At 65.9% G+C, this 57,343-nt stretch carries 50 protein-coding genes and 2 pseudogenes (2 of these 52 cut by a window edge); 15 read left to right on the top strand and 37 right to left on the bottom strand.

What is annotated here, in order from left to right; genetic code table 11:
- The 3 genes in view from BKA07_RS08330 to rsmA are tightly spaced (at most 23 nt apart) and all read right to left on the bottom strand, a layout consistent with a single transcriptional unit that may run on beyond the window.
- Positions 1 to 701, bottom strand: the 5' portion of a protein-coding gene (locus BKA07_RS08330) for a FadR/GntR family transcriptional regulator (protein ID WP_167950494.1). The gene continues 55 nt to the left of window position 1, outside the view; the window shows 701 of its 756 coding nt (coding positions 1-701); its start codon is at positions 699 to 701; the stop codon falls past the left edge of the window.
- 23 nt (positions 702 to 724) lie between these two features.
- Positions 725 to 1,675, bottom strand: coding sequence for a 4-(cytidine 5'-diphospho)-2-C-methyl-D-erythritol kinase (locus BKA07_RS08325; protein ID WP_167950493.1), 951 nt, complete (start codon positions 1,673 to 1,675; stop codon positions 725 to 727).
- Positions 1,672 to 2,670, bottom strand: coding sequence for a 16S rRNA (adenine(1518)-N(6)/adenine(1519)-N(6))-dimethyltransferase RsmA (gene rsmA, locus BKA07_RS08320; protein ID WP_167950492.1), 999 nt, complete (start codon positions 2,668 to 2,670; stop codon positions 1,672 to 1,674). Before rsmA ends, BKA07_RS08325 begins: the two co-directional genes overlap by 4 nt.
- A 144-nt stretch (positions 2,671 to 2,814) precedes the next feature.
- Here rsmA and BKA07_RS19980 point away from each other — a divergent pair.
- The 4 genes and pseudogenes from BKA07_RS19980 to BKA07_RS08305 all read left to right on the top strand — a co-directional run.
- Positions 2,815 to 3,387 (top strand): annotated as a pseudogene (locus BKA07_RS19980) (class I SAM-dependent methyltransferase); the annotation flags it as partial.
- Between the two features lie 390 nt (positions 3,388 to 3,777).
- Positions 3,778 to 4,116: a THUMP-like domain-containing protein gene (locus BKA07_RS19925; protein ID WP_425339352.1), complete on the top strand. Its 339-nt coding sequence runs from the start codon at positions 3,778 to 3,780 to the stop codon at positions 4,114 to 4,116.
- A gap of 32 nt (positions 4,117 to 4,148) precedes the next feature.
- The gene (locus BKA07_RS08310; protein WP_167950490.1) at positions 4,149 to 4,985 is read left to right on the top strand and encodes a sulfurtransferase; all 837 of its coding nucleotides are present in this window, start codon (positions 4,149 to 4,151) and stop codon (positions 4,983 to 4,985) included.
- A 387-nt stretch (positions 4,986 to 5,372) separates the two neighbouring features.
- Positions 5,373 to 6,236, top strand: coding sequence for an NlpC/P60 family protein (locus tag BKA07_RS08305; RefSeq protein ID WP_167950489.1), 864 nt, complete (start codon positions 5,373 to 5,375; stop codon positions 6,234 to 6,236).
- 86 nt (positions 6,237 to 6,322) lie between these two features.
- Here BKA07_RS08305 and BKA07_RS08300 read toward each other — a convergent pair whose 3' ends face one another.
- The 5 genes from BKA07_RS08300 to BKA07_RS08280 all read right to left on the bottom strand — a co-directional run bounded on the left by BKA07_RS08300 (position 6,323) and on the right by BKA07_RS08280 (position 12,909).
- Positions 6,323 to 7,909, bottom strand: coding sequence for a glycoside hydrolase family 3 N-terminal domain-containing protein (locus BKA07_RS08300; RefSeq protein WP_167950488.1), 1,587 nt, complete (start codon positions 7,907 to 7,909; stop codon positions 6,323 to 6,325).
- Positions 7,910 to 8,001: 92 nt separating this feature from the next.
- Complete coding sequence (locus tag BKA07_RS08295) at positions 8,002 to 9,573, bottom strand: mannitol dehydrogenase family protein (protein WP_167950487.1); 1,572 nt, start codon at positions 9,571 to 9,573, stop codon at positions 8,002 to 8,004.
- A gap of 37 nt (positions 9,574 to 9,610) precedes the next feature.
- Positions 9,611 to 10,534, bottom strand: a complete 924-nt coding sequence (locus BKA07_RS08290) for a carbohydrate ABC transporter permease (RefSeq protein ID WP_209043910.1) — start codon at positions 10,532 to 10,534, stop codon at positions 9,611 to 9,613.
- Positions 10,531 to 11,376: a carbohydrate ABC transporter permease gene (locus BKA07_RS08285; protein ID WP_167953017.1), complete on the bottom strand. Its 846-nt coding sequence runs from the start codon at positions 11,374 to 11,376 to the stop codon at positions 10,531 to 10,533. The genes BKA07_RS08290 and BKA07_RS08285 overlap by 4 nt, the downstream gene beginning before the upstream one ends.
- Before the next feature lie 174 nt (positions 11,377 to 11,550).
- The gene (locus BKA07_RS08280) at positions 11,551 to 12,909 is read right to left on the bottom strand and encodes an ABC transporter substrate-binding protein (protein ID WP_167950486.1); all 1,359 of its coding nucleotides are present in this window, start codon (positions 12,907 to 12,909) and stop codon (positions 11,551 to 11,553) included.
- 176 nt (positions 12,910 to 13,085) lie between these two features.
- Here BKA07_RS08280 and BKA07_RS08275 point away from each other — a divergent pair, with 176 nt between their 5' ends.
- The 4 genes from BKA07_RS08275 (at position 13,086) to BKA07_RS08260 (ending at position 18,083) form a co-directional block, all read left to right on the top strand.
- The gene (locus BKA07_RS08275; RefSeq protein WP_167950485.1) at positions 13,086 to 14,087 is read left to right on the top strand and encodes a sugar-binding transcriptional regulator; all 1,002 of its coding nucleotides are present in this window, start codon (positions 13,086 to 13,088) and stop codon (positions 14,085 to 14,087) included.
- A complete protein-coding gene (locus BKA07_RS08270; protein WP_167950484.1) occupies positions 14,084 to 15,700 on the top strand; it encodes a xylulokinase in 1,617 nt (538 codons plus the stop codon). The genes BKA07_RS08275 and BKA07_RS08270 overlap by 4 nt, the downstream gene beginning before the upstream one ends.
- 8 nt (positions 15,701 to 15,708) lie before the next feature.
- A complete protein-coding gene (locus BKA07_RS08265; RefSeq protein WP_167950483.1) occupies positions 15,709 to 16,806 on the top strand; it encodes an ABC transporter ATP-binding protein in 1,098 nt (365 codons plus the stop codon).
- 149 nt (positions 16,807 to 16,955) lie between these two features.
- Entirely contained in the window at positions 16,956 to 18,083 is a 1,128-nt protein-coding gene (locus BKA07_RS08260) for a glutamate--cysteine ligase (protein WP_167950482.1), read from the top strand.
- Between the two features lie 333 nt (positions 18,084 to 18,416).
- Here BKA07_RS08260 and BKA07_RS08255 read toward each other — a convergent pair whose 3' ends face one another.
- The 4 genes from BKA07_RS08255 to BKA07_RS08240 are packed head-to-tail and all read right to left on the bottom strand — an operon-like array spanning position 18,417 to position 21,682.
- Positions 18,417 to 19,013, bottom strand: a complete 597-nt coding sequence (locus tag BKA07_RS08255) for an NUDIX domain-containing protein (RefSeq protein WP_167950481.1) — start codon at positions 19,011 to 19,013, stop codon at positions 18,417 to 18,419.
- The gene (gene tsaD, locus BKA07_RS08250; protein ID WP_167950480.1) at positions 19,000 to 20,079 is read right to left on the bottom strand and encodes a tRNA (adenosine(37)-N6)-threonylcarbamoyltransferase complex transferase subunit TsaD; all 1,080 of its coding nucleotides are present in this window, start codon (positions 20,077 to 20,079) and stop codon (positions 19,000 to 19,002) included. Before tsaD ends, BKA07_RS08255 begins: the two co-directional genes overlap by 14 nt.
- Positions 20,076 to 20,738, bottom strand: a complete 663-nt coding sequence (locus BKA07_RS08245) for an SRPBCC family protein (RefSeq protein WP_167950479.1) — start codon at positions 20,736 to 20,738, stop codon at positions 20,076 to 20,078. The genes tsaD and BKA07_RS08245 overlap by 4 nt, the downstream gene beginning before the upstream one ends.
- Positions 20,735 to 21,682, bottom strand: a complete 948-nt coding sequence (locus BKA07_RS08240) for an aldo/keto reductase (protein WP_167950478.1) — start codon at positions 21,680 to 21,682, stop codon at positions 20,735 to 20,737. The genes BKA07_RS08245 and BKA07_RS08240 overlap by 4 nt, the downstream gene beginning before the upstream one ends.
- A gap of 139 nt (positions 21,683 to 21,821) precedes the next feature.
- Here BKA07_RS08240 and BKA07_RS08235 point away from each other — a divergent pair, with 139 nt between their 5' ends.
- Entirely contained in the window at positions 21,822 to 22,484 is a 663-nt protein-coding gene (locus tag BKA07_RS08235) for a biliverdin-producing heme oxygenase (protein WP_167950477.1), read from the top strand.
- A 182-nt stretch (positions 22,485 to 22,666) separates the two neighbouring features.
- Positions 22,667 to 23,302: a LysE family translocator gene (locus tag BKA07_RS08230; RefSeq protein ID WP_167950476.1), complete on the top strand. Its 636-nt coding sequence runs from the start codon at positions 22,667 to 22,669 to the stop codon at positions 23,300 to 23,302.
- Positions 23,303 to 23,315: 13 nt separating this feature from the next.
- On the opposite strand, the gene BKA07_RS08225 is transcribed toward BKA07_RS08230, so the two are convergent.
- From BKA07_RS08225 to glmS, 12 genes and pseudogenes are all read right to left on the bottom strand, one after another.
- Entirely contained in the window at positions 23,316 to 23,786 is a 471-nt protein-coding gene (locus BKA07_RS08225) for a GNAT family N-acetyltransferase (RefSeq protein WP_167950475.1), read from the bottom strand.
- Positions 23,783 to 24,466, bottom strand: coding sequence for a tRNA (adenosine(37)-N6)-threonylcarbamoyltransferase complex dimerization subunit type 1 TsaB (gene tsaB, locus BKA07_RS08220; RefSeq protein ID WP_167950474.1), 684 nt, complete (start codon positions 24,464 to 24,466; stop codon positions 23,783 to 23,785). The genes BKA07_RS08225 and tsaB overlap by 4 nt, the downstream gene beginning before the upstream one ends.
- Positions 24,463 to 25,020 (bottom strand): tRNA (adenosine(37)-N6)-threonylcarbamoyltransferase complex ATPase subunit type 1 TsaE, encoded by a 558-nt coding sequence (gene tsaE, locus BKA07_RS08215; protein WP_342449016.1) that lies wholly within the window; start codon positions 25,018 to 25,020, stop codon positions 24,463 to 24,465. Before tsaE ends, tsaB begins: the two co-directional genes overlap by 4 nt.
- Complete coding sequence (gene alr / locus BKA07_RS08210; RefSeq protein ID WP_167950473.1) at positions 25,017 to 26,258, bottom strand: alanine racemase; 1,242 nt, start codon at positions 26,256 to 26,258, stop codon at positions 25,017 to 25,019. The genes tsaE and alr overlap by 4 nt, the downstream gene beginning before the upstream one ends.
- A gap of 49 nt (positions 26,259 to 26,307) precedes the next feature.
- Positions 26,308 to 27,897, bottom strand: a complete 1,590-nt coding sequence (locus tag BKA07_RS08205; protein ID WP_167950472.1) for an NAD(P)H-hydrate dehydratase — start codon at positions 27,895 to 27,897, stop codon at positions 26,308 to 26,310.
- 10 nt (positions 27,898 to 27,907) lie between these two features.
- Positions 27,908 to 29,197 (bottom strand): M20 metallopeptidase family protein, encoded by a 1,290-nt coding sequence (locus tag BKA07_RS08200; RefSeq protein ID WP_245161889.1) that lies wholly within the window; start codon positions 29,195 to 29,197, stop codon positions 27,908 to 27,910.
- Between the two features lie 287 nt (positions 29,198 to 29,484).
- Positions 29,485 to 29,826, bottom strand: coding sequence for a hypothetical protein (locus tag BKA07_RS19920; RefSeq protein ID WP_425339351.1), 342 nt, complete (start codon positions 29,824 to 29,826; stop codon positions 29,485 to 29,487).
- Between the two features lie 89 nt (positions 29,827 to 29,915).
- A pseudogene (locus BKA07_RS19915) lies at positions 29,916 to 30,290 on the bottom strand (nucleotidyl transferase AbiEii/AbiGii toxin family protein); the annotation flags it as partial.
- Between the two features lie 94 nt (positions 30,291 to 30,384).
- Positions 30,385 to 30,948 (bottom strand): hypothetical protein, encoded by a 564-nt coding sequence (locus BKA07_RS08190; RefSeq protein WP_167950470.1) that lies wholly within the window; start codon positions 30,946 to 30,948, stop codon positions 30,385 to 30,387.
- Positions 30,930 to 31,370 (bottom strand): type IV toxin-antitoxin system AbiEi family antitoxin domain-containing protein, encoded by a 441-nt coding sequence (locus BKA07_RS19910; RefSeq protein WP_167950469.1) that lies wholly within the window; start codon positions 31,368 to 31,370, stop codon positions 30,930 to 30,932. Before BKA07_RS19910 ends, BKA07_RS08190 begins: the two co-directional genes overlap by 19 nt.
- A 342-nt stretch (positions 31,371 to 31,712) precedes the next feature.
- Positions 31,713 to 32,135, bottom strand: coding sequence for a holo-ACP synthase (locus BKA07_RS08180; protein ID WP_167950468.1), 423 nt, complete (start codon positions 32,133 to 32,135; stop codon positions 31,713 to 31,715).
- Positions 32,136 to 32,198: 63 nt separating this feature from the next.
- Positions 32,199 to 34,073 (bottom strand): glutamine--fructose-6-phosphate transaminase (isomerizing), encoded by a 1,875-nt coding sequence (gene glmS, locus BKA07_RS08175; protein WP_167950467.1) that lies wholly within the window; start codon positions 34,071 to 34,073, stop codon positions 32,199 to 32,201.
- A gap of 90 nt (positions 34,074 to 34,163) precedes the next feature.
- On the opposite strand from glmS, the gene coaA reads away from it, so the two are divergent.
- Both coaA and BKA07_RS08165 read left to right on the top strand, forming a co-directional pair.
- Positions 34,164 to 35,201, top strand: coding sequence for a type I pantothenate kinase (coaA, locus tag BKA07_RS08170; RefSeq protein WP_167950466.1), 1,038 nt, complete (start codon positions 34,164 to 34,166; stop codon positions 35,199 to 35,201).
- 269 nt (positions 35,202 to 35,470) lie between these two features.
- On the top strand, positions 35,471 to 37,333 hold the full coding sequence (locus BKA07_RS08165; protein WP_167950465.1) for an ABC transporter ATP-binding protein: 1,863 nt from the start codon (positions 35,471 to 35,473) through the stop codon (positions 37,331 to 37,333).
- Positions 37,334 to 37,393: 60 nt separating this feature from the next.
- Here BKA07_RS08165 and acs read toward each other — a convergent pair whose 3' ends face one another.
- The 5 genes from acs to rplM all read right to left on the bottom strand — a co-directional run bounded on the left by acs (position 37,394) and on the right by rplM (position 42,781).
- Complete coding sequence (gene acs / locus BKA07_RS08160; RefSeq protein WP_167950464.1) at positions 37,394 to 39,352, bottom strand: acetate--CoA ligase; 1,959 nt, start codon at positions 39,350 to 39,352, stop codon at positions 37,394 to 37,396.
- 107 nt (positions 39,353 to 39,459) lie between these two features.
- Complete coding sequence (locus BKA07_RS08155) at positions 39,460 to 40,047, bottom strand: acetate uptake transporter (RefSeq protein ID WP_167950463.1); 588 nt, start codon at positions 40,045 to 40,047, stop codon at positions 39,460 to 39,462.
- 139 nt (positions 40,048 to 40,186) lie between these two features.
- The gene (gene glmM, locus BKA07_RS08150; protein WP_167950462.1) at positions 40,187 to 41,539 is read right to left on the bottom strand and encodes a phosphoglucosamine mutase; all 1,353 of its coding nucleotides are present in this window, start codon (positions 41,537 to 41,539) and stop codon (positions 40,187 to 40,189) included.
- A 251-nt stretch (positions 41,540 to 41,790) separates the two neighbouring features.
- Entirely contained in the window at positions 41,791 to 42,303 is a 513-nt protein-coding gene (gene rpsI / locus BKA07_RS08145; protein WP_167950461.1) for a 30S ribosomal protein S9, read from the bottom strand.
- 34 nt (positions 42,304 to 42,337) lie between these two features.
- Positions 42,338 to 42,781, bottom strand: coding sequence for a 50S ribosomal protein L13 (gene rplM / locus BKA07_RS08140; protein ID WP_167950460.1), 444 nt, complete (start codon positions 42,779 to 42,781; stop codon positions 42,338 to 42,340).
- Between the two features lie 265 nt (positions 42,782 to 43,046).
- Here rplM and BKA07_RS08135 point away from each other — a divergent pair, with 265 nt between their 5' ends.
- Both BKA07_RS08135 and BKA07_RS08130 read left to right on the top strand, forming a co-directional pair.
- The gene (locus BKA07_RS08135) at positions 43,047 to 45,692 is read left to right on the top strand and encodes a hypothetical protein (protein ID WP_209043909.1); all 2,646 of its coding nucleotides are present in this window, start codon (positions 43,047 to 43,049) and stop codon (positions 45,690 to 45,692) included.
- Positions 45,689 to 47,866, top strand: a complete 2,178-nt coding sequence (locus tag BKA07_RS08130; RefSeq protein ID WP_167950459.1) for a hypothetical protein — start codon at positions 45,689 to 45,691, stop codon at positions 47,864 to 47,866. The genes BKA07_RS08135 and BKA07_RS08130 overlap by 4 nt, the downstream gene beginning before the upstream one ends.
- Positions 47,867 to 47,875: 9 nt before the next feature.
- Here the strand turns inward: BKA07_RS08130 and BKA07_RS08125 are convergent, their stop codons facing one another.
- From BKA07_RS08125 to BKA07_RS08115, 3 genes are all read right to left on the bottom strand, one after another.
- A complete protein-coding gene (locus tag BKA07_RS08125) occupies positions 47,876 to 50,506 on the bottom strand; it encodes a bifunctional metallophosphatase/5'-nucleotidase (protein WP_167950458.1) in 2,631 nt (876 codons plus the stop codon).
- Positions 50,507 to 50,713: 207 nt separating this feature from the next.
- Positions 50,714 to 51,568: a tRNA pseudouridine(38-40) synthase TruA gene (truA, locus tag BKA07_RS08120; RefSeq protein ID WP_167950457.1), complete on the bottom strand. Its 855-nt coding sequence runs from the start codon at positions 51,566 to 51,568 to the stop codon at positions 50,714 to 50,716.
- On the bottom strand, positions 51,565 to 52,197 hold the full coding sequence (locus BKA07_RS08115; protein ID WP_209043908.1) for a LemA family protein: 633 nt from the start codon (positions 52,195 to 52,197) through the stop codon (positions 51,565 to 51,567). The genes truA and BKA07_RS08115 overlap by 4 nt, the downstream gene beginning before the upstream one ends.
- Before the next feature lie 241 nt (positions 52,198 to 52,438).
- On the opposite strand from BKA07_RS08115, the gene BKA07_RS08110 reads away from it, so the two are divergent.
- Entirely contained in the window at positions 52,439 to 53,593 is a 1,155-nt protein-coding gene (locus tag BKA07_RS08110) for a glycosyltransferase family 4 protein (protein WP_342449015.1), read from the top strand.
- 124 nt (positions 53,594 to 53,717) lie between these two features.
- Here BKA07_RS08110 and BKA07_RS08105 read toward each other — a convergent pair whose 3' ends face one another.
- The 5 genes from BKA07_RS08105 to guaA all read right to left on the bottom strand — a co-directional run.
- Positions 53,718 to 54,281, bottom strand: a complete 564-nt coding sequence (locus BKA07_RS08105) for a cysteine hydrolase family protein (RefSeq protein WP_167950456.1) — start codon at positions 54,279 to 54,281, stop codon at positions 53,718 to 53,720.
- Positions 54,282 to 54,432: 151 nt separating this feature from the next.
- Positions 54,433 to 55,071 (bottom strand): energy-coupling factor transporter transmembrane component T family protein, encoded by a 639-nt coding sequence (locus BKA07_RS08100; protein ID WP_245161888.1) that lies wholly within the window; start codon positions 55,069 to 55,071, stop codon positions 54,433 to 54,435.
- A 10-nt stretch (positions 55,072 to 55,081) separates the two neighbouring features.
- A complete protein-coding gene (locus BKA07_RS08095; RefSeq protein WP_167950455.1) occupies positions 55,082 to 55,852 on the bottom strand; it encodes an energy-coupling factor ABC transporter ATP-binding protein in 771 nt (256 codons plus the stop codon).
- Positions 55,849 to 56,637 carry a biotin transporter BioY gene (locus tag BKA07_RS08090; RefSeq protein ID WP_245161887.1) on the bottom strand — a complete coding sequence of 263 codons (789 nt, stop codon included), beginning with the start codon at positions 56,635 to 56,637 and terminating at the stop codon, positions 55,849 to 55,851. Before BKA07_RS08090 ends, BKA07_RS08095 begins: the two co-directional genes overlap by 4 nt.
- A gap of 92 nt (positions 56,638 to 56,729) precedes the next feature.
- On the bottom strand, positions 56,730 to 57,343 hold the final stretch of the coding sequence (gene guaA, locus BKA07_RS08085; RefSeq protein WP_167950454.1) for a glutamine-hydrolyzing GMP synthase. 967 nt of this gene lie beyond the right edge of the window; the window shows 614 of its 1,581 coding nt (coding positions 968-1,581); the start codon falls outside the window, past its right edge; the stop codon is at positions 56,730 to 56,732.

The following is a 57,343-nucleotide window of genomic DNA, read 5'->3' as shown; positions in this document are numbered from 1 at the left end:
AACGCCCGCGTCATGATCTTCGTCATCGCGGCATGGGAGCGTTCGGGGTCTCGGTTGCCGATGGCGTCGGCGACGTCGAAATGCCACTGCAGCGCATCGGGGTGGGGGAATTTCGGCATCAGCCCGGCGTCGGTGCGCCCACTCAGGATCTCCGCGACGACCGAGTCGAAGGAGGCGAAGAGCTCATTGCCGCCCGCCCGCAGGACAGCGCGGTGGTAGGCGATATCGACCTCGAGCACCTCTTCGACCTCACCCTTGCGTCCGCTGGTGCGCATTCTCGCGGCCAAGCGCATGATCTCCTCGGCCGCGTCGGCGGAGGCATGCACCGCGGCGAGGTAGGCGGCCTGCGGTTCGATGGCGACCCGCAGCTCGGTCAGTGAGCGCAGCTGGACCTCCGGAGTCGCAGCCATTCGCCACCGCACCACCAAGGGATCGAGGATGGTCCATTCCTCCATCGCCAGGATCACGAGCCCGAGGCGGCGGATCGGTTTGACCATGCCCAGAGACTCCAGCACGCGCACCGATTCGCGGACCACGGACAGCGAGACTTCGTATCTCACGCGCAGCTCTTCGGTCCTGATCACGGTTCCCGCCGCCAGGGCTCCGGCGACGATGTCCATGCCGATCGAGTTGAGGAGACTCTCGTGGAGATTGCCGCCGCCGGCCCGGCCGCCTGTGTGTGCGTCCTCTGCACGGCTCATACCGCGATACTCGGCTTCGGGCATCAGTTCTGCGACACCACGTGGGCGCCGGGAGCCGGACCGGTGGTCCGCAGCGCTTCTTTGACTCCACGTGTGGCCTGGAGCAGGACCGCGAGGTCGAGTGCGTGATGTGCGTCGCGGGCGAGGAAGCCGATCGTCGGTCCCGACCCGCTGATCAGGGGCAGGAGTGCACCGGCGTCGCGCCCGGCCTCCATCACCTCGGCGAGTTCGGGCAGGGCCGAGACCGCCGCATCGGTGAGGTCGTTGCCGGCCGCGGTCGCCAGGGTGTCCGGGTCGCCGGCGGCGAGCGCCGTGAGGACCTCGGCGGGCACCTCCGCCGGTTCGGGGTTCGGGATGAGTTCGTCGAACCGTGAGTAGATCGCCGGTGTCGACAGCTGCCTCGCCGAGGTGGCCATGACCCAGTGGAACTGCCCGCGGGTGAGCACGGGGCTGAGTTTCTCCCCGCGTCCGCAGCCGATGGCCGTGCCCCCTCGGAGGAGGAAGGCGACGTCGGCGCCGACGTCGACCGCGCAGTCATGGAGGACCGCGTCATCCACTCCCCCGATGAGGTGGGCGGCGCCGCACAGCGCCGCCGCGGCGTCGGCCGAGCCTCCGCCCATACCGCCGGCGACGGGCACCTGTTTGTCGATGACGATGTCGAGGTCACGCAGCACGTCGACATCGCGTTCGCCCTCGAGGGATGCGATGAGGTGGTTGATGGCCCTGCGGGCGACGTTCGTTTCGTCCTGGGGCACTTCGTCGTCGCCGTAGCGTCCGCCGACGACGATCGATGAGCTGCCGCCGGGGATGAGGGTCAGCGTCTCATGGAGGTTGAGAGCTTGGAACACCGTCGCGAGTTCGTGGTAGCCGTCATCGCCGGAACCGCCGACGCCGAGGTGGACGTTGATCTTGCCCGGCGCCTGCACCTTCACCGGTGTCAGGGTCGTCGGACGCGAGTGCAGCTGGGCGCTCATGACTGCGGGCTTTCCTGTGTAGGTGTGCTGTCGGGTGCGTATTCGGGTGTGCTGTCGGGTGCGTATTCGGGTGTGGCGAAGGCAGTCGACGCGGCAGCGTCCTGCCTCACGGTGGAAGCACCCGACTCAGCGACGCCGGTCGCGGCCAGGCGTTCGAAGTCCGCGACGCCGAGGGCTTCGCCACGGGTCTTGGGATCGATATCGGCGGCCAGGAGCAGCTCCTCGGCCTGCTGGGGGCTGCCGGCCCAGCTCGACAGTGCCGCGCGCAGGGTTTTGCGTCGCTGGGCGAAGGCCGCGTCGACGAGGCCGAACAGGCGGCGGCGCGCATCCGGGTCGCGGTGTCGGCGATTCACGCCGATGTGGACGAGCCCTGAGTCGATGTTCGGCGCCGGCCAGAACACGTTCTTGCCGATGCGCCCGGCCAGGGTGACATCGCCGTACCACTGGGCCTTGACGCTGGGCACACCGTAGGTGCGTGACCCCGGGGCGGCCGCGAGACGTTCGGCGACCTCGAGCTGAACCATGACGAGGACGGATTTCAGGCTCGGGAAGATCTCGAGGAAGCGCAGGAGCACGGGAACCGCGACGTTGTAGGGCAGGTTCGCGACCAGCGCGTCCGGTTCGCTCGGCAACTTCGTGACCTTGAGTGCATCGGCGTTGACGATCTCGAAGTTCGCGGCCTCGGCGCCGGGTTCGGTTCGCCGGCCGATCGCGGGAGTCTGGTACTTCGCCACCGTTGCGGGCAGGCGAGCGGCGAGGACCTCATCGATCTCGACGGCGGTGACCTGGTGGCCGGCTTCCAACAGGCCCAGGGTCAGCGACCCAAGACCGGGACCGATCTCGACGACGCTGCTGTGGTCGCCGAGCGCGGCGGATGTGACGATCGAGCGCACGGTATTGGGGTCGATGACGAAGTTCTGCCCCTTCTGCTTGGTCGGGCGCAGACCCATGTCAGCGGCGATTTCGCGAATGTCGCGAGCGGTCAATAACGTCACAGCCAACAACTTACATGACTGGGTCTCAGGCACAATCACCGAACGCTCCTCTCACCGTTTCCTTATAGTCCTGCAACATCGTCTCGCCGGACGACCGAGGATCGCCGGCCCTGCGACTGACCTCAGGGCGATAGGGTGAACGGTATGGATCCGCAGACACTCACCGAACTCCTCGACGTCACCGTCCTCGACCGGCTCGATCGGATCGAGGACCTGCCTGCGGACGAACTCGCCCGATCATCGGCGCTGCGCAAAGAAGGGTTTTCCGCCGAGGTGACCGCAGGCCTGCTCACACAGGCTCAGCTGCGCAAGGAAGCCGTGAAGAAACTCGGCCCGTTCGCCGAAGACATGCTGTTCACCCGCGACGGCCTGGCCCAAGCCACACGACTGCCCGTGGCCGCGCACCATGCCCGGCGCCTCCTCGGCGAGGGCGCAGACACCGGCCGCGACACCGCTGCCGACAACACCGGCACCGACAGCACCGACGCTGACCATGCCGACAGCGCCGACGGGGACACGGCCGATGCTCCGGCCACGATCGCGGATCTGGGCTGCGGGATCGGCGCCGACTCCTTCGCCTTCGCTGGAATGGGTGCGCGGGTCGCAGCCGTTGATGCCGACGAGGTGACCGCCGCCATCGCCAGCTTCAATCTCCGGCACCTGGCCAATGCCGAGGTCGAGCATGCCCGTGCCGAGGACGTCGACACCTCCGAGTTCGACGCCCTGTGGTTCGATCCGGCTCGACGGACGACGGACAAGGGCAGCACGCACGGGGCCACTGCACGCATCTACGATCCCGAGGATTTCTCCCCCTCGCTGTCCTGGGTCGTCGACACGGCGATCGCGGCGAAGTCCGCGGGAGTCAAACTCGGCCCCGGGCTCGACCACAGCCTCATCCCCGACGAGGCCGAGGCGCAGTGGGTCTCCCACGCGGGAGAGGTCGTCGAGCTCTGCCTCTACTTCGGCAACGCCCGTCAGCGCCCCGGTCGCAGCGCCCTCGTGATGGGCGAGCGCACGCTCCTCGTCCACGAAGACGATCTGCCCGACGACGATGAGGACGGGGTCGGCGAACTCGGCCGGTACCTCCTCGAACCCGATGGCGCGATCGTGCGCGCTGGGCTCGTCACCGCCCTGTGCGGGCCCTTGCAGGCTCGCCGTGTCCACCCGAAGATCGCGTACCTGACCAGCGACGTCGAACCCACCGGACCCGCCTCGGCCGGGGTCAGCGCCTATGAGGTCACCGACGTTCTGTCGGCGAAGATCCCGAATCTGCGCAAGGCGCTCATCAGCCGCGGCATCGGCTCGGTCGTGATCAAGAAGCGTGGAGCTGATATCGTTCCTGACCAGGTCAGGCGGCAGCTCAAACTGCCGTCGGGAGACAAGGCGACGCTGGTGTTCACGCGCCTGGGCGAGCGTCATGTCGTCCTCCTGACCCAACCCTGCTGAACCCCTTCGACCCACCCACCAGGAGAATCCCCATGAAACGCTTCGACGTCCTCATCACCGCCGAGGAACTGCTCGCCCGCCTCTCGGACGACGGATCCACGCCGAGGCTGCTCGACGTCCGCTGGACACTGCAGAAGCCCGATGGCCGGGACGACTTCGCCGCCGGTCACATCCCCGGAGCGATCTACGTCGACCTTGATACGGAACTCGCCGCACACGCCGAGCACGCCCCCACCCACGGACGCCACCCGCTGCCGAGCGCCGAAGAGTTCCAGGAACAGATCCGGGCCTGGGGCATCGACCAGCTCACCGACGTCGTCGTCTATGACGACAATTCGGGTCAGGGCGCTGCCCGCGCCTGGTGGCTGCTGCAGTGGGCGGGCCTGAAGGCACGTGTCCTCGACGGCGGCCTCAGCGCATTCGTCGCAGCCGGCGGCGAACTGGCCACCGGTCCAGGCGAGCCCGTGCGACCGAGCACAGTCACGATCACACCCGATTCGATGCCGGTCATCGACGCCGATGCCGCATCCGCCTGGACAGGCGTCCTACTCGATGCGCGTGCCGGCGAACGTTTCCGGGGCGAGACCGAACCCCTCGACTCCCGGGCCGGTCACATCCCCGGCGCCAAGAGCGCCCCCGCCGGCGAGAACACCGCAGCCGGCCGATTCCTCGACGAGGAATCCCTGCGCTCGCGCTTCTCCCACCTCGGCGCGCTCGACCAGCCCGTCGGCGTCTACTGCGGATCCGGAGTCAGTGCCTGTCACAACGCCCTGGCACTGGCGACCCTCGGCATCGAATCGAGCCTCTACCCCGCCAGCTGGTCGGGTTGGTCCTCGGACCCCGGCCGCCCCGTCGCGACCGGAGCCTGAACCACCCGCCGCCTCCGCACACCGTCACGAGCCGCCACCGCACACAGTCACGACCTGCGAATCTGCCGTCGCCGATCTGTTATATAACGTTCATGAACAGGGCGAGGAGTGGGCCAAATCACTCCTGGGGACCGCGGCTACGAATGTGGATGTTATACAGGCTTCACACAATCTCAGGCCTCTGACCTGGAGTGTTACAGACTTGACGATAAATATCGACGTTTGTAACAAAAACGTGACAATCGGTCACTGATTGGTTACAGTTGTGAAGGTCGTTCACGAAAGTGACGACTTCGCACCGAGGACCGCACGCCACACTCGACGCGAACAACCTGAGGACCGAAATGTGGCGGTTGGGACTTTCCCAATAGGTGACGAGAGGAAAACGTGGCAAGTAAGCAGCATGGCCGCCGCGCCGCAGAAGCCAAGGTCAAGACTCCATTGACCGAACTGACCGACATCCTGAATGCCAACTCCGCCGTCTTCGGACGTCGCGCAGCCGTTGTCGCTGCCAGCGGTGGTCTGCTCACGGCAGCCGTTCTTCCGGCCGCAGGACAGGGAGCCGACGACAAGGCCTCGGTCTCCGCCGAATCAGAGGCACAGACGCAGGTTGAGTTCGAGAACCAGACCGCGACCGTCGGCGCAGGCGACGAATCCAAGGACAAAGACAAGGACAAGAAGGACTCCTCCTTCAGCGCCGATGTCGAGACCATCACTGCCGAGGCTGCTCCGAAACCGAAGCCCAAGCCGGAACCCGTCGAGACCACCGACGAAGAGGAATCGGGCGGATCCTCGGAGACCGCACAGACAGAGCAGGCGAACTCCGGCTCCTCGGATTCCGGTGACAGCGGCGAGTCGGACAAGGGCGAGAGCAAGGACTCCGGAGCCGGCGATGCAGGATCGATGGACGGCTCGAAGGCCGAACAGGTCATCAGCTGGGCCGAGAAGGGCACCGGCACTCCTTATGTGTTCGGCGGTACCTCGCAGAGCGGTTGGGACTGCTCCGGTTACACCAAATGGGTCTACGGCAAGGTCGGCGTCGATCTGCCCCGCAACTCGGGCGCACAGAAGGGCGCAGGCAAGGTCGTCTCCCAGTCGGAGGCCAAGCCCGGTGACATCATCTGGCACCCGGGCCACGTCGGCATCTACGCCGGTGACGGACAGATGTACGATGCCGGCTCACCGGGATCAGGCACCTCGAAGCGCAGCTACAGCTGGATGGGCGACGTCACCTTCATCCGCGTTCTCTGATCCAGTACACACAGGACACCCCTCTTCCAGCTCGTTGGTCCCAGCTGGGAGAGGGGTTTTCTGTGTCGGCTGCAGACGGGACTGTGTCAGCTGCAGTCGGGAGCCTTGTCGCTGCCGTCGTATTCGACGGGCAGGTCACCCGAGGCGCTGAGATCGCCCTTGAGCCACTTCGCAACTGCCTTCAGCGCATCCGGGTTGCTGTCGTAGGCGGTCACGGCCGCCTTCGCCGGGGTATCGCGCATCGTCCACGGTGCAGCTGTGCCCACGGCCACCTCGGCGGAGGTGTCCGGACTCAAGCTCACGCTCGTGCCACCGGAGCCGACTTCGAGTCCGGCGTCCTTCGCGGCCTTGGTCAGCTCTGACTTCTCCTTCTCGCTGCCGCCGACGATGGAGATCGAATCGGTGCCCTTGTACGAGCACTGGCCCTTCAGCACGGTCAGCGACTTCTCCGCGACATCGGTGAGAACCTCCTGCGGGTCCTCGGAATCGCCCGCGCTGCCCATCGTCTTCTGCTTCTGGGCCGTGGCCAGCTGCATCGCGACCACGCGCTGTGCCTTCTCCTCCAGATCGGGCCTCTCCAGCTCACCGCTGTCCATCGCCGCGACCACCGCCCGCTGTGCGGCGGCAGAGTCCGGCGGCATGAGTGCGAGGTCGGCGCCGGCGGCGAGCGCCTTGACCGTCTCTCCCCCATCCTGGCTCTGGTCGACGGCCTCCATGTTCAGAGCATCGGTGATGATGACGCCGTCGAAGTCGAGCGTGTCCCGCAGCGCCTCATAGGCCTTGCCATTCAGCGTCGCAGGAGTCGTCTCCGCCTCGGGCAGACCGATGTGGCCCATCATGACCATCGGGATTCCGGCCTGGACGGCAGATTTGAACGGCAGCAGGTCCGTGTCCTCGAGTTCCCTGATGCTCTTCTGCGACACCGGCAGGGTTGTGTGCGAATCGTCGTGGAGGCGCCCGTGGCCCGGGAAGTGCTTCGCGGACCCGGCGACACCGCCCAGCTGATACCCGGTCGCGGCCTGGGCGACCACCTCGGCGGCTTCCTGATGATCGTCGCCGGCCGAGCGCACGTTGATCGTCACGTCCTTCTCCCCCGTCGTGACGTCGGCGACGGGAGCGAAGTCGATCGTGAAGCCCAGTTCGGCCAGATTCTGTCCCTGCACCTTCGTCGCGACCTGCGTGAGTTCGGGATCATGAGCGGCCGACAGCGCCATGAGCGGCGGGAACGGCAGCGCCGCGGTGCTCAGGCGCGACACCGGGCCGCCCTCCTGATCGACGCCGATCGACACCGGCTGCCGCTCGGACCGAGCACCGTCGATCGCCTTCGTGACGCCCTCCACCTCGTCCGGCGTCGGGTTCTCGGGCAGATTGTCGGCCATGACGATGACCCCGCCGAGGTGGTTGTCCTCGACCAGGTTCACCCCGGTCTGTGTGTCGGCGCCCGACCAAGTGCCGATGATGAGCGACCCCGCGAGCTCGTCGTCGGAGAACGAGTCGACGATGTCCTTCGCCTCGTCCGCAAAGCCATCGGGGCCGCTCTCGGCCTTCTGTGCGGATGCCGAAGCGGTGCCGGCTCCTCGGGTCGTCTCCGGCTGCGGGTCGCCCGATCCGCCGGAGCAGCCGGTCAGGGCGAGCGCGGCGGTCGCAGCGATGATGCCAAGTCTGGGTCGCATGCCACCATGCTAATCGTCGGAGATGAATCGGTGGTGCCTCACTGTTCCACCTCGCGTCGCAGCTCCACCTCGCGTCGCAGCTCCACGCTGTTTCAGAGCTCCTCGTGGGCGGCGAGTCTCCGAGCGGTCTCTGCGGCTCCGCGCTCGTGCAGTGAGGCAAGCGCTGCGAGATAGGGGTCGGTGAAGTCGGCGTCGTCTGCCAGCGTGCCGAAGAACCGGTCCTGGCGGACGAACGCCAGAGGGTCCTGCGCCTGCGATCCGGCGATTGCGCGCAGCTGATCGGCGCTGCGGTCGACGATGGTGAATGCTCCTCCCTGCTCATCGGTGCCCTCGGCATAGCGGGCCCAGGAGGCGCAGATCGCCGCGGCCACTTCGACGGGTGCCCCCGATCGCAGGTTGTCGACGATGACGGGGACGAGCCATTTGGGGATGCGGTCCGAGGATTCCGCGCCGAGGCGGGCCAAGGTGTCGCGGATCTCGGGATTGCTGAAGCGCTCGATGAGTGAATCCTTGTACCCGTCGAGGTCGATGCCCGGCAGCGGCTCGAGGCTGGGCGTGCCCTCCTCGTCCATGTACCTGCGCAGGTAGGAGGCGATGTCGGGATTGCCCATGGCTTCATGGGCGAAGGTGTATCCGGCCAGCAGCCCGAAGTACGCCAGCCCCTGATGTCCGGAATTGAGCAGGCGCAGCTTCATGTGCTCATAGGGTCTGACATCGTCGACGACCTGCACACCTGCTTGTTCATACGGGGGCCTGCCCGAGGCGAAGCTGTCTTCGAGCACCCATTGGAAGAAGGGCTCGGCGACCACGGGCCACGCGTCCTCGAGCCCCGTCTCCCGGTGCAGCTCGACCCGATCCTCATCGGCGGTGGCCGGAGTGATGCGATCGACCATCGCATTCGGGAAGGACACGTTCTCTTCGATCCATCCCGCGAGTTCCGGGTCGACGAGGCGGGCGAAGGCACCGAACATCCGCTTCGCAACAGTGCCGTTCTCCGAGATGTTGTCACACGACTGCACGGTGAACGGCGCCGTCGACGCCGCGCGACGCCTGCGCAGAGCCGCGACGACATAGCCGAAGACCGTGCTCGGCAGGCTCCCCGCTGCCAGTGCGGCCACGTCAGCGACGATCGCCGCATCATCGGAGATGAAGTCCCCGGTCACCGGATTGACGTTGTACCCGCCTTCGGTCACGGTCAGTGACACGATCCGGATCCTCGGATCGCCGAGGAGGTTGATCAGCCCCTGCGGGTCGTCGGGTCCGTAGCGGTAGTCGATGATCGAGCCGACCACCCGCCGTTCGCGTGTGCCGTCGGGGTGCTTGAGGGTCAGCGAGTACAGATGGTCTTGTCCGGCCAGAGCGTCTCGCATACCCACGTCGTGCGGCAGAACGCCGGCACCCACGATTCCCCAGTCCCCCGCGACTCCCGTGCTCAGGAGATCGTCCATGACCATGGCCATGTGGGCACGGTGAAAGCCTCCGACGCCGAAGTGCACGATCCCCGGCGTCACCGTGTGCCGGTCGTAGCCGGGGACGGCGACCCCGCGATCGGCGATCCGGCTCAGGTTCGCCTCGTTCAGGGGCAGCAGATCGTGCTTGCCGTACGGGCCATCCTCGCCGTGCGGGGCATCCTCGCCGTACGAGGCGTCCGTGGAATTCGTCATGATCTCTCCCCTGACGGTGGTGTGAGTGGATCGGGCATCATTTCACCGCGCCCATCGACAGACCCTGGACGAGTTTGTCCTGGGCGGCGATGCCGGCGACGAGCACGGGCACCGAGATGATCAGTGAAGCCGCACAGACCTGGGACAGGAACAGTCCTTGGGAGGTGACGAAGCTGGTCAGGAACACCGGCGCCGTCGAAGCCGCGGTCGAGGTCAGCACATTGGCGAACAGCAGCTCGTTCCACGAGAAGATGAAGCAGATGAGCGCCGTGGCCGCCAGGCCGGGCGCGGTCAGCGGCAGCAGGATCTTCATGAACACGCGGGGCAGCCGGGCGCCGTCGAGCTCGGCGGCCTCGAGCACCTCGATCGGCACCTCGGCGAGGAACGATCGCATCATCCACACGGCGATGGGCATGTTCATCGCCGAGTAGATGATGATGAGCAGAAGCCACGTGTCGAGGATCCCGAAGGCCTGCGCGACCAGGTAGACGGGCAGCAGCCCGGCGACCATCGGCAGCATCTTCGTCGAGAGCAGGAAGAACAGCACGTCCGACCAGCGTTTGATCCGGCGGATCGCCAGCGCATACGCGGCCATGGTCGACAGCACCAACACGATGAGCGTGGAGACGATCGCGGCGACGGCCGAATTGATGAGGAAGGGCCAGGGGCTCGCGCCGCTGCCGCCGCCGAAGAAGCTCGCAAAGGACTCAAGAGTCAGCTCCGCGAAGAAGCTCGGCGGATTCGTCGAGGCGTCGGTCTCCGCATGCAGGCTGGTCAGGAGCATCCACAGCAGCGGGGACACGAAGATGAGACCGACCAGCCAGGCGAGGAGGCCGAGCAGGATCTTTCCGACTCTGCTCTGGCCGGGCCGCCTCGGCGCCCTCGCCTTCTGTCTGGGTGTATTCGTCGGCGGACCGATCCCGGTCGAGTCTGTCGGCTCCGTGATGTCTGGGGCGCTCATGAGTGCTCCTCCTTGAGCAGGGTGGATGCGGTCCGCAGCGCGAAGGTCGCGACGATGAGCGAGGCGATGACGACGATGACGCCGACCGCGGAGGCGACTCCGTAGTCCTGGGCCACGAAGAACTCCTGGTAGATGACGTAGGGCAGGTTCGCGGTCCCGAGCCCGCCGGAGGTCATCGTGAAGACGGTGTCGAAGTTCTGCACGATGTAGATCGTGCCCAGCAGGGCCGCGAGCTCGATGTAGCGGCGCAGGTGCGGCAGCGTGATGAAGCGGAAGGTCTGTCCGGCTCCGGCACCGTCGACCAGTGCGGCCTCGTAGACGTCCATGGGACGTGACTGCAGGCCCGCCAGCATGATGAGCATCATGAATGGCGTCCACTGCCACACGAGCACAATCCCGATGCCCACCAGTGGAGCCGTGCTCATCAGGTCCGGCTGCGGTGCGGCCTCACCGAAGACGGTGGTGAGCAGGCCGTTGACCAGCCCGTAGGAGGGGTTGAAGATGGCATGTTTGAACAGCAGCGCCGCGGCCACCGGGACGATGAGGAACGGAGTGATCATCAGTGTGCGCACCAGTCCGCGTCCGATGAACTTCCGGTCGAGGAGCAGCGCGATGAGCAGACCCAGCACGGCCGAGATCAGCACGACCGAGACGGTGAGGCCGACGGTCACGAACACGGCCCGCAGCAGGTCCGAATCCGTGAAGACGGTGACATAGTTCTGCAGAGTCCCGAAGCTGATGTCATCGGGGTAGGCGGCGTTCCACTTCATGAACGAGATGACGATCGTGATCGCGAACGGGATCTGCGTGACGAGGATGACGAAGATCAGTGCCGGCAGCATCGGGGCGCGTCGGGACCACCGCCGGCGGACGTTCGGCGCAGTCGGCCTCGGTGATGTGGGCACACTCGTCGCCGAGGTGCGGCGATCTTGCGCTGGTGCTGACAAGGGACAACCTCCGGTGGTGGATGGCGGTGGGGGCCTGGTGCCCGGGCGCAGCAGCCCGGGCCGCCTCGTTCACTTCTTGTACTTGTCTCCGACCTTCTCCGCTTCCTTCTGACCCTTCTCGAGGGCCTTGTCCACCGCGGTGCGTCCGGCAATCGCCGAGCTGATGTCCTCGGAGATTCCCGTCGCCAGAGATGCGAACTCGGGGATGGTCACGAACTGCACGCCGAGGGTCGGGCGCGGCTGCACACCGGGGTTCTTCGGATCGGCCGAGTTGATGGCATCCTCGGTCTGCTGGTAGAAGGGCTCCGCCGCCTTCTGGTACTCCGGGTTCTCATAGGTCGAGGCACGCTTGCCCGCAGGCACGTGCTGCCACCCCAGCTCCTCGGCAACGGTCTCCTCGTAGTCCTGTGAGGAGGCCCAGGCGACGAACTGCTTCGCGGCATCCTGGTTCTTGCCGGCGTCCTGAATGCCCCATGCCCAGGTGTAGAGCCACGAACTCGACTTCGTCTCCTTCACCGGAGCGGCGACGTAGCCGATCTTGTCCTTGACCGGTGAGTCATCGGCTTCGAGGGTCCCCGTCGCCGCGGTCGAGTCGTACCACATCGCCACGTTGCCCTGCTGAAGGTTGGTCAGGCACTCGGTGTAGCCGGCCTGTGGGGCTCCCGATTCGCCGTGTTCCTTGATCAGGTCGACATAGAAGTTCGTGGCCTCTTTGAATTCCTTCGCGCCGACCTGGGCGTCCCAGTTCTCGTCGAACCAGGTGCCGCCGAAGGTGTTGACCACGGTGGTCAGTGGCGCGAACATCTCGCCCCAACCGGGCAGCCCGCGCAGGCAGATGCCCTTGGTCCCCTTCTCGGCACCGTCGACCTTCGCCGCCAGGTCGGCGACTTCGTCCCACGTCGGATTCTCCGGCATCGACACGCCCGCCTTGTCGAAGATGTCCTTCCGGTACATGAGGAACGAGCCTTCCCCGTAGAACGGCTCGCCGTAGATGTGATCGTCATAGGTCATGGATTCGGCCATCGGTTCGAGGATGTCGTCCTGGTTGAAGCCTTCGGCATCGGCGACTCCCTCGTCCATCGGGGTCAGCCATCCGTTCTCGGCGTAGGTCGGCACCTCATAGTTCGACATCGACGCGACATCGTAGTTGCCGGCCTGAGCCGAGAACTCCTGACCGATCTTGGCGCGGACCTCGTTCTCCGGCAGCACCGTGTAGTTGACCGTGATGCCGGTCTCCTTCGTGAAGTGATCTGCTGTGAGCTTCTGCAGGTCCTGCATCTGCGGATTGTTGACCATGAGGACATTGACCTCTTCATTGCCCCCGCCGCTGGAGCTGCCCCCGGCGCCACCACACCCTGCGAGTGTGAGTGCTCCGACCACTCCGATGGCCGCCGCTGTGACAGCCCGGCCGGTGATCTTCTGCTTCATCGTGGTTGCCTTCCCTCGTCATTGCGGGATTGCTGCCCGCCGTCGGGTGTGCTTGACGAAATATCATATGAGCATTCGTGCTCACATGTGCAATACTGTGTCATGATTTAATCAGATGTGCAATAGCTCACACATGAGCGCCGAGCTTGTCCGTCGTCGATCCCGAAAGGAGAGCCATGAGCACAGCGCCCACCGCCAGACACCGCCGGTTCCTGGCTCAGCTGGCCAGAGAGCACTACGTCCTGAGCAGATCGAAGGTGGAGATCGGCAAAGCGCACGGGCTCAGCCGCTTCCAAGTCGCCCGACTGCTGCAGGAAGCCGTTGACCACGGGGTCGTGACCATCTCGATCGAGGCCGAGTCCGCCGACGAGGACGGCCTGGCCGCACGTCTCGCCCAGAGACTGGGTCTGAGCTCGGCGGTCGTCGTCGATCTCGAGGAGGACGCCGATGAGTCCCGGCGCATGGGGCGCGCCGCACTCTCCTACGTCGATCGCTCCGCCCGGGCGGGGATGCGCATCGGACTCGCCTGGTCACGGACGCTGGATGCCGCAGCGGAATTCGCCCCTGCACTCCCCCGTTGCACGGTCGTCCAGCTCGCCGGTGCCCTCCAGTTGGGTCCGCGGCGCCCGAGCACCGGGATCTTCGCCCGTCTGGGACAGGACGCAGCGGTGACCATGGTTCGTCTGCCCGCGCCCCTGCTGGTGACCGAGGCCGACACCGCCGCTGACCTCAGCGCCCTGCCCGAGATCTCGAGTGCGCTGGAAGCCGCAGACGATCTCGATCTCGCGGTCGTCTCGGTCGCCGCCTGGGCGGAGGGCCAATCCTCGGTGTGGGAGAAGTGCAGCCCCGAACAGCGCCGGGCAGGGGTGGCCGACGGAGCGGTGGCCGAGGCCTCCGGTCGCCTCTTCGACGCCGCCGGAGACGAGGTCGACACCATCGACGACCGCGTCATCGCCGTCACTCTCGAGCAGCTGCGCAACGCCGCGACGACCGTCGGTGTGGCTCGCGGGGCCCCGCGAGCGGAGGCCGTTCGCGCAGCCTGTGCGGGAGGGATCCTCGATGTTGCGATCGTCGACACATCGTTGGCCCTCGAGATCCTCGACGGCTCGAGGGCCGAAGCGCAGACCGAGGCGCAGGTTGAAGCGCAGGTTGAAGCGCGGGCCGAGGAGTCGCGATGAGGATCGAACGCTCATTGGTTGCCGGCGTAGACTCCTCGACGCAGAGTTGCAAGGTCGTCATCGCCGAGCCGGCCACGGGAGAGATCCTGCGCGACGGCTGCGCCCCTCACCCTGCCGGGACCGAGGTCGACCCCGAGGCGTGGTGGTCGGCGCTGCAGCAGGCGATCGTGGATGCGGGCGGATTCGCAGACGTGGCCGCCGTGAGCATCAGCGGTCAGCAACACGGTCTCATCGCCCTCGACGACCGGGGGCAGGTCATCCGGGATGCGCTGCTGTGGAACGATCTGCGCAGCGACGCGGCAGCGCGAAGACTCATCGCCGAGATCGGTGCGGACGAATTCGTCGAGCGCACCGGCATCGTCCCGGTCGCCTCCTTCACCGCCGCCAAACTGCGGTGGCTGCGCGACCACGAACCGAACAACGCCTCCCGAGTGGCGGCGGTGGCGCTGCCCCACGACTGGCTGACCTGGCGGCTGCTGGGCTACGGGCCGAGCAGTTCGGGCGCGCCGCGAGGGGCCGACCTCGAGGCGCTCGTCACCGATGCCTCCGATGCCAGCGGCACAGCGTACTTCTCGGCGGCCACCGGACGCTACGATCATGAGCTCTTCCAGGCGGCGTTCGGCGCCGCCGCTCGGGAAGCATGCGGCGGCGCGAGCCAAGACACCTCCGGTACGACCGCGATCCGAAAAGCCTCCGATGCCCCGGGCGCAGATGCGGGCGAACCTGAGTTCGACGGCGCAGCCGTCCTCCTGCCCCGAGTCCTGGGCCCGCACGAAAGTGCCGGGTCCACGCCCGAGGGCATCCTCGTCGGCCCGGGTGCGGGAGACAACGCGGCGGCCGCACTGGGACTGGGAGCCGCCTCGGGCGATGTCGTCATCTCGATCGGCACCTCGGGCACGGTCTTCAGCCCGACCACGCTGGAGATCAGCGATGCCTCCGGCATGGTCGCCGGATTCGCATCGGCCGACGGTGGGCGCCTGCCCCTCGTCGCGACCCTCAATGCCGCTCGGGTCCTCGACTCCGCGGCGGGGCTGCTGCGCACCAATCACAGCGACGTCGCAGCTCTGGCATTGGCATCGACCCCCGGGGCGAACGGACTCACCCTCGTGCCCTATTTCGAGGGCGAGCGCACCCCCAATCTGCCGGATGCCACGGCCAGGCTGGAGGGCATGACGCTGGCGAACTCCTCGCCGGAGAACGTCGCTCGGGCATTCGTCGAGGGCATGCTGTGCGGACTGGCCGACGGCCTCGATGCGGTGCTGCGTCAAGGGGTGACCATCTCACGGCTCCTGCTCATCGGTGGGGCGGCCCGCAACCCTGCGGTGCGCGAGGTGGCCAGGGACATCTTCACCGTCCCCATCGACGTCCCCGAACAGGCCGAGTACGTGGCCATCGGAGCCGCCCGACAGGCGGCGTGGACGCTGACCGGGACCTCACCGAGGTGGCAGGTCGAGTTGGTCGCGACCCTGCACCCGCGACCATCACGGGTGCGCGGCCAGTACCGCTCATTCGCCCACACCGGCCTCGCTGCCGACCACACCGCTCCTGCCCACGAGGACTCCGACAATGATCACCGCGGATCGTCGGGTGCCGACGCACCCCTGAAAGGTTGAGATTCACCATGGCAACCGTCACTTTCGACAAGGCAATGCGCCAATACCCGCAGGCGCTGACTCCCTCCGTCAACGAAATCAGTCTCGACATCGCCGATGGCGAGTTCCTCGTCCTCGTCGGACCATCCGGGTGTGGCAAGTCCACGACTCTGCGCATGCTCGCCGGCCTCGAACCCGTCGACGGCGGGCACATCAGAATCGGCGACGACGATGTCACCGGGCTCTCACCCCGCGAACGCGACATCGCCATGGTGTTCCAGAACTACGCCCTCTACCCGCATATGACCGTCGGCGAGAACATGGCCTTCGCACTCAAGATCGCCGGTGTGGCCAAGGCACAGAGGCACGAGCGAGTTCGCGAGGCGGCACAGCTGCTCGACCTCGAGCCCTATCTCGATCGGAGGCCGAAGGCCCTCTCGGGCGGACAGCGGCAGCGTGTGGCCATGGGCCGGGCCATCGTCCGCTCACCCCAGGTGTTCCTCATGGACGAACCGCTGTCCAACCTCGATGCCAAACTGAGGGTGCAGACCCGTGCACAGATCGCCTCACTCACCCGCCGCCTCGGCGTCACCACGGTCTATGTCACCCACGATCAGGTCGAGGCGATGACGATGGGCGACCGAGTCGCCGTCCTCGCCGACGGACGGCTGCAGCAGGTGGATACACCTCGGGCCCTCTACGACCGTCCGGCCAATCTCTTCGTCGCCGGGTTCATGGGCTCGCCGGCGATGAATCTCATCGATCTGCCCGTGGAGAACGGAACGGTGCGGATCGGCGAGTCCGAGATCCGACTCAGTGATGCCCAGCGCTCCGAGCTCACCGGGACTCGGGTGACGGCGGGGATCCGTCCCGAGGACTTCCGGCTCGAGTCGAGCAGCGGCCTGGAGGTGAGCGTGGACCTCGTCGAGGAGCTCGGCGCCGATGCGTACGTGCACGGCCGGGCGGGAATGGCAGCCGGCGATGAGTCGATAGTCGCCCGGGTCAACGGGCGGACGCGGGTGGCCAGAGGTGACACCGTGCGGGTGGCCCCCGAGGCCTCACGCATCCACCTCTTCGACTCGACGTCCGGCGCACGCCTGAGCGACGGTGCAGAGCAGACCGCCTGAAGCAGACCGCCTGAGCGACGGTGATGAACGGATCGCGTGAATGTCTCTATGATCGGGTTCTCTGAGCGCCAGCGGGATGCGGGCCGAATGTGACGCACATCGATCGGCCGTCGACCGGAAATGCGGGCACGCAATACTATGATCGGTCCATGGTCGATTTCGCACGCTCACCCCGCTCCACGCTCGGAGTCGAATGGGAACTGGCACTGTTGGACGGTGGCAGTCTCGATCTGACTCCCGCGGCAGAGGTTCTGCTGACCGATGTTGCCGAACGTGCACCCGAGTTCGAGAAGCAGATCGTGGGCGAGATGCTCACAAACACGATCGAACTCGTCACCGGTGTCCATTCGACGGTATCCGGGGTCGCCGATGACCTGGCCGCATCCATGGGGGCCCTGCGTCGGCTCACCGAGGATCGCGGAATCGAACTCATGTCCGCCGGGACCCACCCCTTCGCGCAGTGGCAGTCGCAGGAGGTCCGTGCCAAGGACCGCTACCTCGAACTCGTCGACCGCACCCAGTGGTGGGGGCGGAACATGCTCATCTTCGGCGTGCACGTCCATGTGGGCATCGACTCCCGCGACAAGGTTCTGCCGATCGTCAATGCCCTGCTGGCCTATGTTCCGCACCTGCAGGCTCTGAGCGCATCGTCGCCGTTCTGGGGTGGGACGGACACCGGCTACGCTTCGAACAGGGCGATGATGTTCCAGCAGCTGCCGACGGCAGGACTGCCGTTCCAGTTCGAGCAGTGGGTGGACTACGAGAAGTACGTGGGTGACATGCTCACCACGGGCATCATCGACAACATCAATGAGATCCGCTGGGACATCCGTCCTGCCCCGAACTGGGGAACCGTCGAGGTCAGGGTGTGTGACGGGCTGCCCACGCTCGAAGAGATCACTGCGATCACGGCGCTCGTCCAGTGCCTCGTCGACGACCTCTCCGCCCGCCTCGATGCCGGAGAGACGCTGCCGACGATGCCCGACTGGTTCCACGACGAGAACAAATGGCGTGCCGCCCGCTACGGGATGGACGCGATCATCATCGAAGACGCCGAGGCCGACGAGCGGCTCGTCACCGAGTGCCTGACCGACGAGATCGCCCGTCTCACCCCGATCGCCGAACGTCTGGGCTGTGCCGATGAGCTCAACTCCATCACCTCGATCATCGACCGCGGAGTTCCCTACCAGCGTCTGCAGAACGTGTTCAAGACCAGTGATTCGCTCACCGAGGTGACCCGCTCCCTGATCAGCGACCTGCGCACCTCCTACATCTGAAGCACTTCCCTGGCCGTCCCTGCCTCACTGACCCTGCCTCGCCGAGACAACGGTGCCGCGTCGACCCAACGGCGCGTGCACAGTGGTTTCGGCACAGCACAGTGGTCTCGGCAACGCACGGGTGTGGGTGGGCAGGGAGTCAGTGGGCAGGGCGCCCCTCGCCCCTGGTACAAAGCAGTCTGGTGCATGAGGCAGACCCTTGGTCCTGAGGCTGAGACTGAGACTGCGGCTGAGGCTGAGACTGAGGCTGGACCTTGGAGCCGGAGATGCCTGACCCCTGGAGTCTTGCAGCCAAAGCCGCTGGCCCTGACTCCTGCGGCCTCCGGCGGCTCCTCACATGTGCGGGCGGAGGAGCTCTAGGAGGAGGGGCAGCGATGAGGCCACGCCGGAATGCAGTTCGTAGTCAGTGAGCTTCTCGAGGGGCACCCACGCGAGCTCGATGCTCTCCGGGTCGTTGATGATCGGTTCGAAATGGCGCAGGGTGCGAGCGATGACCGTCGTGTAGGTCCACGCGTCGAGGTCAAGCACGTAGGTGTCGAGGATTTCGATGCCTTCGCCCTCGGCATCGGGCACACCTGCTTCTTCCCAGGATTCGCGGATCGCCGCATCGATGGCGGATTCGCCCAGGTCACGGGCGCCGCCGGGGAACCCCCAGGTTCCGCCCTCGACCGACCACAGGGCGCGATGCTGCATGAGGACACCCTGTTCGGGGTCGACCAGCATCAGCCCCGCGGCACCGTTGAGCCCCCAGTGCCGCTGCCCGTCGGATCCGACCGTCCACCCATCACCTGATCGCCGAGGCGGGAGGAAGTCAGGCACATCCCCGGAGTTGGGCCCGTGGGAGTTCATGTCACCTGCGCTTGCGTCGCGTGAGGCGCCGTTCTGAGTGCGAGAGATTCGGTCTCCGGCGTTGGGATCATACGAGGACATGGTCGACATCCAATGAAGAGACTGCGGCAAATGACAGCTCGCTCGGCCCGATTCCGCGGCGGACGAGTTCGGACCCGAGGGCTGCGACCATGGCTCCGTTGTCCGTGCACAGGCTCAGTGGCGGGACGCGCAGAGTCACACCCGCCTCGGCGCATCTGGCTCCGAGCACCTCGCGCAGGTGCGAGTTCGCAGCGACTCCCCCACCGAGGACGACGTGGCTGATTCCGGTGTCGGCCGCAGCCAGCAGCGTCTTGGTCGCGAGGACGTCGACGACGGCATCCTCGAATCCAGCGGCGATGTCGGCGACCCGCAGGTCGGTGCCCAGGGTCTCGGCCTTCGTGACTTCCCGCAGCGCGGCGGTCTTGAGTCCCGAGAATGAGAAGTTGAATCGGCGTTCGGGGTCACGCAGGTCCTGCTTCTTCGCCAGACCGCGCGGGAACCTCACAGCGGTGCGATCACCGGGGACTCCGCTGCCGTCGAGCTGCCCGAGCGCGGCCTTGGAGATGTTCGGCCCTCCCGGATAGTTCAGCCCCAGCAGGCGCGCGGTCTTGTCGAAGGCTTCGCCCGCGGCATCGTCGATCGTGGCGCCGATGAGTTCGATGTCGTCGACGACGTCGCCGATGCGCAGAATCTCGGTGTGTCCGCCGGACACGAGGAGTGCGATGGTCGGTGTGGTCAGCCCGTCGACGTCCTCGGCGACGAGGTCCACGGCCACGTGCGCGGCGAGGTGGTTGACCCCGTAGAGCGGTACGTTGAGTGCCGCCGCGAGTCCCTTGGCCGCCCCGACTCCGACCATCAGCGCACCGCTGAGACCCGGGCCCGCGGTGACGGAGACCGCGTCGAGGTCGCTCAGAGCGACGTGCGCCTGATCGCAGGCGGCGGCGATCGCCGGCCCGATCGCCTGGACGTGTGCACGTGAGGCGACCTCGGGGACCACACCGCCGAAGCGCACATGTTCATCCATCGACGAGGAGATCGTGTTGGTCAGCAGCGTCCGGCCGCGAACGATCCCGACTCCGGTCTCGTCGCACGAGGATTCGATGCCCAACACCAGGGGTTCGCTCATGCGTCGTCCTCGTCGACATCGCGGGTCTCGCCGTCCTCATCCGCTCCGCCGGTCGCGCTGTCCTCGAGCTCGAGGTCCGCATAGATCGCGAGCAGCTCCGCCTCATCGGCTTCGACGACCTCGAGCCCCAGCGTCCGGGCGAACAGACGCATGTGAGTATCCCACATCGGCCCGAAGTCGGCAGCCTTGAGACGCGCACTCTCGACATCGGCGGCGGATTGGGTGAAGATGAGCAGCGTCGCGTCCCCGTCAGTGAGCGGGATCTCCAGCAGCTGGACCCCCAGCACACCGAAGTCGTCGAGCTCGACGAGAACATGGTCATCGGGCTCCCAGCTGAGGACCTGGCCATCGAGCGTGGTCTCGCCGAGGTCGAACCTGATCGTTTCGCCGGGCTCGCCGTCCGCTCCGCTGCGGCCATCGACGTCGGCCCCGCTTTGTCCATCACCGTCTGCCCCGCTTCCCTCGCCGTCCGTTCCGCTCTGATCGGTGGAGTCGGTCCTACTCCGGTCCTCGATGGTGAAGGGTGCGAACCAGGATCCGGCGGCTTCCCGGTCGGTGAGTTTCGACCAGACGGCCGACACGTCCACCGCCAACGGCAGCTCGATGACCAGATCGGTGCCGTTCTCCCAGTTGACCAGCCGTGGGCTTGTGGTCGTCATGCTTGCCTCCCGGCCTCGTTGAGCGCCGTGATCTCGTCATCGGTCAGCTGCAGTTCGGTTCCGGCGAGCAGTTCCGTCAGCTGTTCGGGCACCCGCGCCGAGGCGATCGTCGAGGGGATGAAATCGTGTGACAGCTGCCAGGCCAGTGCGGTGGCCGTCATCGTCGCATTGTGCTCCGAGGCCACGTCGTCGAGGATCTCGAGCACCCTGAGTGCCTCTTGGTCCTCGAGGAAGTCGGCGACCCTGGCGCCTCGTACGCTGCCCGTGCTGTCTCCCCCGGTGTGCTTGCCCGTGAGGAATCCCGAGGCCAGGGAGTGGAACGGCAGCTCGGCGATTCCCTGGCCTCGCAGATAAGCCTGCTTCTGCGAGTCGACCGCATCACGGGAGACGAGGTTGTACCGGTCCTGGACGACGCGATAGCAGGCCAGCGAATACTGGGCGCTGATATTCATCGCCGACTGCAGACGGTCCAAGGTGAAGTTGGAGGCGCCGAGGTAGCTGACCTTTCCGGAGCGGACCAGAGCGTCGAAGGTCTCCGCCACCGCCACCTGATCGACGTCTTCGTCGTCGGTGTGGGCATAGTAGACGTCGACGTGGTCCGTTCCGAGGCGACGCAGGGAATCATCGACGCATTCGCGGATATTGGCCGGATCGAGTCCCCTGTGCTTGGGGTGCGATCCGACCTTGGTCGCGATGACCATGTCATCGCGGTTGCCGCGGGACTTCATCCATTCGCCGATGATCGTCTCCGACTCACCACCCGAGTTGCCATCGACCCACGCGGAATAGGCGTCCGCCGTGTCGATGAAATTTCCGCCCGCCGCTGCGTAGGCGTCGAGGACTGCGAAGCTCTGATCCCGATCTGCGCCCCAGCCGAAGGGATTGCCACCCAACTGCAGCGGATGGACCATCAGATTCGTATCAGCCAATTGCACTCGTTTCATGGCTCCAGCCTACCCTTCGGCACGGGCACGTGAAGCGACCGGGATTGGATTAGGGCAGGCTATACTAAGGTGAAAATCAGCTCTGTAGTTGCCCCAACCAGCGACAACCGGATCATCGATCTCTCATTGAGGAAACATCATGACTGAACCATTCTCCGCTCGCCTCAAGTCCGACACAGCCACGATCCACGACGAGGTCGAACACACTGACTTCATGGTCGACCTCATGGAAGGCCGGCTCGATGCTCACGCCTATGCCCTCCTGCTCACCCAGTACGAGGTCATCTATGAGTCCCTCGAACAGAAGTCCCGCGACTTCTCGGACGATCCTGTCTTCGCACCGTTCCACGACGCCCACCTGCAGCGTCACGAACGGATCCGCAGCGACCTGCGAGAACTTACAAGTTCCGCTGTGCACGGACTCGCCGACGACGATCTGCCGGTGACCCGCGCCGCCCGTGCGTATGCGGACCGCCTCGATCGGCTTGAGCGGCCGGAACAGGTCATCGCCCATCACTACACCCGCTACCTCGGCGACCTGTCCGGAGGGCAGGCGATAGGCGCCCTGATGGGACGGCACTATTCGCTGCCGCCTCACGCGCTGAGCATGTGGGACTTCAGCGCATTGGGCAAGACGAAACCGTACAAGGATGCCTATCGACGTCGCCTCGATGAGATCGCCGGCACCGACGGGGCCGAACAGCTCGTCATCGACGAGACGATGACCGCGTTCACGCTCAACGGTGATCTGCTCGCAGAGCTGACCACTTTGTCAGAACGTCGCAGCGCACCGATCTCCTAATCCGACGGGGGCACCCTGATAGGCCGACGGAGGCAGGTCTCACACCCGGTCGACGCCCTCGAACAGTCCGACGGCGGCCGTCGACAGGACGCCGTCGCAGACGCGCGGGGCACAGTGTGAAATGGCGGTGTACAGTGGTTCTGCACCCTCCGCATCACCGTAGAGCAATCCGAGAGACGACTATGGGCACCGAGCAGCTGTTGGCATGGGCACTTGTGGCCGTGATCGGAGCGGCCACGCCCGGGATCGATCTCATGATCGTCCTCCGGTCGACGCTTCTCAACGGTCGACGTTCGGGCTTCGCGGCAGTCATCGGAGTCGAACTCGGCCACGCCGTCTGGGCCGTTGCCAGCCTCATCGGCCTCACCGCTCTGCTGGCCGCATCGACCCTCGCCTACGACGTCGTCCGGATCGCGGGAGCCTGCTACCTCGTCTGGCTGGGCGCCTCGGCGATCTGGAAGTCCCTGCCCCGCAACCGGTCGACCACGACCGAGCCCGAGGATCTGCCCTCGCCAAGTACGGCCAGCGCGGTACGCAGCGGAATGACGAGCAATCTCCTCAACCCGAAGGTCGGGGTCTTCTACATCAGCATCCTGCCCCAGTTCCTTCCCGCCAGCCCCACGGCCGCAGGATGGGGAGTGCTGCTCGTCGCCATCGCCCTCACCGTCGGTACCGTGTGGCACGCGGCAATCGTTCTCCTCGCTACGCGTGCTCGCGGCATTCTCACCCGTGAACGGGTCAAGATCTGGCTCGATCGCACCAGCGCTGCTGTGATGATCGCCCTCGGCGTGCGCCTGGCAGCCGAGGCCCGAGCCTGAATCTCGGATCGAGCTAGTCAGCCGGCGGGCGGAAGCGCATGAGGATCGCGTCGGCGCCCGGGTAATAGCCCGGCCGTCTCCCCCACTCGTCGAATCCGAAAGACCGGTAAAGGCCCAGGGCCGAGGAGTTGTGTTCATCGACCTCGAGGTGGACGGCCGCGGCTCCCCGACTCGCCGCCCAGTCGACTCCGGCCTCGAGAAGACGACGCCCGATGCCCTGGCCCCGGCCCACCTCGGTGGTGGCGATGGTCATCACGTCCGATTCCGAGCCCGCGGCGAACATGACGATCCACCCGGCGAGGTCCGAGCCCGCCGTCCGCGCCGCGAACATGGACGTCCCGGGCTGGGCTTTGACCGCCCAGTAGTAATTCAGGGTCCAAGCCGTGCGGCCGAAGATGTGGGCGTCGTGGTCAGCGACTTCGGCGAGGTCCCACCACGGGAGCCTGCCGATGGTCGTCAGCCCTCGCACCGAATCCTCGCTCATCTCAGCGTGCTCTCACGCACCGGAGCGGATCTGGCGTCGGGTTCGCGCAGGTATTCCGGGACCGGTTCGCCCAGTTCGCGTCCAGACGCGATCTCCCCGGCCGCCGCGAAGGCGAGGAATTCGGCACGCGGATCGACGATCTCCGCACGGCCGGAGGACCCCAGAACGTCCGGGTAGAGGACGAACCCGCGGCCGAGTCGCTCGGAGATCTTTGTCTGACCATGGGCTTCGAGGACGTCCGCGACCTCGGCCGGCTTGGCCACGAAGGGACCGGCCGTCAGCCTCGCCTCCGAGCCCTCGTAGACGCTGAAATAGACTTCCCTGCGTCGAGCGTCGGCGGCGATGAGCACGGGGCCTTCTGTGGGGGTGTCGGTCCGCCGCAGCTCCTCGGCGAGCGCGGCCTGTGACAGGAGGCCCTTGACCGGAATCCCTCTTGCCTGCCCGACCGCGATGCCGGCAGCGATGCCGACCCGCAGTCCGGTGAACGGGCCGGGTCCGATTCCTGTGACGACGAGGTCCGGCCGTACCTGATTCGACAGCACCCGAGCCAAGGCGGGTCCGCAGAACTCCACATGTCTGCGCTGGTCATCGGCTTGCTCGGCGGCCAGAACGGTCGCGGATTCGGTGTCGACCAGCGCCACCGATGCCGCTTGGGACGTGTCAATGCTGAGAACGATCACGGGCTGTCTTCTTCCTCCTCTGGTTGCGCAGCGGCCACTGTTCGCATTGCCGCGCCCACCTGCTGCAGCCGATCCTGCCAGGTGCTGCCGTGTGCGTGCAGTTCGACGGTCCGCCGCTCGTCATCAACCTCGTCGTCAACGACCTCCTCGCCGTCCGCATCGCCGACGTCGAAGCACGGCGTGATCGTCAGGCCAAGGTAGTCGGAGCTGAGCTGCTCGGCCAGCCCCGCGCCCCATTCGACGACGGTGATCGACTCGTCGAGCTCCGAGTCGAGGTCGAGGTCGCCGAGCTCGTCGGCATCGGAGAGTCGATAGGCGTCGACATGGACCAGCGTCGGGCCCTCGGTCGATGACGGATGTTCGCGTGCGATGACGAATGTGGGTGAGGTGATCCGCCCGAGTACGCCCAACGCCTTGCCCAGGGACTGCGTGAACGTCGTCTTGCCCGCGCCGAGGTTGCCGCTGAGGATGAGGAGATCACCCGCCCGCAGGTACCCAGCGAGCACCTCGGCGAAGGTCCTCATCTGGGCCAATGTCTCCAGCCGAATCTTCACTTCGACACCTCGACCCGGTCGACGCGGTCGCTGATCCGGGTGACGATCTCATAGTTGATCGTGTCGGCCCAGGCGCCCCATTCGGCCGCACTGGGACCGTCGGGGCCGAAGATGACGACCTCATCGCCGATGGCGACCTCGCCCGCTCCGACCTCGACGATCATCTGATCCATCGCGATGCGCCCGACGACGGGGTACCGGGTGCCGCGGATGCTGACCTCGGCCCGGTTCGATGCCGTCCGGGCGATCCCGTCCCCATAGCCGCCGGGGACCAGGGCGAAACGCGTGTCGGTCCGGGCCGTGAATGTCAGCCCGTAGGAGGCACCGTGGCCGCTGGGGATGTCCTTGAGATTGACCACGTGGGAGACCAGCCGCATCACCGGCACCAGCCCCAGATCATGCGCGTCCTTGTCCTCCAATGGGGAAAGCCCGTAGAGCGAAAGTCCGACCCTGGCGGAGGTGCCGGGAAGCGGTGAGAGCGTGAGCGCGGCCGGTGAGTTCGCGATGTGGACCTCGAGTCGCTCCGATTCGCCGAGGCGGCCCTGAGCACCGTCGAGCACCGCTGTCAGCTCCCGGTGGGCGGAGTCGAAGACCTGCGTCTGCTGGGACGTCTCGACACGTTCGGGTTCGTCTGCGACGGCGTAGTGGCTCATCAGCCCGACGATTTCGAGGCTCGGTTCGACGGCCGGTTCGACGGCCGGTTCGACGGCCGGTTCGACGTCGACGGCCGGTTCGGCGTCGGCGGCCGATTCGGTATCGCTGCCCAGAACCCGCAGCTTCTCGAGCGCTGTGGCCCAGTCCGCCGGTGCCAGCCCGTTGCGGCCGAGACCGGTGTCGACCTTGAGGTGGACGCGGGCAACGGTGTTCGTGCTTCGGGCGGCGTCTCGGATCCGGTCGATGCTGTCGACGGTGGAGACCCCCAATTCGATCCGAGCGGCGAGGGCGGCCTCGAGATCGGTGCTCGGGCCGTACAGCCACGCCGTGATGGTGGCCTCCTCGCCGAGGCTCTCACGCAGATGCAGCGCCTCACTGATCGTGGCCACGCAGAAGTCACGCCAGCCGGCGGCGAAGAGCCCGCGGGCGACGATGTCGATGCCGTGACCGTAGGCATTAGCCTTGACGACGCATTTGAGGCGGGCGGGTGCGAGCCGTTCGGCCAGAACCGCGGCGTTGGCCCGCAGCGCAGCCACGTCGATCTCGGCCTTCACCAGTGCCCCTGTGGAATCGGTTGATGTCACTGGATAAGAATACCGCGCACCCACGCGCCTCCTTCGAACAGGTTCCGGCTCACTCGATGAGGGAATTGCCGTGGATGAGCTCGGCCGCCACCTCGGCGACGATATCGGCTAGCGCGCCGGCGTTGACGGCGTGTCGGCCGGCGGCATTGTGCACGAGCACGCCGAGTCCGACGACGCGCGCCAATTCGCGCTCCGGCACCGCGGTCTCGGCCGTCGAATGCCTGTTCTCGGCGTCGACGACCGCGGCCATGGCCCCGATGATCCCGGCCAGCACGTCTCCGGATCCGGCGGTGGCCAGACTGGGCGGGCCCGCCTCCGGGAGCACACTGAACCCGTCGGGGCAGGCGATGACGGTCTGGTGTCCCTTGAGCACGACGATGCACCCGCTGAGTTCCGCGGCCCGCTGCGCCCATCCGATGGGGTCGACGTTGATGCGACTCGCGGTGATGATCTCGCCGAGGAGGCGGCTGAGCAGTCGTGCGAGTTCCCCGGCGTGTGGGGTGAGGACGACGGGTCTGTCGGCCAGCCAGGTGCCCTTGGCTGATTCGGTCCGGCCGACCATGTCGAGGGCCCCGGCGTCGAGGACGACGGGAACGGTCGTCTCGGCCAGGTCGTCGATGCAGGCGCGCACGTATTCGTCTTCGGGGTTGCCCGGGCCCATGACCACCGCATTCATCCGGCCTGTGGCGGTGACGACCTCGGCGTGGAGTCCGATGACGAACTCCGCGACCATCGGCGATCCCAGCGACCGGACCATTCCGATGCCGCAGTTGACCGCCGAGGTGGTCGTGAGGGCACCGGCCCCCGGGTACTCCTCGGATCCGGCGAGGATGCCGACGACTCCGCGGGAGTATTTGTGCCCTTCAGGGTGGGGTCGGGGGAAGTCCGCGGTGAGGTCATCGGTGTCGAGCACCTCGGCGGTGGCCCGGTTCTTCTCGAGTCCGAGGCCGATGTCGACGACGTGGACGGTGCCGGTGAATGGTCGCACGCGGGGGTCGACGAGCTCGGTCTTGAGTCCGCCGAAGGTCACGGTGTGGTCGGCGTGGATCCGGTCCTCAGCCCCCGTCTCCTCCGGTGACAGGTCGGAGGGGACGTCGACGGCGATGACGGCGGAGGCGGACGAGGTGCCGTGACTTCCGGTGGTGGCCGAATGCCGCCAGTCGCGGACGAGTGAGGCGATGTGGTCCGGCAGCCCGCGCCTGCCACCGGTGCCGAGGATGCCGTCGAGGACGAGGTCGGATCGGCGGAGTTCACGCAGAACCTCGCCGCGCGGGTCCACGGCCTCGGTGTTGCGGTGGCCTGCGGTCCCGGTGCTCGAGCAGTCGATGACTCCGGCTCCGACTCGGCGCGCCGCGGCCAGCCCCTCATCGTGGGTGCGGTCGAAGAGGGTGATCACGGTGATGTGGGCGCCGCGGCGACTCAGGGCTGCGGCGGCGAAGAGCGCGTCCCCGGCATTGTTGCCCGGGCCGGTGAGCACGCACACGCGGGCGCCGAAGATCTGGCCCCGTCTCTCGCGCAGCACTTCGGCGGAGAACCTCGCCAGGGCCGACGAGGCTCGGGCCATGAGGTCGAAGCCCGCTTCGAGCAGGGGCCGTTCGGCCTCGCGGACGACCGTGCTGGGATAGGCGAAGACTGACATCGGATCCTCCTCAGTCCTGAGCCAGACGGGCGAGCTTCCGACCCGCCAGGTGGGCCAGGAACAGTGCATGGTCGGCCAGGCCCTCGTCGCTGTGTCGGGCCCGCGGCGAATGGTTGGCCTCGCGCTCGGCGGCAGGCAGGTTCGGCAGAGCCACACCGAAGTGGCCGTAGGCACCGGGGACCTGTTCGAGCACGCGGGAGAAGTCCTCGGAACCGGGGATCGGATTCGGCCGAGCCACGGCACGGTCGGTGCCGAAGAGATCGGCGAAGGTCTCGAGGAAGAAGTCCGCCTCGGCGTCGTCGTTGATCGTCGGCGGCAGGACCAGCTCATAGTCGATGTCTGCTTCAAGGCCGTGGGCGGCCACCAGTTCGCCGACCAGTTGCGGCAGCTCGGCTTCCGCACGCGCCGTGACTTCGTCGGAGAAGGTGCGGATGCTGACGACGAGCTCGGCGAAGTCGGGGATGACGTTCGGGGCGGTGCCGCCGTTGAACTGGCCGACGGTGATGACGAGGGGGTCGAAGATGTCGAAGCGTCGGGTGACGTATTCCTGGAGCTGTCCGACGAGCATGGCACCGACCTGGATCGGGTCCAGTCCGGTCGCGGGGCGCGAAGCGTGGGTGCCCTTGCCGCGGACGGTGATGCTCATCTTCGAAAACGCTGCCATGTACGATCCTCGACGGCTGTAGGCGGAGCCGAGTTCCTGATCGGCGGAGACGTGGATGCCGTAGGCCGCCTTCACCCGGGGCCCGGCGGCGTCGAGGACGCCCTCGTCGATCATCTTCCCGGCTCCGTCGTAGCCTTCCTCACCGGGTTGGAACATGAACACGACGTCGCCGGGCAGAGCGTCCCGGTTGCGGTGGAGCAGTTTCAAGGCGCCGACCAGCCCGCTCGTATGCAGGTCGTGGCCGCAGGCGTGCATCCGGCCGGTCGTGGCCGCGAAGTCGAATCCCGTCGCCTCCTGCACGGGCAGACCGTCCATGTCCCCGCGCAGCAGCACGGCGGGCACGACACCGGTCGAATCTTCGGCCCGTCGGCCTCCGCGCAGAACGGCGACGACAGAGGAGAGTCCGTTGCCCTTCGTCACCTCGATGTCGAGGCATTCGAGGGCGTCGAGGACGAGTTCCTGGGTGGCTGGCAAGTCGAGCCCGACCTCGGCGTTCTCGTGCAGGCTGCGACGCAAGGTGACGAGACCGTCCGCGATGTCCGCAGCATCATCAGGGGTGGGAAGGTGGATGTCGGCAGTCGCGCTGGACGAGGAGCGGTCGATGCTCGGGGTATCAGCGTGGGTCGAAGTGCTCATGGGCCGAGTCTATTCCCGACCCCGCCGAGGTGCGATCGTGCTCCCGACACGCTGTAGTCGAAGACGAGGTCATCTCACCCAATCGAGCAGCGGGAAGACCGACGTTCCGGTCCGAGGATCGACGGGACGTCCCCGCACCCCTGGGAGGCACCCAAGTTTTGGCGCACTGCATCCTCCCTCCGAGCCAGGACATTCTGCAAGGTCCAGATCAGCCTCAGCAGCAATCAGCTTGCGTGATATAGCTTTGATGAATCGTTTGAGTCAGCTCCGCCGCGAGTCCGCGATACTTACTCCCAGCGTAGTGCCTGGGGGCTCCAAGTCTGGGAGTTATTCTGGTTCATCACCGCCTCGTCAATGAAGTCTCGAACAAGCTCTACTGCATCAATGACGGTCGGATGCCGGTTACAGTGAGGGATTCGATTGGCTGCCTCCTTATACTGCCGTATCCAGTCCCGTGCAGGCACTCGACCGGCAAAGTCGACGCTCGATAATCCTCGAAGTCGGGCTTCGGCAATAACTGCTTGCCGAAGGGTAGAACTTTCGAGCTGTTGGGTCGAGGCATACGTGACGATGTCGACCAGATCTTTCGATCGTGTCGAAGGCTGATTAGCGAAGTGGGTTTCGACCATTGCGCAGGCCTTTTCGGCGATCTGGCTGACAAGGGGTAGAGGCGATAAAGCCTATGCGGCAACATCGGCAGCTTCTTCGCCAAAGGCGACTCTCCAACCTCGACAGCGCTAGTTAGAGGGGTACGAGAGACGACGAGGTCGACGCTGACCCGATTGAGCTTCTTCTGCCCACAGTAGACATCGAAAACGAGCACCGCGCCCTCGCGAGCTCCTTGACCCTCTCCCTCGAGGATTGGGCCGCTGGTGAGCAGGGTGAATCGAAAGAAGTCACCCAGATCCAAGGCAGCCAGCTTCTTCAGTTCTTCGATCGCAGCCTCGAGCGTGCCGCTTTCGCGAAGGAGGTCAATGTCTTTTGTTGCTCGAGCATCAGGGAGCCTCACGAGGGTGCTCGTTCCGCCTTTGAGGACCCAGCTGGGATCAGAGGCAACAAAAACGCGCGTGAGAAGCCGGTTGCGATACTCCATCTCAACGATGGCGGCGGTGTTGCCGCCGACTTCTTTTGCCTGACTTTTCGCCACATCAGATATGGCTCTCACAACAGCGCTTGGGCTCGTATATTCACTCATCGACAGGCTCCTCGTTAGACTTCACATCACTGCCTGAGTCCTGCCGGATCAGCGACTTGCTCCCGTCTCGACCCACATCTATGGGATCTTTTGTTTTGCCGATCGTCTTTGACAGAGCTTTGCCAGGAAGTTGAGTAGCTCGCGGTACGCCGAGAGCAGTCCGCCTCGAGGGGCCAAGTATGTTCTTCATCAGGTTCGGCGACGCATTCTTCATGATGTTTGCCACTGCCTTTTGAAAAACTGGAGACGATGGCGAATTGAGAACTAGCCGTGGCAGCTGTGGGCGAATGGAGTCCATCAGTGGTTTCAGGGGACCAGCAAGCAGTGATGTTAGAACACTGTACTCAAGCTCACTGGAGCCCGTCATGAGAAAATGCACGAAATCAGAACCGTCTTCGAACCCATTCCGATTCGCAAGAGGGCCAAGGATTGCACGCAGATGGTCAAAGTCGACCTTGCCAAATGTGGTGTCCCCGAAAGCATCGGCGACCAGTGAGAGATCTTCGTAGGACTCGATGAGATCTGCGATTGTCCGCTCTACCGTTGTGCACGGCATGCCCTCGACGATCGTGATGTCATCGCTGGTGATCGCACGTCGTCGCAGGCGGACATCTTCCCGCTCGTCCGTTTTCTCACTGTTGATACGAACTCAATTTTGTCAGGAATGAGCTGCCCGATGCCCCATAGTTCTGCGGCAGATCGGTGAGTGACCGTAAACCCGGAGGGATCTCCTTCTAGTCGCTCGAATGCGAACCGTTGAGGATCGAGTGACAGCCAAGCTGCTCTAAGCTCAGAATGCTGCCCCATTGAACCCTCAGGTGTGGCATACACGCCATGAGCGAGGCGCGAGATTGCGTGCTGGTTGACGAGGCGGCTGAGCACAAGGCGGGAGATTCCGCGACGCTGCGCCTGCTGTGTCGTCAGCAGACCATTTTGCTCCGCAGCGAGGTCCAGCACTTCAGATACAAATTTCGACATGCCCCGATTGTATCGAAAGTGATACTTTCAGTGTATATCTAGATTCCGGCACTGGGCGAATTTGATGTCGATATGGCTGATTTGCCTGCCAGAATCCGAGCCTAGTTTTGCAAATTCTGGGACGTAGAGCCGTCGATTGTCCTCGGCGCAGGCCTGTAGGACGAGGAAGATGTTTCTCGATCTGGGTCAAAACGCGCGAGGCTTTCTCGGGGGAAGGACGGCCGTGGTGTCCGAAACCTCAGAGCCGTTTATCATTCTGACCGAGTCATGCTCGGTCCCTGTCCCGCAGCAGCCACCATTTGGCGCTGCGTTCGACGAAGGTCGTACACGATCCCCGGGCAACTACCCGAAGTGCTCCGCGTCCCAGTCCACGCTCGGGCTCAGCGACGGACCTTCGCCTTCGACGACGACGAAGGTCATCGTCAGATTCGCGTCATGGGTGATCGACAGGTGGATGTCGGTGGCCCCGATGAGATGGAAGTGTTCGAGCACCAGGCCACGCAGGCGGAATGAGGGCGCACCGGACCTCGCGGGGACCACCTCGGCGGACTGCCAGGGCAGCCACCCGGGGAAGCCGATCGCCTTCTTCAGTGCCTCCTTGGCGGAGAATCTCGCCGCCAAGGAGGCATCCGTGCGGCGCCTGCCGGTGCGCCCTCGCTGTTCAGCCGGGGTGAGCAGACGGTCGAGGAGCTCGGGCACGCGCTCGATGTGCTCGGCGAAGCGCGGCACATCGGCGATGTCGGTCCCGATTCCCAGAATGGCCATTGTGCTCCCTCAACCCGGCGGTCGCGTCCCCACCGGGCACACGATCCGCCTGCTGTGAACTGATTACTCGACGGTCACGGACTTGGCGAGGTTGCGTGGCTGATCCACGTCGAGACCCTTGGCCGTGGCCAGTTCCATCGCGAAGATCTGCAGCGGAACCGTGGTCAGCAGCGGAGCCATGAGCGTCGTCGTCTGCGGGACGTAGATGACCTCGGATGCGAACTCACGCACCTCCTCGTCACCTTCCTCGGCGATGACGACGGTGTTGGCACCGCGGGCACGGACTTCCTGGATGTTCGAGATGACCTTGGCGTGCAGCGAATCGCGGCCGCGCTTGGACGGCACGACGATGATGACCAAACGACCGTCGTCGATGAGCGCGATCGGTCCGTGCTTGAGTTCACCGGCGGCGAAGCCCTCTGCATGGATGTAGGCGAGCTCCTTGAGCTTGAGCGCCCCTTCCATCGCCACCGGGTAGCCGACATGGCGGCCCAGGAACAGCACGGAGTTGACGTCCTGATTGCGGCGAGCCAGAGCGAGGACCTGTTCCTTGTCGTTGTCGAGGACGCTCTGGACCTTCTCCGGGATGGACTGCAGCTCCTTGAGGATGACGCCGATCTCGTCGCGGAACTTGTTGCCGCGCAGCTGCGCCAGGTAGAGGCCCAGAACGTAGCAGGCGACGACCTGCGAGAGGAAGGCCTTCGTCGAGGCGACCGCGATCTCCGGGCCCGCATGTGTGTACAGGGCGGCGTCCGATTCGCGGGGAATGGTCGATCCGAAGGTGTTGCAGATGGCGATGACCTTCGCGCCCTGCTGGCGGGCGTGGCGGACAGCCATGATCGTGTCCATGGTCTCTCCCGACTGCGAGATCGCGACGACGAGCGTCTTCTCGGTCACGACCGGGTCGCGGTAGCGGAACTCGTGGGCGAGTTCGACCTCGACGGGCACGCGGCACCAGTGTTCGATCGCGTACTTGGCGACCTGGCCGGCGTAGGCGGCGGTGCCGCAGGCGATGACGACGATCTTGTCGATGGTCTTGAGTACGGTCTCGTCGATGCGCATCTCGTCGAGGGTGAGCTTGCCGTCGACGTCGAGGCGACCCAGCAGGGTGTCCGCGACGGCCTGCGGCTGATCGTGGATCTCCTTGTCCATGAAGGAGGCGAATCCGCCCTTCTCCGCGGCAGCGGTGTCCCAGTCGACCTCGTACCGGTCGCCCTCGACCTCGTTGCCGTCGGTATCCGTGATGACCACGGTCTCCGGGGTGATGGTCACGACCTGATCCTGACCGATCTCCACCGCGGTGCGGGTGTAGTCGATGAAGGCGGCGACGTCGGAGCCGAGGAAGTTCTCGCCCTCGCCCAGTCCGATGACCAGCGGCGAGTTGCGGCGAGCGGCGACGACCCGGCCGGGCGCGTCGGCGTGGACGGCGAGGAGGGTGAAGGCGCCTTCGAGCTGCGTGGCGGTCACGCGCATCGCGGCGGTCAGGTCCCCGGTGTCCTGGAAGTTCTTGGCCAGCTGGGCGGCCGCGACCTCGGTGTCGGTCTCGGACTCGAACTCGACGCCCTCGCCGGTGAGGTCCTTCTTCAGCTGCGCGAAGTTCTCGATGATGCCGTTGTGGATGAGGGCGAGCTTCCCGTCGCCTGCCACATGCGGGTGGGCGTTGAGGTCGGTCGGTCCGCCGTGGGTGGCCCAGCGGGTGTGGCCGATGCCGGTCTGCGCCTGCGGCAGCGGGTTGGCGTCGAGCTCATCGGTCAGCGCCGAGAGTTTGCCGGCCTTCTTCGCGGTCTCCAACTCACCTGCAGGAGTGACGAGGGCGACTCCCGCGGAGTCATAGCCCCGATATTCGAGCCGTCTCAGGCCGCTGAGCACCACATCGAGGGCCGCGTGATCAGCATTGTCAACGTCTGCTTTGGATACATAACCAACGATTCCACACATGAGGGGAATTTTACGCAATCGAGTCAAGAAACGTCGCATCGGACCACCTCGGCGATTGCCGGTCACATGACGCATGACACAATTGTGGCCATGTCACACGTCGATCCCGCCTTTGACCGTGCGCGTCGCCTCGCCGGCCTCAACACCAACCGCAAAGCCGAGGCGGAACCGACCTCCCCCTTCTGGGAGTTCGAACGCGAGGTCTGGGGGGCCCTGGCCCAGGCCACTCCCCTGCCGCTGAAACAGCGCGACATCGAACGTCTGCGCGGTCTGGGCGACCGGATCAACCTCGACGAGGTGGCGCAGGTGTACCTGCCCCTGTCGCGACTGCTCAACCTCTACGTCTCCGCCCGCCGCAGCAAACACGAGATGACCCGCGAGTTCTTCTCCCCGCTCCACGAACTCGGCCTCGAGCCGCAGGAGGCCAAGCGGACCCCCTTCGTCATCGGTGTGGCCGGTTCCGTCGCGGTCGGCAAGTCCACCACCGCCCGTGTCCTGCGCGAACTCTTGGCCCGCTGGCCCGACACTCCCCGCGTCGAGCTCATCACCACCGACGGCTTCCTCTATCCGAATGCCGAGCTCGAGCGCAGGCGTCTGGGTGGCCGCAAGGGGTTCCCCGAATCCTACGACCGGCGCAAGCTGCTGCGATTCATCTCCGCGGTGAAGTCCGGGTCCCCCGAGGTCCGTGCCCCCGTGTACTCGCACCACACCTATGACATCGTCCCCGGCGCCGAGGTGGTCGTCCGTTCCCCCGATGTCCTCATCGTCGAGGGTCTCAACGTCCTCCAACCCGCCCGGCCCCGCAGCGACGGGACGCTGGGCCTGTCGATCAGCGACTACTTCGACTTCTCCGTCTACGTCGACGCGCGCTCCCGCGATATTCGGCAGTGGTACATCTCCCGGTTCCTCAAGCTCAAGCACGGCGCCTTCCAGGACACCGACTCCTATTTCCACCGCTATTCGAAGCTCGATGACGACGAGGCGGTCACTCTGGCCACGGAGATCTGGGACTCGATCAACTTCCCGAACCTGCGGGAGAACGTCCAGCCCAGCCGCGGTCGAGCCGACCTGGTGCTGCACAAATCGGACGACCACACGATCCGCAAGGTCCAGCTGCGCAAGCTGTGAGGGGCGAGGTGACGTCACTCACCTGCAGCCCGGATCGGCTCGTCGGGGAAATAGATTCCACGCCCGCGCAGTTGCACTCAGTGCATGGTTTGAAACCAATGTGAGCCGGCGATGGCGAGCCGTGGACATCATCGGCTCGTCGGCGCCGGCGAACCATCGCCGCACACTGGCGCGCCCAGCACCGGTTTCGAACCCGAGGACCGCTGTGTCCGATTGTGTCCGGACGTCGACCGTCCCTGCCGGGACGCCACCAAGGAAATGAGGCCGATATGAGTCTGCAGTCAGCGCACAGGGTGATGTTCAGCTCCGTGTCGAACAAGAAGACCCCGCAGACGACGATCAAGCCCGGCACCTACCGGCGGATCGCAACGTTCGCGACCCGGCACAAGAGGAAGCTCATCGTCTTCCTCGCCCTTTCCGTCGGTACGGCCGTCATCGGCGTCCTCAATCCGGTCCTGGCCGGTGACGTCGTCAACGCGATCACCAGCGGCGGTCCCGTCGAGACCGTAGTCTGGCTGGCCGTGGCGATCGGCGGACTGGCCATTGCCGACGCCGGGATCACGATCGCCAACCGGTACCTGTCCTCCCAGATCGGTGAGGGACTCATCTTCGATCTGCGCACCGCAGTCTACGACCATGTGCAGAAGATGCCGATCGCGTTCTTCAATCGCACCCGGACCGGTGCCCTGGTCTCGCGCCTGAATACCGATGTCATCGGGGCCCAGCGCGCGTTCTCGAACACTCTCTCGGGCATCGTGTCGAACTTCGTCTCGCTGGCGCTGACCGTCGGGGTGATGGTCACGATCTCCTGGCAGGTCACTGTCATGTCGATCCTGCTGCTGCCCCTGTTCATCATCCCCACGAAGCTGCTCAGCGGACGACTCGCCTCGCTCCAGTTCCAGGCCGCTGACAACACGGCCAACATGTCGACACGGATGACGGAGCGCTTCTCAGCGGGAGGCGCGACCCTCATCAAGCTCTTCGGCAATCCGAAGACCGAGAACGAGGAGTTCTCCGATCGCGCGGCTCAGGTCCGCGATATCGGTGTCAAGGTCGCCATGCTCCAGTCCACGTTCGTGTCTTCGTTGACGCTCGTCTCCGCCCTGGCTTTGGCGCTTGTCTATGGCATCGGCGGTGCCCAGGCTGTTCTCGGCAACCTCAACGCCGGCCAGGTCGTCACGCTCGCACTGCTGCTGACCAGGCTCTACACTCCGCTGACTATGCTCGCGAATGCTCGCTTGGACATCATGAGCGCCGTCGTCAGCTTCCAGCGTGTGTTCGAGATCCTCGATCTCGTCCCGCTCATCAAGGAACCGAAGTCGCCGAAGTCGCTGCCCGCGGGCGGGCTCGACGTGACGTTCTCCGACGTCGACTTCGCCTACCCCAGCGCGGACCAGGTCAGCCTCGCCAGTCTCGAGGACGTCTCCGTCCTCGATTCCAGGGGCGGGGACGAGGTTCTGCATTCCCTGAACTTCACGATCCCGGCCGGTCACACTGTCGCCCTGGTCGGATCCTCCGGTGCCGGAAAGTCGACGATCGCCTCGCTGCTTCCGCGTCTTTACGACGTCACCTCCGGGTCCATCACGATCAGCGGGGTCGACGTGCGCGACCTGTCTTATGAGACCATGCGCAAGACCGTCGGCGTGGTCACACAGGACGGACACGTATTCCACGAATCCATCCGGGAGAATCTGTCCTTGGCGAAGCCGGAGGCCGGCGACGCCGAACTGCACGAAGCGATCGACGGAGCACAGCTCCACGACGTCATCGCTTCGCTGCCCGACGGTCTGGACACGATCGTCGGTGAGCGCGGATACAGGCTCTCCGGCGGTGAGCGTCAGCGCCTGACGATCGCGCGCATGTTGCTGGCGGCCCCGGACGTCGTCGTCCTCGACGAGGCGACCTCGGCCCTGGACTCGACGAACGAGGCCGCCGTTCAATCGGCGCTGACTCGGGCCATGAGCGGGCGCACCGCCATGGTCATCGCACACAGGCTCTCAACGATTCGCCAGGCCGATACGATTCTCGTCGTCGAGGCCGGGCGCATCGTCGAATCGGGTTCCCATGCCGAACTGCTGGCGCAGAGCGGACGCTATGCCGAACTCTACGCCACGCAGTTCGCCGCCACCTGAGGGCAGGGCACGGCGCGCGAGCTGATTGCATTACGCCGCGAGCCTGGCGCACTCAGGTGATCAGGAGTTCGCGTCCCCGGACATCCCCTCTTGGATGAGGTCCATGACCGAAGAGTCCGCCAGCGTGGTGACATCACCGATCTCACGGTTCTCGGCCACGTCTTTGAGCAGGCGGCGCATGATCTTGCCTGAACGGGTCTTGGGCAGATCCGGCACGACCATGATCGACCGTGGTGTTGCGATCGGTCCGATCTCGGCGCGAACGTGGTTGCGCAGTTCCTTGACGACGTCTTCACCGCCGCCATCGGCGCTTTCTTTGAGGATGACGAAGGCTTCGATCGCCTGGCCGGTGGTGTCGTCCCGCGCTCCGACCACGGCCGCCTCGGCGACCATGTCGTGGGAGACGAGGGCCGATTCGATCTCAGTCGTCGACATTCGGTGACCGGAGACGTTGAGAACGTCATCGACACGGCCGAGCACCCAGATGTCTCCATCCTTGTCGATCTTGGCACCGTCGCCGGCGAAGTAGACGTCCGGGTACTGTGACCAGTAGGTCTTGCGGAAGCGTTCCTCATCTCCCCACAGGGTGCGCAGCATCGCCGGCCAGGGTTCCTTGATGACGAGATAGCCGCCGTTGCCCGGTGCAACGGAATTGCCCTCGTCATCGTAGACGTCGGCGACGATTCCCGGCAGAGCACGCATGGCCGCGCCCGGCTTGGTCGCAGTCACTCCGGGAAGCGGGCTGATGAGGATATTGCCGTTCTCGGTCTGCCACCAGGTGTCGACGACCGGGCACCTGTCGCCTCCGATGACTTCCCGGTACCACATCCAGGCCTCGGGGTTGATCGGCTCTCCGACGCTGCCGAGGAGCCGCAGGGAGGAGAGATCGTACTCGGCGGGAATCTCCCGACCCCACTTCATGAAGGTCCGAATGCCCGTCGGTGCACAGTAGAGAACCGAGACCTTGTACTTCTCGACGATCTCCCACCACCGACCGCGGTGCGGGGTGTCCGGTGTGCCTTCGTAGAGCACCGAGGTGGTGGCATTGGCCAGGGGACCATAGACGATGTAGGAGTGTCCGGTCACCCAGCCGATGTCCGCGGCCGTCCAGTAGACGTCCGTCTCCGGTTTGATGTCGAACACCGCCCAGTGGGTGTAGGACGTTCCCACGAGATAGCCCCCGGTGGTGTGCATGATTCCCTTGGGCTTGCCCGTGGTGCCCGAGGAGTACATGATGTAGAGCGGGTGCTCGGAGTCGAAGGATTCGGCCGTGTGCTCGTCACTCTGCCTGTCGACGACCTCGTGCCACCACAGGTCCCGGCCCTCCTGCCAGTCGATGTCCTGACCGGTGCGCTGCACGACGAGGACGTTGCGCACCTCGGGGCATTCCTGCATGGCTTCGTCGACGACGGATTTGAGACCGGAAGGCTTGCCCTTCCGATAGCCGCCATCGGCGGTGATGACGAATTCCACACCGCAGTCTTTGACCCGGTCGGAGATGGCATGAGCGGAGAAGCCGCCGAAGATGACCGTGTGCGGGGCACCGATTCGGGCGCACGCCAGCATGGCGAAGACGGTCTCCGGGATCATCGGCATATAGATGGCGACCCGGTCGCCGGTCTTCACGCCCAGCTCGGTCAGCGCATTGGCGGCCTTGGACACCTCGCGCAGCAGGTCGGAATAGGTGATCGTGCGGGTATCGCCGTTCTCGCCCTCGAAGTGGTAGGCCACCCTTTTGCCCAGGCCCGCCTCGACATGGCGGTCAACGCAGTTGTAGGCGGCGTTGAGTCGGCCTCCGACATACCATTTGGCGAAGGGAGCATCGGACCAGTCCAGAACCTCGTCGAAGGGCTTGTCCCAGGTGATCCTTCCGGCCTTCTCGGCCCAGAAGCCGATGCGATCGGCGGCAGCCTTGTCGTATTCCTCAGCCGTCACGTTCGCCTGTGCGGCGAACTCCTCCGGAGGATCGAAGGTCCGCGCCTCATAGCTCAGTTCCTCGATGGTGTGCTTGTTCGCCATTTTCTACTCCTTCGTATCGCCGTGACGATCCCCGGCACGTCCTCAGGTGTCGAGCTGTCGGTGATCATCGGCCTGTTCGTGAGACTACAGCTTGGAGAAATCGCACCTCAACCCATCGGGATGACCTGTCTGCCGAACGTTTCGTTCGTCACCCCCGCGAATGATGCATACCAGGCGACCAGTGCGGTTGCGAGCCCGGCATAGCCGCCGAGGTGGCCCACTGTGACATTCTGAGCGAACTCGCCGATCGAGAGCAGGAAGAACGTGATGGCGAGCAGTATGAACACGATGAGGACGGTGGTATTGACCTTGATGGCCGGAATGATCATGTAGAGAGTGAAGATGCCCCAGGCGAGCAGGTAGATGCCGAGACCGGCAGACGCCGCCTCTTCAGGCAGTTCGGCGAATCCGGTCAACCACCAGAACGATATCCAGAACGCACCGAACGAACAGAAAGCCGTGGCTCCGAACGTATTGCCACGGGCGAATTCCCAGATTCCGGCGCCGAACTGGGCGATGCCGCCATAGGCCAGGGCGAGTCCGAAGACCGCCGGTTCAGCCGCGGCATCGAGCAGTCCGGCGTTGAACATGCTCAACACGAAGGTGGTCAGAGCGAAGGCTCCGATTCCCAGCGGAAGCGGATCGGCCAAACGAGTCGCGATGGGAGCGGGTTCGGTGACCCTTACGTCGGTCATAATGAATTCCTCCTTTGGAAGCTTCATATGTCTGTGCAAATCACAGGCGACGTAATTGTTAAAATACTCCTCATATCGGGCATCGACAAGGGGCCTCGGAAGCCGCCCAGAACACCTTCACGGTCGAGCGGAATGGGGCCTACAGCGTCAGGTGCTCCTTGACGGTGGCGGCCAGACGCTCGGCCTGGGCCTGGGCGATGTCCTCTGACTCGGCTTCGACCATGACGCGGATCAGCGGCTCGGTGCCCGAGGCCCGAAGCAGGACGCGGCCCGAGCCTTCGAGCTCGGTCTCGACGGCATTGATCTCGCTGGCGACTCGGGGGTGATCGACGCCGTACTTGTCGACGCCCTTGACGTTGACGAGTGCCTGCGGCAGTTGGGGAATCTCGGCGGCGAGGTCGGCCAGCGTGCGCTTCGAGTCGGCCATGCGCTTCATCAGGTGCAGGGCCGTCTGCACCCCGTCGCCGGTCGTGCCGTGGTCGAGCATGAGCACGTGCCCGGACTGCTCCCCGCCGAGGACGTAGCCGTCGGCGAGCATGCGTTCGAGGACGTAGCGGTCGCCGACTGCGGTCTGGACGGTCTTGATCGAGTACTTGTCCATCGCATGCCGGAGCCCGATGTTCGACATCACGGTGGTGACCAGGGTGTTGCCTCTCAGCTCGCCGAGTTCTCTGAGCCCGATCGCCAGGATGCCCATGAGCTGGTCGCCGTTGATGACCCGTCCCAGTGAGTCGACTGCCAGGCAGCGGTCGGCGTCACCGTCGAAGGCCACACCCAGGTCGGACTGGGTCTCGACGACGAGGCGCTGCAGCGGATCCAGGTGTGTGGAGCCGACACCGTCGTTGATGTTGAAGCCATCGGGTTCGGCGGCCGAGACGATGACCTCGGCGCCGGCCTGCCGAAGGGCCGCGGGCCCGACTATGGACGCGGCGCCATGGGCGCAGTCGACGACGACCTTGAGCCCCGACAGCGGGCGCGTGCCCTCGGCATCGACGGAGGCCACGAGGGTCTCGGTGTATTCATCGGCAGCGGCGGGGTAACGCGAGATGCGCCCCACCTCGGCGCCGGTGGGGCGTTCCCAATCCTGGTCGAGGGCTTCGAGGATCGCGTCCTCGACCGAGTCATCGAGTTTGGTCCCGCCCGCGGCGAAGAACTTGATGCCATTGTCCGGCATCGGATTGTGGGAGGCGGAGATGACGACGCCGAAGGCCGCCCCGGTGTCCTTGACGACACTGGCGATGCCCGGCGTCGGCAGCATTCCCGCATCGAGCACGTCGACTCCGGCGGACGCGATGCCGGCGCTGATCGCAGAGGACAGGAACTCACCGGAGACACGGGTGTCGCGCCCGACGACGGCGAAGGGACGCCTGCCCTCCGGCCATCCGCGGGTCAAAACCCGCGAACCCGCAACGGAGAGTTGGAGCGCCAGTCGCGCGGAGATGTCGCGGTTGGCCAGCCCGCGGACACCGTCGGTGCCGAACAGTCGTGTCATGGAGAGTCCTTTCCTCAATTTCGTGTCGATATTAGTCGATGGAGCCGCCGAGGCGGTGGTGCCGGACCGTGCGAGGCCGAAATCGGTGGGAGATGTCCGCCGCCTGCATTGAGGAGCGAGGGGCTGAGAAGTGGGTGAATGCACGAAATGCGGCCCCGAATCCGGTTCGGGGCCGCATTGCGGTGTTCATCGAGCTGAACTGTCGATGGCTGCTCTTCAGTGGCAGACCAAGAGCAGCCTTGACAGTGAGATCAGCGCTTCGAGAACTGAGGTGCCTTACGGGCCTTCTTGAGACCGGCCTTCTTGCGCTCGGGCACGCGTGCGTCGCGGCGCAGGTAGCCTGCCTTCTTCAGTTCGGCACGGTTCGCCTCTTCGTCGATCTGGTTGAGCGAACGGGCGATGCCCAGACGGACGGCTCCGGCCTGGCCGGAAGGTCCGCCGCCGGAGATGCGCACGACGACGTCGAAGCGTCCTTCGAGGTCGAGCAGGCGGAAGGGCTCGTTGACGAGCTGCTGGTGCAGCTTGTTCGGGAAGTACTCTTCGAGACTGCGTCCGTTGATGGTCCATTCACCGGACCCCGGGAGCAGGCGCACGCGGGCAACTGCCTGCTTGCGACGGCCGACTCCGCTGCCGGGAGCGGTCAGGGACTGTCCGCGTCCGCCGGCGGTCTGTTCGCCCAGACCTGCGGATTCGGGGGTCTCCGATGTGTATTCGGTTGCGATCGGTTCTTCGACAGATTCTGTCGCGGTGGTCTCTTCAGCCACGGTTCTCCTCGGTATGTCTAGAGCTAGGGCGCGCTTACTGCGCGACCTGGCTGAGTTCGTACGGCTGCGGATTCTGAGCGGCGTGGGGGTGCTCTCCCCCCGTGTACACCTTCAGCTTCTGCATCTGGGCACGTCCGAGGCGAGTCTTCGGAACCATACCGCCGACAGCCTTTTCGACTGCGCGCTCGGGGTTGGTGGCGAGGAGCTCGGCGTAGTTGACGCTCTTGAGGCCGCCCGGGTAGCCCGAGTGGTGGTAGGCGCGCTTCTTCTCGAGCTTCGCACCGGTCAATGCGACCTTGTCGGCATTGATGATGATGACGAAGTCACCGGTATCGATATGAGGAGCATATGTGGCCTTGTGCTTGCCGCGCAGCAGGCGTGCAACCTGGGAGGCAAGACGACCGAGCACCAGGTCAGTGGCGTCGACGACGTGCCACTGGCGCTCAATATCGCCGGGCTTGGGTGTGTACGTACGCAAAAGTAGCCTTCTTTTCGTATCTCTTGGTGTAGTGCTGTGGACTCATCGGGTCGTGAGTCTGATGAGTCGAGACACTAGTTGTCTTGAATCGGGTCCGCCCGCCGAAATCGTCCCCTCACCTACGGGCCTGCAACGCATGAGGCTATGTAAGGGAGCACGACGGGCACACACAACGACAATCAAATATACATGCACTCTCACCCGCGGAGCAAACGCTCAGGCCGGTGACAGCACGGGTGGAAAGCCGAGCCGATACTATTGTCCTGTGCCACCTTCATCTTTCCCACCCGAGCGTCTCCCCGCAATCAGACTCCTGGTGCTGGGATTGACTCTCGGGCTCCTGGTCCTGGTGCTCGGCCCGGCCGCCGCATCAGCATCCGCCGCCCCGGCAGCGGGAACACCGGCACCGCAGGCAGACAAAGCAGCACCGGCACCGCCGGCAGACGAGGCCGCACCGGCGTCGGCCGGAGACGAGGCAGCACCCGCGGGGAAGACGATCGTCTTCGGCATACCCGGCCTGACCTTCGACGACATCGATCCCGCGCGCACTCCCAACCTCTATGCGCTCTTCGCCGACGGTGCCGCGGCCAACCTCAATGTGCGCACCATCGGCTCGGCCACCTGCCCGGGTTCGGGATGGCTGTCCCTGGGCTCCGGTGCCCGCGCCGAGGCGGGCCCGCCGACCGACCCGGACGAAGAGGGCAACACCGCCACCTGCCCGTCGCTGAGCGCGCCGTCGACGACGCCCGAAGCCGTCGACAAGGCCCAGGCGAAGGCCGACGACGCGGACTGGACCACGGGCGACACGGCAGCCACGAGTGATGAAGATCTCGCCGTGAGTTCGGCCGACGGAGCGACCACCGCGACGATCGACGATTTCGAGAGCATCAAGGAGCCCAACGTCGACTCCGGCTACTCGGTGGACTACGGAATGCTCGCCCGCCTCGTCCGCGACCAGGGGCAGTCCTGTGTCGCCGCAGAGGGGCCCGGCGCGGCCTATGCCGTCGCCGACGAGAACGGCCTCGTGCGCAACTACACCGACGATGCGGCCGCGACCGACTGCCGACTCGACATCGTGGACCTGGGTTCGATCGGCTCATCGACCTGGCTCTACGACCCGATCCCCGATTACTCCTACACCGTCCCGACCGTCTTCGACCGTGAGGCCCGGGTCGCCGAGGCGGACCAACGCCTCGGCGACAGATTGGAGCAGGTGCGCAGCTCCGCAACTGAGGGAGACGCCGACCCTACGATCATCGTCGCCGGCCTCGGCGACAGTTCGGGTCTGCCGCAGCTGCGGGCGTTCATCGCCTCCGGTCCCGGCTACGGACCGGCGGACATCTCCACGGCGAGCACCCGCACCCCGGGGTTGGTCCAGCTCACGGACCTGGCTCCGGGCATCCTCGACCGATCCGGCATCGACTCCCCCAGCGGCATCTCCTTCGACCTCACGCCCACGGAGGACGAACCGCAGCAGCGCCTCGACGACCTCGTGTCCGCCTCGCAGAAGGCGACGTCGATCTACCAGCACCTGTCGACGTTCTCCCTCATCCTCGACATCACCTTCTACGTCCTCTTCCTCCTGTGCGGAGTGCTGCTCAGTCGCACCCTCCTCGGCCGCCGAGGCGGGGCGACGACCGCGCCCGCCGTGCACCGAGTCCTCGCCTGGGTCTCGCTGGCTGTGGCGACCGTGCCGATGGGCGCGTTCATGGCGGGCCTGTTCCCGTGGGCCCGGCTGCCGCATCCCGGCCTCGGCCTGGCAGTGTCCGTGGCGGGCTCCGCCGTGATCCTCTTCTGTCTCTCCCTCATCCCGCCCTGGGGCCGCACCTGGCGCGGACGCGTGGCCGCGCTGGCGCTGCTGAGCTTCCTCATCCTCGCATTCGATCTGATCACCGGTTCCCACCTGCAGGGGAACTCGCTTCTGGGCTACAACCCGATCGTCGGCGGCCGGTACTACGGTCTCGGCAACCAGGGTGCGGCGATCTTCATCGTCAGCCTGTTCATCTTCCTCGGGCTGGCGATCTCCTGGCTGCGGAGGAGGGGGCATCACAGACTGGTCTTCGTCCTGCCCCTCGCCCTCGGTCTGTTCGCGGTCTTCGTCTCGGGCAACCCGTCCTGGGGTGCGAAGTTCGGCGGCACGATCGCGACCTTGGCGGGGCTCCTCGTTCTGCTGGCGCTCGTCAGCCGCATCCGTCTCTCCTTCGTCCGCCTCGTGCTCATCGGCCTCGTCTCCTTGGCTGTGCTGCTGGGCATCGCGTTCCTCGACTGGCTGCGGGAGCCGGGTGCCCGCTCGCACTTCGGGAACTTCTTCGACCAGATCGTCAGCGGCGAGGCCCTGCAGGTGATCGGTCGGAAGCTCGGTGCCAATCTCCACATCATTCAGATCAATCCGGCTCTGGCGATCGTCACCCCTCTCGCAGTCATTGCGATCCTGTTCTTCCTCCGCTATCTGCTCCACTTCCCCACTGTCTCCACCGGCACCCGCTTGGGCAGGCTGACCACCAGATGGCGCGGACGCCTGCCCCAGGTGTTCGACGACCGGGACATCCACTTCGGATTCCTCGCCGCAGCCACGGGTCTGGGCGTCGGACTGGTGCTGACGGATTCGGGCATCGCCGTGCCCTCGACCGGAGCCATGGTGCTGCTTCCCTACCTGCTCGCGCTCAGCGCCGAGCACGACCACGACAAGGTCGGCCCCGTGCACGACCGGGACAATCGGCCCGACGAGGGCGCTGATCGCCCGCACGAGAGGGGCGGTCGCTCTCACAAGAGTCAGGCCGCAGACCGGTCGCGTCCACGCAGCGGGCGGACCATCCTCATGGTCAGCTACACGCCGGTAACGTCGGCCGAGGACACATCAGCCGAGGACGCCCCGGTGGTACCGCCCGAGGACGGGACGGATCGACCATGAGGGCGACTGCAGTGCCGATCCGTCTGCTGCTGGGCACCTTCGTCATCGCACTCCTCGTGCTCGGTCTCGCTCCGGCCTCCGGGACGAGTGCGCACACGACTGGCCCGCAGGCTTCGTCTGCCGCTGGAGGCTCGCCCGACGTCGAGGCACCGGCGGCCACGGAAGATTCGGCCACCTCGGCGGATGCGGCACCGATCTTCATCGGGGTCTCCGGGTTCAGCTTCGAAGACCTCGATCCCCGCACCACCCCGAATCTGTGGAAGATGATGCAGGCCTCGCAGATCGGGGCCATGACTCCGCGCAGCGTGCGGGCCACCAGCTGTCCCGTCGACGGCTGGCTGGCGGTGGGATCGGGACGGCGTGCCGCCGACGAACCGCGACAGCAGTGCCGTGAACCGCTGCCGCCCCTCGACGGCTGGGTCGCCGACTGGGACGTCTACTCGCAGGTTGCCCGTGCCGACAACTACGACGCCATGCTGGGCGGCCTCGCCGAGGCGGTACCTCAGATCAACGCCTTCGGGCCGGGGGCGGCCATTGCGGCGGGCGACCCCGAGGGACGCGTCGAGGGCTGGTCCGGGATCGACGACGACCTCGCAGACAGGGCGGCCCGGGCCTCGGACGCCGGTGAACTGACCCTGATCGACCTGGGCGACACCGCTTCCGACGGATATTCCCTCAGGGACCTCGACCGACGTGTCGGCGCGATCCTCGAAGCCACCGGATGGGGCAACGGCGACGTCTCCCAGGGCTTCTCCTCCGGATACTCGCCCGTGATCTTCTCCTCGATCGCCGACGGAGCCACCGACAGCTCCTCGATGCAGGCGACGATGGTCCTTGAACCCGGCAGCGACGCGGGGCTGCTGACCTCCTCTTCGACACGGCAGCCGGGCCTGGTCCAGGTCCCCGACATCGCGCCCACGCTCGTCGAACTCAGCGGCGGCGAATCCATGCAGAATGCGGCCGGAGCGCCGATGACGGTCGAGAACACCGGCAGCAGCTGGGAGTCGCGTTTCCAGGCCGTCCTGGACCGTCAGGTGGCCGTGAAGACTCAGAGCGAGCTGTCGACCTGGTTCTTCCCGGTCGTCGCCACGCTCATGGTCGGTCTTCTGGCCCTGGCCTGGTTCCTGCGCACGAACCATCGCGCCCTCGTCCATTCGGGAGCCTATCGCCTGGGCATCGTCTTCACCGCCCTGCCGGTGTCGACATTTCTGGTCAACACCGTGCCGTGGGAGCGAGCCACGAACCCGGATATCGCGATGCTGGGGGCGTTGGCCGGCTGGTCACTGATATTGGGATCCATTGCCCTCCTGGGCCCCTGGCGCAGGTACAAGTTGGGGCCGACGCTGTTCGTCGCCGTCGTCTCGGTCCTCGTCCTCGCCTACGACGTGGTCACCGGTTCGCAGCTGCAGATGTCGACGTTGCTGGGCGAGCCGCTGCTCATCGCCTCGAGGTTCTACGGGATCGGCAATTCCGCGCTCGCGCTGTACTGCTGTGCTCTGCTTTTGGCAGTGGCCGGTTTCGCGGCGATGACGACTCGGCCGATCGTGCGCATCCTCATCGTCACGGTGCCGATCCTCGTCTCGAGCGTCATCCTCGCGGCCCCGGGCCTGGGCACGAAGTTCGGATCCGTGCCCACGCTGATCATCGGCGTCGCCTACCTCGTCCTCGCGGCCGCGGGAATCCGATTCTCGCTCAAGCGCCTCGGGCTGACGGTGGGCATCGCCGGTTTCGTGATGCTGGCCGTCCTGTTCATCGACTGGCTGCGTCCCGCCGATCAGCGCACCCACTTCGGACGGTTCTTCGAGTCCATCATCAACGGCGAGGCCCTGGGTGTGCTCACGCGCAAAATCGGCATGAACATCGACATCCTCACCCAGTCGTGGATGACGCTGATCCTGCCGCTCATCATCATCGGCGTGTTCTGGCTGGCGCTGAGCCCACAGCGGTTCTCGCTGCAGGGACTGACCGACACCTATGAGCGGATCCCGCTGCTGCGGGCGGGCATGATCAGCCTGGCGATCCTCTTGGGCGTCGGCACGATCATCAACGACTCGGGCATCGTCGTCCCCGCCGTGGGCATTCTCTTCCTCGTTCCCGTGCTCGTCCACCTCGAGACCTTCGAACCGAAGCAGTGGGCAGACGACGACCGGACGGCCCTCAGCGACTCCGCCTGAGTCCCCACCTCACACGGTGGCTCGTCGGCGGCGCACCATGGTCACGCCCATGCTGCCGGCGACGATGAGTGCCAATGCGGCCGCGACCAGGTTCAGGGCCTCGAAGCCGGTGCGCGGCAGATCCGCGCCGTCCTTCGCGCCCTCCGCGTCCGCTCCCCTGCTGTCCGCATTCGCCGAGGCGGTCCCGGAGGCATCCGTGTCCGCTCCGTCGGCATTCGCATCCGCTCCCGAGGAGTCCGATCCGGAGGCGTCACCGCTCGCATCGGAGTCGGCTGCGTCTGATCCTGCAGCGTCGGAGCCGGCTGCCTCGGCACTGCCGTCGTCGCCTGTCGAGGCGTTCGCCTCGTCGATCACCTGGGCGGTGGCGTCGAATACGTGTGAGACCGGCAGCGGATTGTCGTCCCACCAGTCTGCGTCGCCGGCCATGAGACCGACCTCGGCGGTGACGTCTCCGGCGGCGTCCTCGGGCGCGGTGACGGTGATGGCCATGTCGCTTTCCCCGGCCGGGATCGATTCGAGGGTCACGGTTTCGGCGGCGTCCACCGTGACCTCGGGCGCCTTGGCTGTTCCGGACCTCTTCGCCGCCTCGGCCCCGGTCGAAGCCGCCTCGGTCCCGGTCGACGCCGCCTCCGCTGCAGTCGCGGTGTAGCCCTCGGGCAGATCGACGGTCACACCCACGGGTCCGGCGACCTCCGCCTCGGCGCTGGTGCTGAGGACGAAGTCCCCACTCTCACCGGGTTCGATGCCGTCGGTCGGGGCGCTGAGGTCGACCGTGAGGTCACCGTTGTCGATGACGTCCTCTCTCATATCGGCCTGACGTTCGTCCTTGTCCGGGGCAACCGGCGTGTTCTCCTCGAAGTAGTCGACCCAGGTCTCGAAGTCGGTGACGCCCGAGAGTTCGAATTCGCCCTTGGTGAAGGAAGAGAAGTTGTCTCCCCCGGCGGCGAGGAAGCTCAAGGTCGCGACCCGGTACTCCCGGTCCGGGTCGAGCTTCTCTCCATCGACCTCGATGGATCTGACGCGCTGCCCGGCCTCGCCGTCGGAGTCATAGACCACCTCGAGCTCATCGGAGATGCCCAGGTGCAGGAACGGGCGTGATGCACCATCGGGCTGCCACTGCTCTTCGAACAGGTCGATGACGTCGGAGCCCTGCATCGTCACGACCCCGTGGTCGTTGGCGAACGGCAGCACGCCGCTGAGCTCGGCGGCCGTGACCTCGCACTCCTCCTCCGTGTTGTAGATGTGGTCGCAGTCGAGGTCGGTGCGCACGCCGCCGGGATTGGTGATCCCGAAGTCGGCGGATTCGAGCTGAGTGCCCTCGACACCGTCCTTGAGGGCGTCGGCGACGAGGTTGCCCAGGGTGCTCTCGGCACCGCGGTCATCGATGAGATCGCCGTTCGGATCCGTCGTGGGCTCACCGTTTTCGTCGAGCACGAACGCTCGCGTGATGTCCTCGGTGATCTCGCCGGTCACGACCGAGCCCGGCCCCTTCGCCGCCTCCTCCGCGTCGTCGATGATCGCTGCGACCTCGTCGACGACGGGTGAGTCGAAGCTCTTGTCCTTCGTCGACAGCAGGGCCTGGTCCTCGGTCGTCCAGTTCCCCTCGCCGTCGGCCTCGAGCTGAACCTGTCCGACGACCGATCCGTAGCTGCCGGCTTCGAGGACGGGTCGCGTCCGGTCGGGCTCGCCCGGCACGGGTGCGTCGAAGGAGTACGGGAGGTGGGTATGGCCGGTGAAGAGGACGTCGATGGAGGCGTCGGCCTCGGTGACCAGCTTCTTGAACTCAGCGTTGGAATCTTCGGCCTCACCGAGACTGTCGGTGGAATTGGCGCCGAGGTGGGCCTCGACGACCGTCATGTCCGGCTGTTCGCCGGCGGGCAGGTCCTCGATCTCCTCGGCGACCCGGTTGACGGCCTCCGTCGGGTCACCGATTTCGAGACCGGCGATTCCGTCAGGAGAGACCAACGACGTCGTGTCCTTGGTGACGACGCCGATGACGGCGACCGAGACACCGCCGACATCGATCAGGGTGTATTCGTCGAGCCCGTCGACGACGTCGGTGCCTCCCGCATCGTAGACATTGGCGCCGAGATAGGGGAAGTCGGCCTCGGAAGAGACTCGACCGGTGAGGTCGTCGGTGCCCTTGTCGAATTCGTGATTGCCGACGGCGGAGGTCCGCAGACTCAGTGCGTTGAGCACGTCGAGGGTGGGGGTGTCGTCCTGTGAGGAAGAGGCATAGGTCGAGGCGCCGATGTTGTCACCGGCGGACAGGAGTCCGGTTCCGGCGGTGTCGCCCTGCGCCGCGTAGTCGGCACGCTGCTTCTCGACGACGGAGGCGACCTGGGTGCCTGCCTCGGAGATGCGACCGTGGAAGTCGGTGATGTTGAGCAGCTGGACCTTCGTGCCCGCTGCCGCCTGCGGGGAGCGTGCGGAGTCCTTAGCCGGGGATGCTGCGGAACCGTTGGCCGGGGAGGGTGCGGAGCCCTCGGCCGGGGATGCCTCCGCGGTGCTTGTCTCAGATGCCGCTTCCTCTTGGGAGCCACCGCCCAACGGCGCTGCAACGGCGGGCGCGATGCCCGGCAGAGTCAACATTGACACTGCCGCCCCCGCTGCCAGCATCGTGGTCACACGTTTCGACATGTATTGAGTTTCCTTTGGTCATGTTCATCCACTGCACAGCACCTGCGCCCCAAGAGGATCAAGCACGTTCATCCTGCAGTGCCGAAGCGAACGATGAGCTACCTACATGTGAATGTACACAGGACTCTCACATATGAAAAGGGGGATTCTCTCAAAAAGACGACAAACGGCCCGACGGCCAGGGCCGATCCCGAGTTCGCCCAGCGACTATTCGCGAGAGCGGCGCGCCATCGTCTGCTCCGCTCGGGCGGCATAGAACTCGGGGTCGGGAAAGCCCACCTCGGTGAGGACGAGTCCATGTGCGGGCGTGACGAACATCGGAGCATCGGGGTCGATGCCGGCGTCCGCCTCGGCGATGAGCTCCGCGGGACGGGTCACCGGCCAGGATCCCGAACCGACCTTGATCAGGCCGCCCACCAGCGCGCGGACCATGTGGTGGCAGAACGCGTCGGCGCGCAGGTCGATTACGATCACGGCCTCCTGGTCACGGACGACCTCGAGTTCGTAGAGGGTGCGGATGGTCGTTGCACCCTCTCGTGGTTTGCAGAACGGGAGGAAGTCGTGGAGGCCCCGGACTTCACGAGCGGCCACGGCCATCGCCTCGGCGTCGAGTTCGCCCTTGTGTCGCGGTGTGACCGGGGTCAGCAGCGGGTCGATGAAGGATCTGTGGTCGGCGAGCCTGTACCGGTAGCTGCGCCACAATGCGGAGAATCGGGCGTCGAAGGCCCCGGGGACCTCGGACACGGAATGGATGACGAGGTCATCGGCGTCATCGGCCGTGAGAACTCCACGCAGTCGCGACAGCAGTGCCGCCTCGGCGGATCGGGAGGACTGTCCGATGAGCTTCTCGATGCCGGTGGTGGGCAGATCGATGTGGACGACCTGCCGTCGGGCGTGGACTCCGGCGTCGGTGCGCCCGGCGACGACCGTGGTCACCTCGGCGCCGGTGATGCGGGTCAGACCCGCTTCGAGAGTCGACTGCACGGTGCGCAGCCCGGGCTGCTTCGCCCAGCCGTGGAAGTCCGTTCCGCGGTAGCCGAGGTCGATGCGGAACCGGGTCATGATCCGGCCGGGTCCGAGGGGCTAGGGGGTTCGGACGGGTTCGCGGGTTCGGACGGGCTCTGCGCCTCCATCCGGGAGAAGGGCTCGCGGGCCTTGAACACATTCTGAAACAGCCGGGACAGAAGGAGCTCCCGCTGCCGGTGGTAACGCTCGACGTTCGTGTTGTAGATGCGGGCTCCCGACACGATGCGGTCGGTCAGCACGGTCAGTTGGCCGTGCAGGAGTTCGACCGTGGTGTCGAGCTCTTCACGGGGACTCGTCTGCATCACCGGCGTCGAGTCCCCAGCCACGGCTCTGTCGCCGACCGAGCTGGGGATCTGAGCCGCATCGTCGACGGCACGGGTCAGCGCGCTCTCGGCCGCCGCGCCGCGAGGGCCGAACGGGGCGCGCTCGGCCGAGGCCAGGGCGAGTTCGACGGGGCCGAGATCGCTCGTGGTGATCTGCTGCAGAGTCCCGATGTACGAGGGGACGAGGGCATGTCGGGCGCGAAGCGCAATGATCAGCTGACGTTTTGCCTCGTCGCAGAGCGAACGGGCCATCGACAGCTGATTGAAGCGCAAAAACGTCATGACGAGGGCGAGGATGACGACAACAGCGAGCGCGCACGCCCCGAGAATGAACCAGAGCATTCGCGTTCCCCTCTCAATCGCCCGACCGTCGCCTGCACGTTTTCTCGCTTCTCAAGTTTACGCAGGGTTCAGACTCGTCGCGAACGGGGCGGCTCTTCGTCGCCACAGTCGCGGCGGTGTCGGGGGTGCAGTCGGCGAGTTCATGGCGGCCGGGGCGGTGTCGGGCGATTTCGGCCATTCGTCGCCGGAGAGTCGCCTCGATGTCGCCCGTGCTTCACCCCGAGGGCGTGAACTGAGTTCTGTGAGAGTAGCGATCATTGCAGAGTCCTTCCTCCCCAATATGAATGGGGTCACCCACTCACTCCTGCGCGTCCTCGACCATCTGGCCGACCGCGGCGACGAGGTGCTCATCATCGCCCCGGGCACTCGACGGGACGGCCCCAAGGAGATCGCCGGTGCCCGCATCGTCCGTGTTCCCTCGATCGCCTTGCCGAAGTACCGCAGGGTTCGCGTCGCCCCCGGCGGGGTCAGTCGCATCAAACGGCTGTTGGAGACCTTCGCCCCCGATGTCGTCCATCTCGCCAGCCCCTTCGTTCTCGGCTGGCGCGGAGTCCTCGCCGCGCAGAGCCTCGACCTGCCGACGGTCGCGATCTATCAGACCGAGGTCCCCGCCTACGCCGCCCGCTACGGGATGCACGGCATCGAGGCGATGCTGTGGTCACATGTGCGCAACATCCACCAGCACGCGTCCCTGACCCTGGCCCCGTCGAGCTACACGCTCGAGCAGCTCTCGGCCCTCGGAGTCGCCGAGGTGGATCTCTGGGCCCGTGGTGTCGATTCCTCCCGCTTCGACCCGAGTCACCGCTCCGAGGCCTGGCAACGGTCGGTGGCACCGAATGGCGAGAAGATCATCGGTTATGTCGGCAGACTGGCCGCAGAGAAGCAGGTGGAGGACCTCGCCGCCCTGGACGAGGTGCCCGGCGCGCAGCTCGTCATCGTCGGCGACGGTCCCTGGCGGGCCAAGCTCGAACGGAGCCTGCCCCACGCGCACTTCGCCGGGTACCTCGGCGGCGATGCCCTGGCTCAGGCGGTGGCGAGCTTCGATGTCATGGTGGCCCCGGGTGAGCTCGAAACCTTCTGCCAGACGATCCAGGAAGCCATGGCCTCGGAGGTGCCCGTCATCGCTCCTGCCCGAGGCGGTCCGCTCGACCTCGTCGACTCTTCCCACACCGGGTGGCTCTACACGCCCAAGGATCTGGCGGCGATGCGCGGACACGTCAGCGACCTCCTCGGCGATGAGGCGAAGCGTCGTGCGTTCGGAATCGCCGGACGTGAGCAGGTGCTGCGCCGCAGCTGGAGGAGCGTGTGCTCACAGCTCATCGGCCACTATTCGCGGGCGATCGAGAACCCGCACCCGCAGGTCCTCGGCCGCGGCTTCACCGTCCAGGCCGGCTGAAACACCCACCCGCCGCGCACAGTTCAGCGCCGTGTGCACCGGTCAGCGTCGAGAGCCGAGCCGAGCGTCGAGAGCCGAGGCCCGGGCATCGTCTCTCGAGGCTGCGGTCGGCTTTCGCCGACGGTCAGGCCTGAGCGGTCCAGTCGGCGACGGTGAGGACCGTGGCCTGTTTGGGGAACACCTTCTGCGTGAGGACGCGGTGGACCTCTTCGTCACGGTCGGCGCAGGCATCGGAGAGCACGGTCAGACGGAAGTCGAGATCGGCGGCCTCTCGCACGGTCGAGAGGACCACTCCGCTGGTGGCGACGCCGGCCAGGATGAGCGTGTCGGCCCCGTAACCGCGCAGGAGGACTTCGAGGTCGCTGCCGGTGAAGGCGCTGATGCGACGCTTCGTCACGATCGGCTCACCCCCAAGGCGTCCGAGTATGTCGTGGATGCTCGTCGAGGCATGGGCCTCATCGAGATCACCATGCGCCGCGATCTGGGCGAACGATGCGGTCTCTGCGAGTTCGGGCTGGCCTTCTCGAAGTGCCACCCGCACCCAGATGACGGGAATGTCCTTCTGCCTCGCGGCTGCGACGGCATCGCGGGCGCGCTCGAGGACACCGGTCGTGGTGAAGGCTTCGTCCCCGGCGATGCCGTTCTGGAAGTCCATGGCGAGCAGGACGGGACGGCGGTGTGCAGTCATTGTGTCTCCTTCGCAGATCTGTGTGACGCGGGCGGTTCAGGTGATCGGCGTCTTCACCGCCGAGGATACGCTTTGCCTGAACGGTCGACTAGATTTGCTCAGTGGACGAACCTCAGGCCGGACCGAAGTCACCGCCGTCCGCCGAGACTGCTCAGTCCACGATTCCGCGGGCGTCGAGTGCGCGGCCGGTGTCCTGGGCATACTTCACCGAGCGGAGGATCGCGGGGACGACCCTGGCCTTGATGCTCGAATCGAGGCCGCGGGCTCGGGCGGCGCGATCGGCCTCCCCCAATAACCCGGAGATGTGGGAGATGGCGCGAACCATAAGGCTCGCGGTCAGGGCGATCGTGTCCGGATCGACTCCGAGGAAGCGCAGCGGTGAGACGATGACGGTGAAGGTGTCGAGCAGCTGCGCCACGGTCGTCGTCAGTGTCAGCAGCATCGCGGCCTGCACACAGGCGAAGACGGTACCGCCGACGGTGAGGCCCGCGCGCAGGGATCCGAAGAAGTACTGCATGGCCACGACGATGAGGATGAGCACCGCGGCGTAGATCCACGTCTTGAGGAAGTGGTGCAGTCGCAGTCTGGCGGTGAAGCCGAGGACGATCAGGACCGCGAACATCGACCAATTGATGACCGGGTCGCGGAAGATGAGTGCCACGATGCCGATCAGGGCGATGACGGCGAGCTTGAGACCCGGTGGTGTCCTGTGCAGCCACCCGGGCGTGTGGGCGACCTTGCCGAACAGCTGCGGTCGGGGTCGGATGCCGGTCCGTGTTCGGCGGCCCATCAGAGAACGCTCATGTCGAGTCGCTCATGATCAGCTCACGGTACGCCCGGGTCGCCTCGGCGGGATTCGCATCGTGGACGACACGTCCGGAGTCGACGACGAGGGCCCGGTCGGCCAGCCCGGCGAAGTCGAGGTCGTGGGTGGAGAAGATCACGCGCACACCGCGACGGGCGACGAGATCGGCGAGGACCGTCCGCAGCTTCTCCTTGTTGCGCAGGTCGAGCAGCGTCGTCGGTTCGTCGAGGACGAGGATCTGCGGGTCGACGGCCAGCACCGCGGCCAGAGCCACGAGCTGACGCTGTCCGCCGGAGAGTTCGTACACGCTGCGATCGGCCAGATCCGCAATGCCCAGCTCGTCGAGCACGGACAGGGCGGTGTCACGGCGCTGGGACTTGGGTACGCGTTTGCGCAGGGAGAGTTCGATGTCTTCGAGAGGAGTCGGCATCACCAGCTGCGCCGCAGGGTCGGTGAAGACGAATCCCACACGCGATCGGACCTGCTTCCCCTGCTCGAGAGGGTCGAGACCGTCGATGAGCACCCGCCCGGAATCGGCCGTGACCAGTCCGTTGAACAGCTGCAGCAGCGTCGACTTCCCCGAACCGTTGGCGCCGATGATCGTGGTCATCGACTCGGTCATCGTGAGGTTCACATCGGTGAGTATCGGGCGGTAGACATCTCCCGTCGGAGTGTCGTCGAGGGCCCCGACGCAGACCTCGGAGAAGCTGATCTCCTGCGCCCGCTCTCCCGCGGCACCCCCGCCCGGCTGTCGTCCGACGATCATTGTGCCGCAGTGTCCTCAGGAGGCGCAGCGTCTTCGGCTGGGCCCTCAGAATCGGTGCCGTCGGCCGCCGCGGACCGTACCCCGGCACCCGTGGACCGCGCCCGGGAGCCCGCGGACCGTGCCCCGGGCCCCGTGGACTGCGCGGGCGGTGCCGGCGTCGGGACACCTCGGCGGCGGAGGACATCGGGGAATGCCCGGTGGATGAGGAGGGCGACGGACACCGCGAGGACGTTCTTGACGATGTCGCCGGGCCAGTAGGCGAGGTCGGCGACGGCGGCCACACCAAGCGGGAGGTGAGCGTTGATCGACATGCCGAGGATGCCCAGCGGATGGTTGAGCAGCAGGCTCGAGCCCAGCGCCCCGACGAACAGGGCGATCCACAGCTTCGAACCGCGGAAGCGGCGAATCGCCCAGCGAGCGACGAATCCAGTGGCCAGTGCGTAGAGCGTGAAGGACATGATGTAGCCGGCACTGGGACCGGCGAGCACACCGATGCCGCCGCTCATGCCGGAGAAGATCGGAAGTCCCAGCAGTCCGAGGACGACGTAGAGGAGGACGGCCGCGCCGCCGCGCCACGGTCCCAGCACCAGCCCGCAGAGGGCGATGGCGAAGGTCTGCAGGGTGATCGGCACACCGGCCGGCCCCACCGGGATCGGCGGCATGATCGCGAATGCCGCGAGCAGAGCGGCGAAGACCGCGATGAGGGCGATGTCGCCGGCCCTGCCCGCCGAGTTCGTCCGGGAGACCCCCGCCGAGGCGGTGCTGCCGGTGTGCGCGTGTGACATGAGTTCTCCGATGGTCGGGTGCACCCGAGTCGCGCTCGGGCATCACCCACCCTAACTGAACACTGTTCAGGAAGTGTAGTCGGGGGCCGGAATCATTCCCATTCGATGGTGCCCGGAGGCTTGGAGGTGACGTCGAGGACGACCCGGTTGATCTCATCGACCTCATTCGTGATGCGGTTCGAAATCACGGAGAGCACGTCATAGGGAACGCGGGTCCAATCGGCGGTCATCGCATCTTCGCTCGAGACCGGGCGCAGCACGACCGGGTGGCCGTAGGTTCGTCCGTCGCCCTGGACTCCGACAGAGCGGACGTCGGCCAACAAGACGACCGGACACTGCCAGATCTCACCGTCGAGGCCGGCCTTGGTCAGCTCCTCGCGGGCGATGGCGTCGGCCCGGCGCAGGACCGACAGACGGCCCTCCGTGACTTCGCCGATGATGCGGATGCCCAGCCCGGGGCCGGGGAACGGCTGACGGGAGACGATGGCCTCGGGGACTCCGAGTTCGCGGCCGATGGCGCGGACCTCGTCCTTGAACAGAGCACGCAGGGGTTCGATGAGTTCGAAGGTGATGTCATCGGGCAGTCCGCCCACATTGTGGTGACTCTTGATGTTGGCGGTGCCCGATCCCCCACCGGATTCGACGACGTCGGGATAGAGGGTGCCTTGGACGAGGAATCCGATCTCGGCGCCCTCATCCTTGGCTT

This window comes from Brevibacterium marinum, from assembly GCF_011927955.1.
Lineage (GTDB): Bacteria > Actinomycetota > Actinomycetes > Actinomycetales > Brevibacteriaceae > Brevibacterium > Brevibacterium marinum.
The sequence above is the reverse complement of the archived record's forward strand: the minus strand, read 5'-3'. Positions and strand labels throughout refer to the sequence as shown.

Bases quoted from the DNA above. Each gene is read 5' to 3' on its own strand.
- BKA07_RS08325 (WP_167950493.1), bottom strand. From the start codon at position 1,675: ATGAGCGCCCAGCTGCACTCGCGTCCGACGACCCTGACACCGGTGAAG.
- BKA07_RS08310 (WP_167950490.1), top strand. From the start codon at position 4,149: ATGAAACGCTTCGACGTCCTCATCACCGCCGAGGAACTGCTCGCCCGC.
- BKA07_RS08300 (WP_167950488.1), bottom strand. From the start codon at position 7,909: ATGCGACCCAGACTTGGCATCATCGCTGCGACCGCCGCGCTCGCCCTG.
- BKA07_RS08295 (WP_167950487.1), bottom strand. From the start codon at position 9,573: ATGACGAATTCCACGGACGCCTCGTACGGCGAGGATGCCCCGCACGGC.
- BKA07_RS08290 (WP_209043910.1), bottom strand. From the start codon at position 10,534: ATGAGCGCCCCAGACATCACGGAGCCGACAGACTCGACCGGGATCGGT.
- BKA07_RS08285 (WP_167953017.1), bottom strand. From the start codon at position 11,376: ATGCTGCCGGCACTGATCTTCGTCATCCTCGTCACGCAGATCCCGTTC.
- BKA07_RS08280 (WP_167950486.1), bottom strand. From the start codon at position 12,909: ATGAAGCAGAAGATCACCGGCCGGGCTGTCACAGCGGCGGCCATCGGA.
- BKA07_RS08275 (WP_167950485.1), top strand. From the start codon at position 13,086: ATGAGCACAGCGCCCACCGCCAGACACCGCCGGTTCCTGGCTCAGCTG.
- BKA07_RS08270 (WP_167950484.1), top strand. From the start codon at position 14,084: ATGAGGATCGAACGCTCATTGGTTGCCGGCGTAGACTCCTCGACGCAG.
- BKA07_RS08265 (WP_167950483.1), top strand. From the start codon at position 15,709: ATGGCAACCGTCACTTTCGACAAGGCAATGCGCCAATACCCGCAGGCG.
- BKA07_RS08260 (WP_167950482.1), top strand. From the start codon at position 16,956: ATGGTCGATTTCGCACGCTCACCCCGCTCCACGCTCGGAGTCGAATGG.
- BKA07_RS08255 (WP_167950481.1), bottom strand. From the start codon at position 19,013: ATGTCCTCGTATGATCCCAACGCCGGAGACCGAATCTCTCGCACTCAG.
- tsaD (WP_167950480.1), bottom strand. From the start codon at position 20,079: ATGAGCGAACCCCTGGTGTTGGGCATCGAATCCTCGTGCGACGAGACC.
- BKA07_RS08245 (WP_167950479.1), bottom strand. From the start codon at position 20,738: ATGACGACCACAAGCCCACGGCTGGTCAACTGGGAGAACGGCACCGAT.
- BKA07_RS08240 (WP_167950478.1), bottom strand. From the start codon at position 21,682: ATGAAACGAGTGCAATTGGCTGATACGAATCTGATGGTCCATCCGCTG.
- BKA07_RS08235 (WP_167950477.1), top strand. From the start codon at position 21,822: ATGACTGAACCATTCTCCGCTCGCCTCAAGTCCGACACAGCCACGATC.
- BKA07_RS08230 (WP_167950476.1), top strand. From the start codon at position 22,667: ATGGGCACCGAGCAGCTGTTGGCATGGGCACTTGTGGCCGTGATCGGA.
- BKA07_RS08225 (WP_167950475.1), bottom strand. From the start codon at position 23,786: ATGAGCGAGGATTCGGTGCGAGGGCTGACGACCATCGGCAGGCTCCCG.
- BKA07_RS08205 (WP_167950472.1), bottom strand. From the start codon at position 27,897: ATGTCAGTCTTCGCCTATCCCAGCACGGTCGTCCGCGAGGCCGAACGG.
- BKA07_RS08200 (WP_245161889.1), bottom strand. From the start codon at position 29,197: ATGAGCACTTCGACCCACGCTGATACCCCGAGCATCGACCGCTCCTCG.
- BKA07_RS19920 (WP_425339351.1), bottom strand. From the start codon at position 29,826: ATGGTCGAAACCCACTTCGCTAATCAGCCTTCGACACGATCGAAAGAT.
- BKA07_RS08190 (WP_167950470.1), bottom strand. From the start codon at position 30,948: ATGCCGTGCACAACGGTAGAGCGGACAATCGCAGATCTCATCGAGTCC.
- BKA07_RS19910 (WP_167950469.1), bottom strand. From the start codon at position 31,370: ATGTCGAAATTTGTATCTGAAGTGCTGGACCTCGCTGCGGAGCAAAAT.
- BKA07_RS08180 (WP_167950468.1), bottom strand. From the start codon at position 32,135: ATGGCCATTCTGGGAATCGGGACCGACATCGCCGATGTGCCGCGCTTC.
- glmS (WP_167950467.1), bottom strand. From the start codon at position 34,073: ATGTGTGGAATCGTTGGTTATGTATCCAAAGCAGACGTTGACAATGCT.
- coaA (WP_167950466.1), top strand. From the start codon at position 34,164: ATGTCACACGTCGATCCCGCCTTTGACCGTGCGCGTCGCCTCGCCGGC.
- BKA07_RS08165 (WP_167950465.1), top strand. From the start codon at position 35,471: ATGAGTCTGCAGTCAGCGCACAGGGTGATGTTCAGCTCCGTGTCGAAC.
- acs (WP_167950464.1), bottom strand. From the start codon at position 39,352: ATGGCGAACAAGCACACCATCGAGGAACTGAGCTATGAGGCGCGGACC.
- BKA07_RS08155 (WP_167950463.1), bottom strand. From the start codon at position 40,047: ATGACCGACGTAAGGGTCACCGAACCCGCTCCCATCGCGACTCGTTTG.
- glmM (WP_167950462.1), bottom strand. From the start codon at position 41,539: ATGACACGACTGTTCGGCACCGACGGTGTCCGCGGGCTGGCCAACCGC.
- BKA07_RS08130 (WP_167950459.1), top strand. From the start codon at position 45,689: ATGAGGGCGACTGCAGTGCCGATCCGTCTGCTGCTGGGCACCTTCGTC.
- BKA07_RS08125 (WP_167950458.1), bottom strand. From the start codon at position 50,506: ATGTCGAAACGTGTGACCACGATGCTGGCAGCGGGGGCGGCAGTGTCA.
- truA (WP_167950457.1), bottom strand. From the start codon at position 51,568: ATGACCCGGTTCCGCATCGACCTCGGCTACCGCGGAACGGACTTCCAC.
- BKA07_RS08115 (WP_209043908.1), bottom strand. From the start codon at position 52,197: ATGCTCTGGTTCATTCTCGGGGCGTGCGCGCTCGCTGTTGTCGTCATC.
- BKA07_RS08105 (WP_167950456.1), bottom strand. From the start codon at position 54,281: ATGACTGCACACCGCCGTCCCGTCCTGCTCGCCATGGACTTCCAGAAC.
- BKA07_RS08100 (WP_245161888.1), bottom strand. From the start codon at position 55,071: ATGGGCCGCCGAACACGGACCGGCATCCGACCCCGACCGCAGCTGTTC.
- BKA07_RS08095 (WP_167950455.1), bottom strand. From the start codon at position 55,852: ATGATCGTCGGACGACAGCCGGGCGGGGGTGCCGCGGGAGAGCGGGCG.
- BKA07_RS08090 (WP_245161887.1), bottom strand. From the start codon at position 56,637: ATGTCACACGCGCACACCGGCAGCACCGCCTCGGCGGGGGTCTCCCGG.